Here is a 57,061-nt window from a genome sequence, read left to right on the forward strand (position 1 = left end):
GCATCGCGGATCTCGGGCCGCGCCGTCGCCTCCCGCAGCCACTGCGCCTGCTCGGCGCGGAGCGGCTCGAACGCGACGCGGCCGCGGAACGTCGGGTGCGCATCGGGCTTGTCCTCGCCGGTGTGCAGGAAGACGCAGGCCACGGGGCCGATCCGCGCGGCCGAGAATGGCCGTGCGTCACGGGTCGCGACGTACTCCTGCAGCCGGAAGGCCCAGTCGCCGCGGACATCGTGGTTGCCGATCAGCACCTCCAGCGGCCGGCCTGCGCTGATGTCGCGCTGCGCAGGGGAGAGCACGGTGTCGGCGAAACGGTCGGGTGTGGTCCAGTCGTTGCAGAGATCCCCGTTCCACACGAGCAGGTCGACGGAGGGCGTCTGCGCGTCGAGGGCGCGGATCGTGTCGTCGCGCTGGTGGGTGTCGTTCCAGACGGCGATCCTCGCGCTCTCGGCGGATCCGTCCAGCAGGCGCACGATCTTCCACGCGCTCACATGCCGCACTGCGGGATCGGCGACGGACACGGTCACCGCGCGCACCTGCACGTCGGCGCCGGTGGGAAGTCCGTCGGCGCGCACGCGCAGCACGTGCGCGCTCTGCGGAGTCATGCCGAACGCGTCCATCCGGGCGTCGCCATGGGCGTCGCCATGGGCGTCGCCGGAGCGCCACTCCAGCCATCCGCGGCTGAGCCCTGCTACCGCCCACACCGCCTCGAAGCCGTCGGGGCGCAGCGCCATGATCACCAGCGGACTCCTCACGAGAGTCTCGCCGCCAGGGGCGTGCAGCGCGTCGGTCATCGGGTCTCCTCGTCGGGATCGAAGGCGCTGCCGAGGTCCAGCTCGAACCGATAGCGCAGGTCGTCGTCGAACCACATCCGGAAGTTCGTCCCCCACACATTGTTATGCAGGTTGACCGCGAAGCCGTCGGCGGGGTCCGGCAGCGCGTCCTCGAAGCGCAGCAGAGCGGGGGCTCCGACGGCGACGAGCGGTGCGTCGATCGTGCGGATATGCACGGGACGCGTCCCGTCGCGGTCCGCGCTCGTCGCGGCGTGCAGGGTGCGGTTGCCGCGGCTCACCACGCGGCGCGGGTCGACCGCGACGCCGAGCTTCTGCAGCGTCCACGTGCCGTCGGCTGCCGTGTCGCCAGGCGCCGGCCGGAAGCCGAACCAGCTCGCCTCCGGCAGTCGGGACGCCTCGCGCCCGCACACGTCGAGCACGATCCGGATCGGCCCCGGACCCTGCGGGAACAGGTACTCGACCATGATCCGCGCCGGAGCTCCCGTCGCGGCGACGAGCTCCTCCGGGAGAGTCAGCTCGACGATCGCCGTGTCGGCGCCGTCGTCACCCGTGCTGGTCCGCAGGCCCTGAACCTCCGGGGCCGTGACGCGGGCGGGCAGCGTCTCCGCGATCGCGAGCCCGGGGCTCGCCTGGTCGGGGATCGCCCAGACGCCCGTGTGCGCGAGGTCGCGGCAGTAGTGCTGCAGCCAGCGCTGCTCGTCCCGCTCGTCGAAGGTCTGATGCCGGAACGAACCGAGAGTGTGCTCGGCGTCGGCCCACACGGAGCCGCGCTCGTCGCGCAGTCCGACGATGGCGCCGTCCGCGCCGAACCGCACCGCGAACCGCCCGAGCGTCACCTCCTCGCCGACCGTGCGGGGGCGCCCCGTGCGGGAGTCCGGAACCAGGGAACTACCGCGTCCCACTTCTGGCTCCTCCCGGGTCTGTTTTGCCGCCGGAATGGGGACATGGTGGGGGCGAAAGTGGGACACGGTTGGTTCGACGTCAGAGCCGGCGGCAGGACGCAGCGCGGCCAGGGCGGCACTGGCCTCGATGGCGCGCTCGGGCGCAAGGGCGGAGACCGCGGTATCGAGATGCGCGCGCTGCTCGGCCCAGGACGCCTCGAACCCCGAGTACGTGAGGCCCTGCGGTGACGGATGCTCCGCCCAGGCCCAGTCGTACGCCCGGGTCTGCACGGGGTTCGCGGCAGGGTCCACGAGGTCCCGGGCGCGGGCGGCCCTGAAGTCGGCCTTCGCGTAGTTCACGTAGTCCGGGAGATACGTCTTCAGATCCTCGCCCCAGGTGTGCTCGGCGATGCGCAGCAGGGCGACGCCGAGCTCGTGGTGCTCCGCGGACGAGGGATCCAGCAGGCCCTCCCGCAGCCACGCCGTCCGCAGCCGCTGCAGTACCCCGAGGCCTGCGGTGAGCAGGGGATCGGCGCCCGCGCCGTGGATCCAGGTGTCGCCGATCTCCTCGGTCACGACGGGAAGCGCCTCTCGATGCGGGAGCAGGGCGCGGGCGAAGTCGTCGAGGCTCGAGGCCACGATCCGCGCGCCGGGGTGCGCGGCGGCGAGGGCGGCGAACAGTTCCTCCACCTCGGCGGCGGTGGGAGGACCGTTGTTGTCGCCGGTGTGCGCGAGGTGCAGCGCGTCGGACCCGCCGGGAACGACGGCGAGGTCGAGGCCCTCCGATCCGTAGGAGCGCGCGTAGTTCACGACGACCTCTGCGCCGCCGGGAGCGCGCCACACGAAGAACTCGGGCACGTCGGGCACCGCCGAGGCGCCGTTCACTCCGAGGTGGAGATACTCGATCCCGGCCGCAGCCAGCACCGGCACGAGCCCGATGGTGTGCCCGGGCACGTCGGTCATCTTCGCGGCGATCGTGCGACGGTCGTACCGCGCGTCGAGGCCGTGCGCGATCGAGGCGGCGAAGGCCGCGAGGGAGGGATCCATGAGCTCGGTGTGCGTGGTGAGCGCAAGCCCATGCCAGCGGATCCACCCCGCGCGCACGGCGGCATCGAGTCGCTCGGACTGGGCGGGGGAGCCTTGCCGCAGCACATGGTCGATGAGCCAGGAGCCCGTCGTCCAGACGAATCGTGCGGGGCCTCCGCGGCGATCGAGCTCCTCGGCGAGATCGATCGCGCGGGGGAGGTAGCGCTCGGTGTAGCCGGAGATCACGTCCCGGGCGAGGGCCGTGAAGCCGATGTCGAGGTGTGTCTTGAAGACGACGTGGATCGTGTCGATCACGAGGGATCCTTCCGAGGTCGGGATGAGATGCGGTGTCGCGGAGCGAGGATCCGTGTCGCGCGATCCAGCGCAGCGGTGCCGGCTCCGGACCGCACCCTGAGGCGGACCCGGAGCCGGCGAAGGGTCACTGCAGCGGCTTGCAGAGCAGCGCGCTCGGCACGCCGCCCTGGACCCGCTGATAGGTGTAGGCGATTCCGGCCACGTACTCGCCGTCGGCGCACTGCCCCTTGAAGTGTCCCGGCGCCCAGTCGCTCGCCGTGGATCCCCCGCCCGCGGGCCGGTTGTCCGCCTGATCGAACCAGACGGTCCTCCCCGCGCTCGCCGGCAGCGCGCTCGTGGTCGGCGCGCACAGCAGCTTCGAGGTGGCCCAGCGGTTGGTCGTGCCGATCGTCAGGCTGAATCCGACGGCCAGCTGCCCTGCGGCGCACTGCAGCTTGCTGTAGCCGCCGGCCCAGTCCTGCTGCACGTTCGCCTCGTTCGCGACCACGTTCCGCACGGTCGTGGTGGCCGGCTGCGCGGCATCGGTGCAGAGTCCGCGGTTGATGCTGCGCGAGACGCCCTGCAGACGTTCGGTGTCGGGGCAGACGCCCTTCCACTGACCCGGATCCCAGTCCGGGCGATCCTGCATGAGCGCGGAGGCGTTCGTGTCGGGCAGGTAGCTGTTGCTGCCGAGCATGTTCCATCGCGTCTCGACGGGCACCTGCCCTGTCCTGCCGACGCTCGTCACGAGCTTCTGCCAGCCGGTGTACCGCCAGTCGTCCGCGATGCTGATGCGGCTGCCGTCCGGCCGATAGCCGAGCAGGGCGAAGGTGTCGGCGAAGGCGCCGGACGCATCGGCCTGGGTGACGAGCGGCCAGGCGGCGAAGTCGGTGTCATTCGCGGCCAGGAGATCGGTGAAGGTGTTCCACCAGGCGATCTCCTTCTGATCGGTCTGACCGGCGCCGCGGGTGCCGAACTCGCTCATCCACACCGGTGCCGTGTAGTGCTGTCCTGGCGTCGTGACGAACAGCACCTCCTGACGCACCGCGTCCGCGAGCTGGGTCGCCGTCATGTCGCGATAGCGCAGGTCGTGCGTCTCGCCCAGCCCCGTGGCCCCGGTGTGCTGCGGGCCGGTGAAGCCGTAGACGTGCGCCGCGTACACGAGCTTGTCGGGGCGCAGGATCGTATTGGAGATGTTCGCGACCGGCTTGAGCATCGGCCGGTCATGGTAGACGCCGTCCAGCGGCACGCCCTGCCAGTTGATGCCCTCCATGATCACCAGGACGTCGGGGTTGGCGCGCTGGATCGCGATCGCGGCCTGCTGATACGCCTTGTAGAGGTCGTTGCCGTCGCCGCCGCCCCAGTTCGCGTCGTCCAGCAGATCGCGGCGCACCTCGTTGCGCAGATCCATGCCGACGACCCGCGGGTTGCCCCGGTACCGCTCGGTGAGCGCCACCCAGTCCGCGACCCACTTCTCGGTCGTCTGGCTGCTGTACCACTTCGTGTTTCCGTCGTCGTGGCTGCAGCACCAGCGCGACGTCGTGGTGTGGTTGTTCAGGATCACTGCGAAGCCGTCGGCGGTAAGGGCGGCGACCACGGCGTCGAAGATCTGCAGCGGCGTCTTACCGCGCAGCTGAGGGTTCGCGGTGACCGCCGCGTCCGGTACCGGTGCGGTCATGCCGAGCATCTCGTTCGAGAAGGGCAGGCGGATGCTGTTGATCCCGAGCGAATGGAAATCGCTCAGCAGTGTCGGCAGCGTCACCCGGTCCAGCCCCATCGGGATGTCGTAGCTGTCCCCGCTGTTGTGGGTGGCGGGGTCGTCCTTGGACCCGCTCCCGTTCCAGTGCCCCTGCGCTCCGTCCCAGTTCGCCGACATCAGCTTGAAGCGGTCGCCGTCGGCGTCGACCACGTACCGCCCTCGGGTACTCAGCGGGGCCGTCCAGGATCCGGCGAGCTCGGCGCCCGTGAGCTGCGGGATGGCCGCAGGGTGCGGCTGCGCCGCCGCGGGGGCCGGTGCTGCCAGGCCCGCGACCAGCGCCCCGGCGCAGAGCGCCGTGACCAGCCGTGTCCATCGTCGTCGTTGCATGGAACCAACTCCTTCGTCATCGTCCATCGGAGAGTGCGTCTCCGGTCCGTCCCCGCCCGTCTTCGGGCGGATCCCCACCGGATTGGCAACGTAAACACGACCGTTGCGGAATCGTGAGTTGTTTACGTAACCATAGTGTGCCTATAGTGCCTTTGGTAACGCAAACAATCACGAGGAAGTGAGGCACGGATGTCGATCGCGATGACGGGGCTCCGACGCTCCCGCCGGTCCTGGGCGGGCTGGTGGTTCGTCGGTCCCTTCATGCTCGTGTTCGCGCTGGTGCTCATCGCACCGCTGCTCTACGCGATCTATCTCAGCCTGTTCCGCGACTCCCTCATCGGCGGCACGCACTTCGTCGGACTGGAGAACTACGCGACCGCGATCGTCGACCCGAAGTTCTGGGATGCGACGGGCCGGGTCGTCCTGTTCCTGTGCGTGCAGGTGCCGATCATGCTGGCCCTCGCGCTCCTGGCGGCCCTCGCCCTGGACAGCGCCCGGCTGAGGTTCGTGCCGCTGTACCGGCTGAGCATCTTCCTCCCGTACGCGGTGCCCGGCGTCGTGGCGGTCATGATCTGGGGCTACATGTACGGCGACCAGTTCGGCCTCGTCGCCGATCTGAACCGCTGGCTCGGCGACATCGTGCCCTCGCCCCTGTCCGAGAGCTTCATCCTTCCGGCGATCGGCAACATCGTGACCTGGGAGTTCGTGGGCTACAACATGCTGATCTTCTTCTCCGCGCTCCAAGCGGTGCCGCAGGAGCAGTACGAGGCCGCGGAGATCGACGGTGCCGGCGCGCTGCGCACGGTCTTCAGCATCAAGCTCCCGGCCATCCGCGGCGCGATCGTCGTGGCGACGATCTTCTCCATCATCGGCAGCTTCCAGCTCTTCAACGAGCCGGCGGTGCTGCAGAAGATCGCGCCCAACGCGATCTCCAGCTACTTCACGCCGAACATGTACGCGTTCAACCTGTCGTTCGCCGGATCCCAGTTCAACTATGCGGCCGCGATCGCGATCATCTCCGGCGTGATCACGATGATCATCGCGTTCTTCGCGCAGTCCATGGGCTCGAAGGAGCAGAAGTGATGAGCGTCGTCGTCTCGAACAGCGCGGAGCAGCTGAACACCGAAGCCGTCGTCACAGGGCGCCGCCCGAGCCGCCTCGCGAGCGGCCGGATCCAGGGGCGGCCGTCCCGCCGCGGCGCCCGCCGCCCGGCGCGGCGCACGCGCACCTCGATCACCCTGATGATCGTCATGACGCTGATGCTCCTCTACAGCCTGGGGCCGCTGTTCTGGCTCGTGGTGAACTCCACCAAGTCGCGGCAGGACCTCTACGACACGTCGGGTCTGTGGTTCGGACCGAAGTTCTCCCTGTTCACCAACATCGCCGACGTGTTCGCGTACGACGACGGCGTCTTCCTGCGCTGGTTCCTGAACACCGTGCTCTACGTGGTGGTCGGCGCCGGCGGGGCGACCCTGCTGGCCACGCTTGCAGGCTACGGACTCGCGAAGTACCGGTTCCCCGGTCGTAAGGCGGTGTTCGCGATCATCCTCGGCGCGCTCGCCATCCCCGGATCCGTGCTCGCGGTGCCGCAGTTCCTGCTGTTCAGCAAGCTGGGTCTCACGAACACCCCTGCTGCCGTCGTCATCCCGTCGCTCGTGAGCGCGTTCGGACTGTACCTGGTGTGGGTCTACGCCGCCGAGGCGATCCCCGACGAACTCATCGAGGCCGCCCGTCTGGACGGTGCGGGGGAGCTGCGGATCTTCTTCTCGATCTCGCTGCGCCAGCTCGCCCCGGCCTTCATCACGGTGCTGATGTTCGCGGTCGTCGCCACGTGGAACAACTACTTCCTGCCCCTCATCATGCTGTCCAGCCCGGAGTGGTACCCGCTCACGGTCGGGCTCAGCCAGTGGGCATCCGCCTCGGCCTCGATCGGCACCCAGCCGATCCCGCAGCTGGTCATCACCGGATCGCTGCTGACCGTGCTGCCCATCTCGGCCGCGTTCCTCTACCTGCAGCGCTACTGGCAGTCCGGCCTCGCCGCCGGAAGCGTCAAGTGACGCCGCCGAATCTCTCCCCCCGCTTCGCACTCCCTCCGCACGCAAGACCTCTGCATCACCTCCTCGAAAGGACTTCGCAGTGAAGAAGAACATCTGGATGCGCGCCGCCGTCGTCGTCGGCGCGGTCTCTCTCATGATGGGCGCCCTCGCGGGCTGCCAGAGCGGCAGCGACGCCGCCTCGGGCGGTTCGAAGGCCGACATCGACGCCGCCCTCAAGAAGGGCGGCGAGCTCACCTGGTGGACCTGGAGCGACTCGACCCAGGCGCAGGCCGACGCCTTCACCAAGGAGCACCCGAATGTGAAGATCAAGGTCGTCAAGCTGGACAACCCCGACGCGGCCGTGACCAAACTCCAGAACGCCGTCAAGGCAGGATCCGGTGCTCCCGACATCGTGCCGGTCGAGTACCAGACCATGCCGCAGCTGACCATGGCCGGCGCGCTCGCCGACATGACCTCCTTCGGCTTCGACAGCTACAAGGACCAGTTCACGGCATCGACCTGGAGCTCCGTCACCGTGAACGGCAAGCTCGTCGGGATCCCGATGGACTCCGGCCCCATGGTCTTCATCTACAACAAGGACCTCTACGCGGCCGCGGGCATCACCGAGGCGCCGAAGACCTGGGACGAGTTCGTCAAGGACAGTGCGGCCATCCACGCGAAGGATCCCAGCACCTACATCGCCACCGGCGGCGACGCGGGCTTCTTCACCAGCATGATCTGGGCGTCCGGCGGGCACCCCTTCGCCGTGGACGGCGAGAAGGTCACGATCAACCTGCAGGACGAGGGCAGTAAGAAGTTCGCCGACACCTGGGGCGGCATGCTGCAGCGCGGCGAGCTCTCGCCGCTGGCCACCTGGTCGGACGAGTGGAGCAAGGCGCTGAACCAGGACAAGCTCGCCACCCTGATGATGGGCTCCTGGATGATCTCCGGCATGGAGGACCACGGCGCGGGGAAGTGGCAGGTCGCGCCGATGCCGACCTGGGACGGCACTCCCGGATCCGCCGAGAACGGCGGCAGCGGCCTGAGCGTCACCGATCAGAGCAAGAACAAGGCGCTCGCGGCGGGGGTGCTGCAGTTCATGGCGGACGGCGCGGGCCGAGACCTCATCAACAAGAACGGCTTCCCGTCGACGGTCAAGGAGTTCGACAACCCCGAGTGGGCGAACATGACGTTCAAGGCCTACGGTGACCAGAAGCCGAACCCGGTCGGCGCCGACTCGGCGAAGTCGGTCATCACGGGATGGCAGTACCTGCCCTACCAGGGCTACGCCAACAACGTCTTCGGCGACTCGGTCGGCAAGGCCATCGGCGCCAAGGGAGACCTCAACACGGCGCTGCAGGAGTGGCAGAAGACGCTCGTCGACTACGGCAACGCGCAGGGGTTCCAGGTCAACAAGTAGTCCGACCTCTGTTCCGGGTGCGGGATCCGTCGACGCGGATCCCGCACCCCTCCTCTCGGCGTCGCCCGACGCCGATTCTTCGAAACCCCGGAGCCCTCATGCCTGCCTTCGCCATCGGCGAGACCGACTTTCTGCTCGACGGAGCCCCGTTCCAGGTGATCTCCGGGGCGATGCACTACTTCCGCATCCACCCCGACCAGTGGGAGGACCGGCTGCGCACCGCGCGGCAGATGGGGCTCAACACCATCGAGACCTATGTGCCGTGGAATGCGCACGAGCGGCGCCGGGGCGAGTTCACCGCCTCCGGCGGGTTGGATCTGGGTCGCTTCCTCGATCTCGTGCAGGCCCATGGCATGTTCGCGATCGTGCGCCCCGGCCCCTACATCTGCGCCGAGTGGCATGACGGCGGCCTGCCGGAATGGCTCATCGAGGACGGTACGATCGCCGTGCGCTCACGGGATCCGCGATACCTCGCCGAGGTCGAGCGGTATCTGCAGCAGGTGTACGAGATCGTACGGCCGCGACAGCTCCCGCACGGAGGCGGCGTGATCCTGGTGCAGATCGAGAACGAATACGGCGCCTATGGATCCGACAAGACGTATCTGCGCGCCCTCGTGGACATGACCAGGGCGGCCGGCATCGAGGTGCCGCTGACCACGGTCGATCAGCCCACGGATGCGATGCTCGACGACGGCACCCTGCCCGAGCTGCACAGCACGGCGTCGTTCGGATCGCGCGCGGCGGAGCGCCTGGCGGCTCTGCGTCGGCATCAGCCCCGCGGCCCGCTCATGTGCGCCGAGTTCTGGTGCGGCTGGTTCGACAGCTGGGGCGAGCCGCACCACACCACGTCCGCGGCGGACAGCGCGGCCGAACTGGAGGCGATCCTCGCGGCCGGCGCCAGCGTGAACATCTACATGGTGCACGGCGGCACCAACTTCGGCTACACCGCCGGCGCCAACGACAAGGGCGTGTTCCGACCGATCGCGACATCGTACGACTACGACGCTCCGATCGCCGAGGACGGAACTCCCACAGAGAAGTACTGGGCGTTCCGCGAGGTGATCGCGGCGCACGCGCCCGTGCCGGAGGCGCGCCCCGCCCCACGCAGTCCGGCGCGAGTCCTGGAGGCACCACTCGACCGCGTCGTCGAGTTCGCCGACGCGGACCTGGAGCAGTGGACCGCACACGATGCGGCTCCGCCGGCCACGGCGTTCGGATCTCCGCGCGGATACTCCCGATACATCGTCGGTGTTCCGCACAGCGGCGTGCTCACCGTGGGGGAGGTGCGCGACCGCGCGCACGTGACGCTCGACGGACGCCCGGTCGGGATCCTGGATCGCGAGGCGCACGACCGTGTGCTCTCGCTGCCCTCGGGCGGGGAGCTGTCGTTCCTCGTCGAGCACCTGGGCGGCGTGAACTACGGCCCCCGGATCGGCGAGGCCAAGGGCCTGATCGGCCCCGTGCGCCTGGACGGCGAGGAGCTGCACGGGTGGCGCGCGGCGCCGCTGGAGCTCACGGCGGACGAGATCCGAATCGCACTCGATGCGCGCGGGAAGGCGCTGCCGGCGGGGACCCCCGTGGGCGGCCCTGTGCTGCTCGGGGGTCGCTTCGAGGCCGACGCCACCGGCGATCTGCATCTCGACGTGAGGGGCTGGGGATCCGGCGCGGTCTGGATCAACGGCTTCGCACTCGGCCGATTCTCGGCGCGGGGGCCGCAGGAGACGCTGTACGTCCCCGCGCCCGTGCTGCGCGAGGACGGCAACGAGATCCTGGTGCTCGAACTGCGTGGGTCGGAGCGGCCCACGGCGCGGTTCGCGGCGGAGCCCCTGCTCGGCCCGACCGAGTTCTGAGGTGCGCTCAGTCCTGGGCGGGGGCGCGACCCGTGCTCTCGCGCACCACCAGCCGGGTCGGGATCAGCATGTTGCGGGGCAGGGGGTCTCCGTCGATCATCGCGATGAGCAGCTCTGTCGCCCGCTGTCCGACGACGTCGAACTGCTGGTGGATCGTGGTCAGCGGCGGCCAGTAGCTGCCGCTGTCGTCGCTGTCGTCGAATCCGATGACGCTGAGGTCTTCCGGGATCCGCAGGCCCGCCTCGTGCGCGGCGCGCATGACGCCGAGCGCCATCTGATCGTTGGCGGCGAAGACGGCGGTGGGACGCGGCTCCTCGGCGAGGATCTCGCGACCCGCGGCGTAGCCCGATGCCGCGGTCCAGTCGCCGCGGCGCCGGCCGGTCGGGTCGAGGGCGTGCTCCTGGCAGACGCGGGCGTATGCGTCTTCACGGCGGCGGGCGGAGAACGACTTGAGCGGCCCGGCGACGTGCGCGATGCGCCTATGTCCGAGTTCGAGCAGGTGCTGCATCGCCGTGCGCGCGCCCTGCTCCTGATCGGTGTCGACGAGCGTGTGATCCGCCGTGGCCGTCGAATCGACGATCACGAGCGGGAGCCCCGCCGTGAGCGTGTAGTCGTCCGGGGATCCGAACTCGGCCGACATGATCAGGATGATGCCGTCGACGGCCTGCTCCTCGAGACGACCGAAGGCGCCCGCCACCGAGATGCGCGTGGGATCCGCCACGGGGATCAGGGTCGTCGTGTAGCCGGCCCCGGCACCGGCCTCGGCGACCGCCTCGAGCGTGCGCTCGTTGCCGAGCGTCGTGATGTTGAACGTGACGACGCCCAGGCTGCGGAACCGGCCCGACTTCAGGTTGCGCGCCGCGCTGTTCGGCCGGTAGCCCAGCTCCTTCATCGCGGCGAGCACCTTCTCGCGCATCTCCGGCCGTACGTGCACGTATCCGTTGGCGACGCGCGACACCGTCTGCGGGGACACGCCTGCGCGCTGGGCGACGTCCTTGATCGACGCGCGCGGCGTGCCCTCCTTGATCCGTTGCACGTTGGCTCCTTGCATGGCAACGTAAACAATACTCGACCCGCTCAGGAAGGGGAATCATGTCGTCACTGACTCCGGACGGCGGTGCGGCGCGCGCCGGGGCCGTGGATCTCGGGATGGTGCTGGAAGTCGATGGCGTCGCCCTGGTCCTGGACATCAGGGAGGGCGGGCTTCCCGTCGTCGTGCACTGGGGTGCGCCATGCGGGCCGCTCGACGGCCCCGCCTTCGAGGCGCTCGTCCTCGCCGGCGTCTTCCCTGATGCGGGCAGCGAGGTGGACGCGGTCGTGCCCGTCTCCGTGCTTCCCGAGCTCTCCCGAGGCTGGAGCGGGACCCCCGGGGTCAGCGGATCCCGCGACGGGGCGCACTGGTCGCCGCGCTTCCGGGTGACGGGCGTCGCGATCGACGGCGTTCCGGTCACTGACGCGGAGGGGAAGGTCCCTGCGCCGGGCGGGCGGCGCATCCTGTCTTCCGGCCCGGCCTCGGTGCGCGTCCTTGCGCAGGACGACGAGGCGGAACTGACCCTTGCGCTCGACATCGAGCTCACCGGATCCGGCGCGATCCGCTCCCGCGCCGCGGTGCGAAACGTCGGCGACGATGTGTACCGGCTCGAGTCGCTGATGCCGACGCTGCCGGTGCCCCTGGATGCGGACGAGGCTCTCGACTTCGCAGGGCGCTGGGCGGTCGAGCGGGTGCCGCAGCGTCGTCGCCTCGGGGTCGGCGCGCACCGCAGGGAGAACCGCCGGGGACGCACCGGGCTCGGCGCCGCCCTGGCCCTGATCGTGGGTCGTCACGGGTTCGACTTCTCCTCGGGGGAGGCCTGGGGGATCCACGTGGGCTGGTCCGGCAACCACGTGCATCAGGTGGAGCGCGTCGCCGAGGGTCGTCAGGTGCTCGCCGGCGGCGAACTGCTGCTTCCGGGCGAGGGCCGGCTCGCGCCGGGCGAGGAGTACGCGACCCCGTGGCTCTACGGGTTCTACGGACGCGGCCTCGACGCGCTGGCCGCGCAGTCCCACCGGATGATGCGCGCACGATCGCAGCACCCCCGCTCCGCCCGCCCGGTCACGCTCAATGTCTGGGAGGCCGTCTACTTCCAGCAGAACGAGAAGGACCTCATCGAGCTCGCGGATGCGGCCGCCGCCGTCGGCGTCGAACGCTTCGTGCTCGACGACGGCTGGTTCGGCGCCCGGCGCGACGATCGCACCGGGCTCGGAGACTGGACGGTATCGCGCGACGTGTGGCCCCAGGGGCTGCACCCGCTCGTCGACCACGTGCGTGTGCTCGGCATGCAGTTCGGGCTGTGGGTCGAGCCGGAGATGGTGAACCCCGACTCGGACCTCGCCCGCGCGCACCCCGAATGGATCATGTCGGCGCGCTCGGAATGGCCGCTGACCGGCCGCCATCAGCAGGTGCTGGACCTGGCGAACCCCGATTGCTACGCCCACATCCGCGACGCCCTGCTCGCCCTCCTCGACGAGTACGACATCGCCTACCTCAAGTGGGATCACAACCGCGATCTCGTCGAGGCGGGCACGGGGCCGCACCGCACCGCGGGCGTGCACGGCCAGACTGCTGCCTTCTACCGTCTCGTCGACGACCTTAAGCACCGCCATCCCGGACTCGAGATCGAATCCTGCTCCTCCGGGGGCGGTCGCGTCGACCTGGGCGTGCTGGAGCGCACCGATCGGATCTGGGGATCCGACGACAACGATCCCCTCGAGCGGCAGCGGATCAACGCCTGGACGGCGCAGCTGATCCCGCCGGAGCTCATCGGCGCGCACATCGCCTCCGCGCCGTCGCATGTCACGGGGCGCACCCACACCCTGTCCTTCCGCGCCTCGGTGGCGCTGTTCGGGCACCTCGGCGTCGAGGCGGACATCCGCCGCTGGACCGAGGACGAGCGTCTGCAGCTCGCGGACTGGATTGCTCTGCACAAGCGCGAACGCGCACTGATGCACGGCGGGACCATGGTGCGCGTCGACGTGCCCGACTCCTCCTTCGCGGTGCAGGGCGTCGTCGCGGGCGACGGGAACAGGGCTCTGTATCTGTTCACGGCACTCGCTGCAGGGGCGACCGCGAGCATGGGCCGGGTCCGCCTTCCCGGGCTGGACGAGGATCGCCGCTACCGGGTCGGGATCGAGGCGCTCAGCCTGCGCGGGCTGCACGGAAACCCGGCGCCGTGGCAGGAGGACGGCATCGTGCTGACGGGGCGGGTCCTCGGGGGCGTCGGTCTGGTGATGCCGTCCGTGCACCCGGAGACGGCGCTGATCCTGCGCGCGAGCGCCACGGACTGACCCGCCCGCGGCGGAGCCGCCGCGGTGTCGCGCGCGGCCCCGATCGCGGGTCAGCCGGCGACGACCTCGTCGCCCACGCGGATCGTGCCGCCGATACCCGCGTCGTCGCCGACGGCGCCGCTGACGCCGGGGAGGATGAGCAGGCGGCCGAGCGTCGGCTCGTCCTGCCCGAGGGATCCGGTGAGCGTCTTCAGCACGCTCGCGTCGCGCTCGCCGGTGTCCGGGTTCGCGTGCGTCGCGAGGCAGCGCACGATCGGTCCTGCCGTGGCGAGGCGCACGTCTCCGATCGTGACCTCGCCCTGCCAGTCCAGTTCGTCCCACGCATCGACGCCGCCGATCACGACGTTCGAGCGGAACCGGCGGTCATCGACGTCCTGCGCGAGCGCGGTGCCGAGGGCTGAGACGCTGGCCTCGCTGTGCACGGAGACGTAGCCCCGGCCGCGGTCCTGGAAGCGAGAGCTCTCGCCATCGCCGACCAGGGCCAGGGGCAAGCGCCCGGCGCGCTGCAGCCGCTTTCCGTCGGGGGAGTCGAGCACGAAGGCCGTCACGGCCTCGACGAGCGCGGTGCGGCCGTCCTGGTCCAGTCCCGCCTCCACGAGCGTCGTCCCGGCGTGGTCGATCCGCATGCGCTGCGCCGCCTCGTCGTACTCCAGCCGCAGCGCGGCGAGTCCGGGGAAGGTCTCCAGGGCGAGCCCCTTCGACTTCGGCCAGTGGTCCAGCCCGTCGCGCTCCTCGGGGGTCGCCGCATCGCCGAAGCGGAATGCAAGCACGCGATCGCCGGCGATCCGCCCGTCCGCCTGCACCGTGAGCACGGGCAGCTTCTCGGGCGTGAACCCCTTGACCGGGTGGCGGTAGAGCGCGACGACGTGAGGCATGGATCCATCCTCGCAGGGCCGCGCGGGCGCTCAGGACCGGGCGGATGCGAGACGGCTCGGGAAGGATCGCACCCGCGGAATCAACGACGAACCCCGCCGCAAGCGGACTCGGGCGGGGTTTCGAACGACGAGGCTCAGGCCTTTTCGAGCTCGTCCTCGTCTTCGTCGGCGTACTGATCCGCCCACTTGTCGACGTACTGGTCCTCGTTCTCCGGATGACCCAGCTCGCGCTCCAGCGCCGAGTAGTTCACCGACGGACTATACGACTTCAGTTCGCGGGCAATCTTGGTGTGCTTTGCCTTCTGACGGCCACGGCCCATGCGCGAGACCCCCTTACTGTAAGCAGCGGGCGAAACGGGCTCGCTGTCTATTTCCGGCACCGGCTCGCGGCCGGTAAGAGTAGCATCCAGGATAGCACGCGGGCCACCTCACCTCGCCGTGACGGGTCCCCGATACCGCCGCACCGAAGGGAACGACGAGATGAGCGACACCGCCTCCACCCCCGAGGATCAGGAGCTGCAGGATCCGCAGCTGCAGAAGGCCGTGATCGTGGCGTTGCGGCCGGGTCAGCCCCCGCGGGTGCTCTCCGAGGCCATCCGCTATGCGGGCCTGCTCAGCGCCGCCCTCGTGGTCGTGCACGTCGACGTCACCCGGTTCGTGACCTTCGAGGATCCGGACGGGATGGTGCACTCGGCGCCCATCGACCTCAACATCGACACCGGGGCGGAGGAGTTCGCGGAGCTGCGCCGCGAGGTCGAGAAGGTGCTGGCCGGATCCGGCCTCACCTGGACGGCCCGCCAGCTCGTCGGCGACCCGGCGCTCGCGATCAAGCACCTCGCCGGCGCGCTGGATGCGCAGCTGATCGTCGTCGGAACCCGCAGTCGGGGGATCGGCGAGTCGATCCGCGAGTTCTTCACCGGATCCGTCGCGGCCCGCCTCTCGCACCGCCAGTCCCGGCCCATCCTCGTCGTCCCGCTCGAGGAGCCGATCGCCGACGACAAGAAGGACCCCTGGGTCGAGTGACGGCCCCGGGATCCTTCCGGGTGGTGATGGGATGGCCGGTTTGGGGCGCGTCCCGCCGCAGATCCGCGGCGTAGCACGCCCCGAACGAGCGAGATGCGCCCCAAAACGGCCGAGCCTTCGGCCGCGCTCGCTCAGCGACCGCTGGCGAGTCCCGCGGCGGCGAGGGCGGCGGTGACGGAGCGCGCCGCCGTGTCGAGCGCGGTGTCGAGGTCACTCACGAGCTGCGCGGGCAGCAGGCCGCCCTTCGCGACATGGGTGCGCAGGTCGGCGCGCACCCTGGCGCGGAACTCGTTGATCGAGGCATCCGCGCGGCGCAGCTCTTCGCGACTGGCGATCCGCTCGTCGGCGCGCGCCGAGGCCTCCCGGTAGGACGAGGAGGAGGCGACCTTCTGCTCCTCGCGGGCCGCGGCGGCCAGATCCGCGCGGAGGCTCTTCATGGCCTCCTGCACGCTCTGGCGCACCTCGTTCGCGATGAGGCGCACCGAGTCGTTGAGCCCCGCCTCGATGCCCTGCAGATCGCCCTCGCGGGCGGCGAGCTCGGCGCGGCCCGCCTCGGTGATCGCGTAGATCGTGGTGCGGCCGTCGACGGTCTTGGTGACGAGGCCCTCCTCCTCGAGCTTCGCGAGGCGAGGGTAGATCGTGCCGGCGCTCGGCGTGTACGTGCCCCCCGTGCGGTCGGTCAGCGCCTGGATGATCCCGTAGCCGTGCTGCGGCGATTCGGCCAGCAGCGCGAGCAGGTACAGACGCAGATCGCCGTGGGAGAAGACCGCGGGGCTCACAGCAGATCCTCTCCCTCGGAGGTGAACGACACCGGGGCCTCTGCGGCGTCGCGGCGCAGCACCGTGATGTCGCCGGAGACCGTGTTCGCCCGTACGTCCGCGAAGGATCCGGACAGCTCGCCACGGGATCCCGTGAAGTTCGAGGGGCCGGACGATCCGCGCGGCACGCCGTCGATCGTGACGCGGCCGCTCATCGTACGGGTGACGTAGTTCGCGGCGAGGCTCTCGTCCAGGCGCACCGTCGCGTCGCCCGCGACGCTGTTCAGCGACACCGTGTTGACCGGACCGTGCGCGTCGATGAGCATCGCGCCGGAGACGCTGTCGACCGTCGCCTTGCGGACCTCGCCGGTCAGCGCGACACTGCCGGAGACGGTGTTCGCGGTGGCGGATCCGGACAGCCCACGCACCTGCACATCGCCCGAGACGGTGTTGACGTTGAGGTCGCCCGTGTGGGTGTCCACGATCAGGTCGCCGGAGACGGTGTTCAGGCGGGCGTCCTCGGTGAGGCCGGAGACGAGGGCTCCCGCGCTCACCACGCCCAGGTTGAGGGCGATGTCGCGGGGGACGGCGACGCTGATCTCGGCCTTGGGGCCGCCGGCGCCGAAGTTGCGGAACACCTCGAGGAAGTTGTCCCAGCCGATCTGCGGGTGATCGATCTCGATCTGGGTGCCGTCGGATTCGACCCGCAGGTCCTTGATGGTGACGTTGTGCACCTCGATCCTGATCCCCGGTTCGTCGTGCGCGATGACGTCGACCTGTCCGCCGACGAGTCCGATCTTGAGCTTCGACGCGCGCTCGATGTCGATCACGCGCTCCTGCCCCGGGGCGATGAGCCACTTCTCGGTCATGTCTGTTCTCCTGAGTCAAGGATCCCGATCCCACCGATCGAGATATATCGTGTCTTCACAATAACACGATATATCTCGATCCTGTCAACCTCTCCTTCCTGAGAGTTTCAGAGTGCGCAAATGGCTGCATCCAAGGATCGGATGCAGCCATTTGCGCGCTTCGAAACGGGGAAGCGTCAGGAGTAGACCGGGTTCGACGTCACCGTGTTGTTGCCGAGGACGGGATCGGTCGTGCCGGCAGGCGGAGCGATCGACACCGAATACCCGTTGAGATCGGTGTACCACGGCGGCGTCGATCCGGCCGGCGGGGCGAAGTGCGGCCAGAACGTCAGTGCCGTGCCGGCCGGGACCGCCACGGGGAGGACGAACGTCGCCGTGGTCACGTTGCCGCTGGTCGTGCTGCCCGTGACCGACACGACGGTGCCGTTGTAGGCGTCGAGCGTGAGCCACGGGCCGCTGAGCAGCCGGGAATCGAACGTCAGGGTGACCACCGATCCGGCAGGCGTCGGATCGGTGCCCAGGGTCGTCGCGCCGAATGCGGCGACCATGCCCAGATCGTAGCTCTGCAGCCCGTCGGGGCTCACGCCGTGAATGGTGTCGCCGAGGGGATAGGGGGTGAGCTGCAGGTCTGGGGCCACGCTGGCTGCGGCGAGCGGTGTCGCCACGGCCGCGGCGATCACGGGCACGGACCACGCGGTGGTCTTCAGGATGGTGCGTCGCGGGAATCTGCGCGCGGCAGTCGTGGTCTTGTCTGTCATGGGGTCCCCTCCGGTGGAACGTGTGTATCGCCAGCCTATGCGTCAGCTGAGTGGCACACGAACCGCCGGCCGGGGAGAGACAGCCCTCAGGTCGTCGGCGGGGTGTGCCAGATCCGGTCGATGTAGTCGCGGATCGAACGGTCGGAGGAGAAGAAGCCGCAGCGGGCGACGTTGAGGATCGCGGCGCGGGTCCAGCCGTCCTGGTCGGCGTAGGCGGCATCCACGCGCTGCTGCGCCGCCATGTAGGCGGAGTAGTCGGCGAGCACCATGAAGCGGTCCTCGTAGAGCAGGTTCGAGACCACGGGCTCGAAGACCGAGCGGTCGCCGCCGGAGAACGCCCCCGAGGCGATCAGGTCGATCGCGCGGCGGAGCCCGGCATCTTCCTGGTAGAACGCGGCGGGGTGGTAGCCGGCCTGAGCGATCTCGGCGACCTCGGGCTCGGTCATCCCGAACAGGAAGAAGTTGGCGTCGCCGACGAGCTCACGGATCTCGACGTTCGCGCCGTCGTCGGTGCCGATCGTGAGCGCGCCGTTGAGGGCGAACTTCATGTTGCCGGTGCCCGAGGCCTCCTTGCCGGCCAACGAGATCTGCTCGCTGAGGTCGGCCGCGGGGATCACGCTCTCCGCGAGCGTGACGTTGTAGTTCGGCGGGAACAGCACCTGGAGGCGCCCGTCGAGGCGCGGATCCGTGTTGACGACGGATCCGACCGCGTTGATGAGATGGATGATCCGCTTCGCCATCGCGTACCCGGGGGCGGCCTTCGCGCCGAAGAGCACGGTGCGCGGCTGCAGGTCCGCGAGCGCGATGCGGCCCGACACGACGCCCTCGTACTCGCTCACCACGTGCAGCACCTTGAGCAGCTGCCTCTTGTACTCGTGGAGGCGCTTGACCATGACGTCCACGAGGTGGCCGTCGCCGACCCGCATCCCGTCGCGCGCCTGCAGCACCTCGTTCAGACGGCGCTTGTTGCCGGCCTTGACCGCGGCGAACGCCGCACGGAACGCCGCGTCCTCGGCGAGGGGCTCCAGTTCGTGCAGCCGCTCCAGATCGGTGACCCAGCCGTCGCCGATCGCGTCGGTGATGAGAGTGGACAGGCCGGGGTTCGCGAGCCGCAGGAACCGGCGCGGGGTGACGCCGTTGGTCACGTTGGTGAACTTCTCCGGGAAGAACTCGGCGAACGCGGGCAGCACCTTGTCGCGCAGCAGCTGCGAGTGCAGTTCGGCCACGCCGTTGACCCTGCTTCCGGCGACGGTCGCGAGATACGCCATGCGCACCGCGCGCACCGGGAACTCGGCGATGATCGACATGTCGCGGATCCGCATCTCGTCGTCCCCGAACCGCGCGCGCACCGCGGCGAGGAATTCCTCGTTGATCCGGTAGACGATCTCCAGGTGCCGCGGCAGCAGGCGGCCGAGCAGCTCGACGGGCCACACCTCCAGCGCCTCAGGCAGCAGGGTGTGGCAGGTGTACGCGAAGCACTGCTGCGTCACCGCCCAGGCCTCGTCCCAGGCCATGCCGTGCTCGTCGACGAGCACGCGCATGAGCTCCGGCACCGCGATCACGGGGTGGGTGTCGTTGAGCTGGAAGATCACCCGCTCGGGCAGCCGCGCGAGGTCGAAGTCCTCCGGCAGCCGGCCGAGGAAGTCGCGGATCGATGCGGCGACGAAGAAGTACTGCTGCTGGAGGCGCAGCTCCTTGCCCTGCGGGGTGGAGTCCTCGGGGTAGAGCACCTTGGAGATGTTCTCGGCGAAGGTCTGCGCGCGCACGGCCTGCTCGTAGTCGCCGGAGTTGAAGATGCGCAGATCGAAGGCGTCCGTCGCCTTCGCCCGCCACAGCCGCAGGGTGTTCACGCGACCGTTCCGGAACCCCGGCACGAGGTAGTCGTAGGGCACGGCGCTGACGTTCCACTCCGGGATCCATCGCGACCGGACGGTTCCGGCGTCGTCGACCGTTTCGGTGCGGCCGCCGAACGACACGGTCTGCGCCGCTTCGGGACGGGGCTGCTCCCAGGGGGCGCCGAGCGTGAGCCAGGCGTCGGGCTGCTCGACCTGCTGGCCGTCCTCGAACGTCTGGCGGAAGATGCCGTACTCGTATCGGATCCCGTAGCCGATGCTCGGCACCCCGAGCGTGGCGAGCGAGTCGATGAAGCACGCGGCGAGGCGTCCGAGGCCACCGTTGCCGAGGCCCGGTTCGATCTCGTGCCGGCGCAGTTCGTCGAGGTCGATCCCGCAGGCGGCCATGGCGTCCGCCGCGACCCCGGCGAGGTCTCCCGCGAGCAGGTCGTTGTCGAGCTGGTTGCCGAGCAGGTACTCCGCGGACAGGTAGCAGACGGCCTTGGCCTGCGCCCCGGCCTGGCGCTGCTGATCGGCCAGCGCATGCAGCATCAGATAGTCGCGCACCGTGCGGGCGAGGGCGAGATAGCGGTCGTTCGTGCTGGCGTCGGCCAGCGTCACCCCGCCGTCGAAGTTGAGGTTGCGCAGGAACTGCGCGGTGAAGCCGTCCGCGGTCGGCGGAAGCTCGAGTGCGGGAACGGGCGGGTGCGGGGCGGTGGCATCGGAGGAGGTCACGCGACGAACGTACCGCAGGGATCCGTCGCATCCACCCGATGCGCTTGACATTAACGCAACGTCAACTTCTACGGTGGTCACATGGACGACGGAAGGAGGATCGCATGACGCATCGGGACTGGTCGATCCAGGAGATCGCACGGCTGACCGGCACCACGAGCCGCACCCTGCGGCACTACGACGACATCGGTCTGCTGCCGCCGACGCGGGTCGCCTCGAACGGCTACCGCCACTACGACCAGGGCGCGCTCCTGCGCCTGCAGCGCATCCTGCTGCTGCGCGAGCTGGGGCTGGGCCTGCCGGCGATCGCCGAGGTCGTCGGAGCACCAGGAGCCGGCCGACCGCCGCGTCCGGTCGCCGAGCCGCCAGAGGCGGCGGCCCTGGAGAAGCACCTCGCGCTGCTGCGCGCGGAGCAGACCAGGCTGGCGCGGCAGATCGCGTCGGTCGAGAACACCATCACCACACTCAGAGAAGGAGGAGCACTCATGCCTGACGACATGTTCGACGGCTTCGATCACACCCAGTACAAGGACGAGGTCGAGTCCCGATGGGGCACCAAGGCCTACGCCGACAGCGACCGCTGGTGGCGCGGGCTCGGCGCCGAGGGGCAGAACGCGTGGAAGGCGGTCGTCGCCGATCTCAACCGGAGCTGGATCGCGCTCGCCGAAGCGGGCATGGATCCGGCATCGCCCGAGGCGCAGGACGTGGCCCGCCGCCACGTCGACTGGCTCACGGGCATCCCCGGCACCCCCGCCTACGGCGCGGCCGGAGATCGCAGGGCGTACGCCATCGGCCTCGGCGAGATGTACGTGGCGGATCCGCGCTTCGGCGCGAACTACGCCACCGACGCGGACCGGGCCGCGGCGGCGGGATCGGGAACGGCCGGCACGGTCGGCGCGGAGTTCGTCCGCGACGCCCTGCGCATCTACGCGGAGGGCCACCTGTAAGGATGGCTGCGCCCTTCGTCTCGTCGCTGCGCTCCTCGCTCAGGGACCGGTGGTGGTTCCTGAGCGAGCGCAGCGAGACGAAGGACGCTTAACGACCCCCGGTGCCGTCCGCTGCAGCCGGGATAGGCTGGCACCACGATGGGCATCTCGCGGCGAACCCTGCTCGTCGGCGCCGGGGCCGGTGCCGTCGCGGTGCTCCTCGCGGCCTGCACGCCGGAGCCGCAGCCGACGAAGACGCCGACCACCGCCCCGCCCTCGCCGACGCCGACGGTCACGCCGGGCGCCGCACCGGAGCCGGCGGCCTGGATGCGCAGCACCTGGTCGACGGACGCGTACTCCCGCGGGGCGATGAGCTACCTGCCCGCCGGGACGACACCTCAGTTGCGCAAGGATCTCGCCGTGCCGATCGGCGCCCGCGTGTTCCTCGCCGGAGAGGCCACGGATCCGGATCACCCCGGAACGGTTCCCGGCGCGATCGACTCCGGCCAGCGCGCCGCTGCCCAGCTCATCGCGGCCTCGACCAGCGGCGAGCGCATCGCCGTGGTCGGCGCGGGCGCGGCCGGGGCCGCCGCCGCCCGCGCCCTCGCCGATGCGGGCCGCACGGTGACCGTGCTCGAGGCGCGCGAGCGCACCGGCGGCCGGATCCGCTCGGTCGCCGACAAGGCCTGGCCGATCCCGGTGCAGCTCGGCGCCTGGCTCTCGGCGGGCGAGGGGGCAGGAACCCTGGGGGGCGAGCTCGCCGCACAGGGGGTCCACCGCGTGACGTTCGACCGGCCGACCGGCTGGTCGAAGGACGGCGCCGCACCCGCGATCGATGCGGGACCGCTGCGGAACGCCGTCGACAAGGCGGCGAACGCGCCCTCCGACGTCCCGATCGACGCCGCGCTCACCGCGGCGGGAGCAGATCCTGCCGACCCCGCGCTCGCCGCCGCCCTCGCCTGGGTGCAGGCGACCACGGGCGCAGACGCCGCGAAGGCTTCGAGCTGGTTCCCGCCGGCGTTCGTCCCTGACGCACTCGTCGGCGCGGACGGCGATGTCGGCGTGCTCGTGAACTCGCCGCTCGACGGCATCAAGGTCACGCTCGCCTCGCCCGTGACGCGCATCGCGTATGACGACTCAGGAGTGAGCCTGCGTCTGGGCACGGGCGAGTCGCTGTCCTTCGACCGCGTCGTCGTGACCGCTCCGCTCGGCGTGCTGCAGCATCAGGCGATCGAGTTCGCACCCCCGCTGCCGTTCGGCCACCGGGGGGCGATCGCCGCGCTCGCCTCGGGATACGTCGAGACCGTGTGGGCGCAGTTCGACGAGGCCTTCTGGAAGGTCGACGCCGACATCTGGCACGTCGTCGGCGGCGACGGCCCGATCCGCACCTGGCTGAACCTGCAGCCCGTGACCGGGAGGCCCGTGCTCGTCGGCCTGGTCGGCGGGCCGGAGGCCGAAGCCTTCGCGAAGCTCGGAGACGGCGACGCGGAGGCCGCCGTGCGCGAGTCCCTCCGGTTCTTCGTCTCGGCGACGCCCGCCCCCTGATCTCAGGCCGGATCCGGCTCGTCCCCATCGGGTCTCGGCGTGCGGTGCAGATCCGTCCTGGCCATGGTGTGCAGCCGGCTGAGCGCGACGAGGCCGCTGGCGACGAGCGCGAAGATCGCCAGGGCGATCGCGCACGTCAGGATCATCTCGGGCGTCCCCGAGACCTGTCGCGGATCCAGGAAGTAGTACGGGTACCAGCCGACCACGCCCCCTCGCCAGATCGTGAACACGCCCCAGACGGCGGGGTACAGGACGACGTACGGCACGATCCGCCAGGATGCGGCACGCCGGCCGGGGCCGAAGACCCAGGCGATGATCGTCCAGGCGGGAAGTGCGAAGTGCAGCACGATGTCCGACCACGGCACCCAGATCGGGATGCCGTGCAGGCCCGCCTGCCACACGATCAGGGCGAACGCGAGGCCGGCCGTGATGGTCCAGCTGAGCACGACGGCCCTGGCCGTCGTGAGCCACGCCGGATCCTCCGGGGTCCGCAGTGCGATGATCCCGGCGATCAGGGCGAGGATCGCGAACACGATGTTCGACTCGATCGTGAGATACGCGAGGTAGTTCTGGCCGGCGATGGTCTGCGAGCCCAGGCCCCAGAACAGACGGTCCACGAGGGCGACTCCGCACACGCCCGCGGTGAGCAGACGCGACCAGCCGAAGGCCATCCTCATGGTCACTCGCGCGTCGTCCTCCTCGGCCGGGCTGTTCGACGGCCCTCGGGTCGGGTCGCCCGTCACCCGGCCGAGTCTACGGAACCCCGATGTGCCCGGTCCGGATCCGGGGGATTCGAGCGTGTGCACGGCCCGGTTCGGGCCCCCTCTGCCGTGCGGCAGGGTTCGGGGCGCGCTCTGTCGTTTTGGGGCGCGTGGGGCCGGGTTTTCGTGGCGGGGTGCGCCCCAAAACGGCGAAGTGCGCCCCGAAACGTGGGTATCGGCTGGGGCCGTGGGACCCGGGCCTGGTTCGGGTTTGAGTCGTTGGAGCAGGTGCAGGTTCTTGGTTCGGGGCGCACTCTGTCGTTTTGGGGCGCGTGGGGCCGGGTTTTCGTGGCGGGGTGCGCCCCAAAACGGGGAGGTGCGCCCCAAAACGCAGCGAAGTGCGCCCCGAAACACGCTGAAACGCAGCGAGGGGCACCCCGAACCCGGAGCAGGGTCCCCGAAAGGGACCCGGGTCTAGGCTGTCGGGCGTGACTTCGCCCGTGCCGCTCCGTCTCGCGCTCGTCGTGGCGGGGGGCGTGATCGGCTCCGCCGCGCGGCTCGGACTGGGGCTCGCGCTGCCGGCTCCGGGCGGGAGCGGCCTCGGCGCCGTCCCGTGGGCCACGCTCATCGCGAACGTCGTGGGCGCGTTCCTCATCGGAGTGCTCGCCGCCCGGCTGCCGTCGTCGAGCGGCGTCCGGATCCTCCTCGGCACCGGGGTGCTCGGCGGCTTCACGACCTACAGCGCGTTCGCCGTCGGCAGCGTCACACTGTGGCACGCGCAGCCCTGGCTCGCTGCGGCCTACGCGATCGGCAGCCTCGTGCTCGGCCTCGGCGCCGCGGCGCTCGGACTCGATCTCGCCCGGCCCCGCTCCTCGCACACGCAGGCGCACGGATGAGCCCGCTGATCTTCCTGTACGCCGCGCTCGCCGGAGGCGTCGGCGCTGGTCTGCGCTACCTCGTCGACCTCGGCGTCGCGCGCCTGGTCGGCACCCGGTATCCCTGGGGCGTGCTCGTGATCAACCTGACCGGATCCTTCGCGCTGGGCGTGGTCACGGGCGGCTTCCCCGGGGCGGCGTTCATCGTCGGGGCGGGCCTGCTCGGCGGCTACACGACGTTCAGCACGGCCATGCTCGACACGGTCGCGCTGTGGCGGGACGGATCGTCCAGGGCCGCCTTCTTCAACGCCGTGGGCATGCTGATCCTCGGCGTGCTCGCCGCCGTCGCCGGGCTCGCGCTCGGCACCGCTCTCGCGGGCTAGGCGCTCGTCCCGCTCAGGAGCGGGGCTCGAGGTCGCTCGCCTCGACGCCGATGTCCTCGGCCCACAGTTCGGGGCGCTCGCTCATCATCCGGTCCATGAGCGCGATGCAGTCGGCGTCGTCGGCGATCACGAGCTCCTTGCCGTTCGAGCGCAGCCACGCCTCCGACTCCTGGAAGCTGCGGTTCTCGCCGATCACGATGCGCGGGATCTCGTAGAGCGTCGCGGTGCCGGCGCACATGTAGCAGGGGGAGAGGGTCGTGTAGAGGACGCTCTCCCGGTAGACGCGCGCCGGCAGCCGGCCCGCGTTCTCCAGGCAGTCCGTCTCGCCGTGACGGATGACGCTGCCCAGCTGCACGCGACGGTTGCGACCCACGGCCAGCACCTCGCCGTCGTGCACGAGCGCGGCGCCGATCGGGATGCCGCCCTCCGCCCAGCCGATCCTGGCCTGTTCGACGGCCAGATCGAGGAAGCGACGATCGTCTGCGCTCAGCTGCATGGTGCCATCGTATTCAGGGGCCCGTGCGCGTCCAGGGGCCCGCCGCAGAGGATCCGGACGCCGGCTGTGACGAGGACGATACCCGGGGGTTCTAGAATCTGGCCTGTACGCCCGATCCTCCGCACCGGGCTACGAAGGGGGACCCGTGTCGAAGCTCGCCGTTCTGAGCCTGCGCAACCGCGCGCTGATCGCGCTCATCACGATCGTGGCCGCGGTGTTCGGCGGTCTCGCGCTCACGAACCTGAAGCAGGAGCTGATCCCGTCGATCGAGTTCCCGCAGCTCGCGATCGTCGCGAGCTACCCCGGGGCCTCGCCCGAGGTCGTCGAGCACGACGTGTCCACCCCGATCGAGACCGCGATCCAGGGCGTTCCGGGCCTCGACACGTCCACGGCGACGAGCACGACCAACTCGTCCGTGATCCAGGCGTCCTTCGCGTACGGCACCAACCTCGCGACCGCCGAGCAGAAGATCAACCAGGCGATCGGGCGCATCAAGTCGCAGCTGCCCGACGGCGTGGATCCGCAGGTCATCACCGCGTCGATCGACGACTTCCCCGTGATCCAGCTCGCGGTCACCGGTTTCTCCGACGCGGAGACGGCGCAGCAGCGCCTCACGAACACGGTCATCCCGAAGATCGAGCGGCTCAAGGGCGTGAACGCCGCCTCCCTCGTCGGCGGGCAGGGCAAGCGCCTCACGATCACGCCCGACAACACCGCCCTGCTGGCGGCCGGGCTCCCCTCGAGCGCGATCAAGGACGCGCTGCAGCAGAACGGCACGCTGTTCCCCGGCGGATCCATCACCGAGAACGACAACACGCTCACGGTGCAGACCGGCGAGAAGCTCACGAGCGTCGAGCAGGTGCAAGCGATCCCACTCATCGGCGGGACGGCGCCGGGCGCCACGGTCGGATCCGTCGCGAAGGTCGAGATCGACGGGGATCCGGTCACGTCGCTCTCTCGCGTCGACGGCAAGACGGCCCTCACGATCGCGGTGACCAAGCTTCCGTCCGCGAACACGGTTGACGTGTCCAAGGCCGTCACCGATCTCATCCCGCAGCTCAAGAAGGATCTGCCCGGCGCGACGTTCAAGACGGTCTTCGACCAGGCGCCGTTCATCCAGCAGTCGATCGAGTCGCTCGCCCAGGAGGGCCTGCTGGGCCTCGTCTTCGCGGTGATCGTGATCCTGATCTTCCTGCTGTCGGTGCGCTCGACGCTCGTCACTGCGATCTCGATCCCGACGAGCGTCCTCATCACCTTCATCGGGATCCAGGCCTTCGGATACTCGCTGAACATCCTCACACTCGGCGCGCTCACGATCGCGATCGGCCGCGTCGTCGACGACTCGATCGTCGTGATCGAGAACATCAAACGGCACTACGTGCAGGGCGCCGACAAGAAGGCCGCGATCATCAGCGCCGTGCGCGAGGTCGCGATGGCCGTCACCGCGTCGACGATCACGACGGTCGCGGTGTTCCTGCCGATCGCCTTCGTCGGCGACATGACCGGCGAGCTCTTCCGCCCGTTCGCGCTCACGGTGACGATCGCGATGACGGCGTCGCTGCTCGTGGCGCTCACGATCGTGCCCGTGCTCGCGTACTGGTTCCTGCGCCCTGGCAAGCCGCTGCTCGGCGCGGACGGTCACGCGATCGACCCCGAGCACGAGGACGCCCCGCCGACCCGGCTGCAGAAGGCGTACCTGCCGATCCTGCGCTGGACGCTCCGCCACTCGTGGATCACGCTCGTCCTCGCCGTCGTCGTGCTGATCGGCACGATGGCCGCCGCGCCGCTCATGAAGGTGAACTTCCTCGGATCCAGCGGCCAGAACACCTTCACGATGACGCAGTCCCTGGGCCAGGCGCCCAGCCTCGACGCCGAGGACAAGGCGGCGCAGAAGGTCGAGGAGGCGATCAAGGACATCAAGGGCATCAAGACCGTGCAGGTCTCGATCGGCTCGAGCGGATCCGCCCTGCGGGACGCGTTCTCCGGCGGCGGATCCGGCATCACCTACTCGATCACGACGGATCCGTCGGCGAACCAGGAGACCGTCCAGGCCGACGTGCGCGCGGCCGTGAAGAAGCTCGACGGCGTCGGCGACATCACGATCGCCGCCTCCCAGGGCTTCGGATCCAGCGACATCCAGGTGAAGATCACCGCACCGGACGAGAAGACGCTGACCGACGCGACCGACGCGCTCGTCGCCAAGCTCAAGGGCTCGGCCGGCGTCAACCAGGTCACGAGCAACCTCTCGGCCTCGCTGCCGTACGTCTCGGTGCAGGTCGACCGCGCGGCCGCCGCGCAGCACGGCCTCAGCGAGGTCGCGGTCGGCGGCATCGTCTCGCAGTCGATGCGTCCGCAGCAGATCGGATCCGTGGAGATCGACGGATCCTCGCTCACCGTCTTCCTGCAGAGCGCGAACCCGCCGACCACGGTCGATGAGCTGAAGGCCCTGACGATCCCGAGCCGGGCAGGGCTCATCCGCCTGGACCAGATCGCGACCGTTCAGCAGAGCGAGAGCCCGGCGTCGGTGACGACCCAGCGCGGGCAGCGCACGGCGACCGTCTCGGTCACGCCGAAGGGCAACGACCTCGCGAGCGCCTCGACCTCGGTGTCGAAGGCGATCACGAGCGCCAAGCTCCCCTCCGGCGCCGACGCGACGCTCGGCGGAGTGGTCACGCAGCAGCAGGACGCGTTCGGCCAGCTCGGGCTCGCGATGCTCGCGGCGATCCTCATCGTCTACATCGTGATGGTGGCGACGTTCAAGTCGCTCCGGCAGCCGATCCTGCTGCTGAGCTCGGTGCCGTTCGCGGCGACCGGCGCCATCCTGCTGCAGATCGCGACCGGCGTGCCGCTCGGCGTCGCCTCCCTCATCGGCGTGCTCATGCTCATCGGCATCGTGGTGACCAATGCGATCGTGCTCGTGGACCTGGTGAACCAGTACCGCGAGAAGGGCATGAACGCGCACGACGCCACGATCGCCGGCGGATCCCGGCGCCTCCGGCCGATCCTGATGACCGCGCTCGCCACGATCTTCGCGCTCACCCCGATGGCGCTCGGCATCACGGGCCACGGCGGCTTCATCTCGCAGCCGCTCGCGATCGTCGTGATCGGCGGCCTGGTGTCGTCGACCGTGCTGACGCTGCTCGTGCTGCCCACGCTCTACAACCTCGTCGAGGGCGCCAGGGAACGCCGGGCCGCCAAGCGCGCGGCGAAGGCCGGCAACAGTGCGGACGCGGCGCTCGCCGGAGCGGGAGCGCCGCTCGCTGGAGCCGGTGCGGGCGCGGTGCTCGCCGGAGCGGCCTCGACCGAGGCGTCTTCCGCGGACGACGCTTCGATGCCTCCGCACCACCCCACCCGCCGCGAGCTGCGCGAGAACGGTCAGCCCGCCGAGGAGGAGTCCGCCACGGAGCAGCCCGCCGAGGAGCAGCCGACCACGGAGCAGCCGACCACGGAGCAGCCCGCCACGGAGCAGCCCACCGAGGGGAAGCCAGAGTCCGACTGAGTCCGCGGTGCGGTCAGCCGGCCGCCCCTTCGAGGCCCCGCCCCAGGGCGGCCGCGACGGCGTAGAAGATCGCGTCCGCCGGAGTCGTCCCCGTCGTTCCGGTGGGGTGGTCTCCGTTGACCTCGACGACGACCGTGGTGTCGGTGCGGGTGTCGTAGTACAGCGCCGTGTTGAAGCCGGGCACCTGCCCGTTGTGGCCGATCCAGCCCTGCACGCAGTTCATGCCGATGCCGTAGCCCGAGGGCACCGGGATGGATGACAGCCGCTGGATCTGCGCGTCCCGGGGGAGCAGCCCCTGCCCGGTGCCGAGAGCGCGTCCGTACGTGAGCAGGTCGTCGACGCGGCTGATGATCTCCCCGGATGCGCCGGCCTGGGAGACGTTCCAGGCGGTGCTGTCCCGCAGCGGCGCATCCGCGCTGATCGCGCCGGAGACGATCCCGAGGTTCGTGTAGCCGTGCGCATGCGGATCGGGCATGACAGCGCTCGCCAGCGGGTACGAGGTGGCGGTCAGGCGGAGCGGATCGAAGATCTGTCGCTGGAGTTCTTCGGCGAGCGTGTGCCCTGTGATCTTCTCCACGACCTCCCCGAGCAGGACCGTGTTGGTGTTCGAGTAGTGGAACTCGGCGCCGGACGCGGACGTCGGAGGCATCGCGAAAGCCGTCGCCAGGCGCTGGTCGACGGTCCAGATGATGCTGTAGTCGGTGAGATACAGCTTCATGAACTCGAGGTCGTCGGTGTAGTTGGCGATGCCGCTGGTCATGTTCGCGAGCTGGAGGATCGTGATCTCGGATCCGTTCGGCACATTCGGCACGTACCTGCTGATCGGATCGCTCAAGGACAGCTTCTTGCGTGCGACCAGCTGCATGATCAGCGTCGTCGTGAACGTCTTGGTCACCGATCCGATCCGATGGTGGACGTCGGTGGTGAGCGGCGCCCCGGTCGTCAGATCCGCGACGCCGTAGGCGTCCACCCAGGTGCCCTTCGGGGATCGCACGGCGACGACCGCACCCGGCGCGGTCGTCGCGGTGAACGCTGCCGAGGCCGCGGCGTCGAGGGACTCGGTCAGCGCGGGGGAGAGGTTCCCCTTCGTCGCGGCGCCTGGCCGGCGGTCGACCACCGCCGCGGGGTCGGGGATGCACGCCGCCGGATCGATCGCCGCGGCCGAGGACGGCGCACGGGGGGAGGGCGGTGCGGTGCGAGTGGCCGTGCACCCCGTCAGGACGAGCAGGACGGCGCTCGCCAGGGCCACCGCGCCCCGCGAGCGCAGGGACCGCGAGCGCAGGGACCGGGAGGGGTGCTGACCGCGGGGGCGCAGACGGTGCGGTTCGACCATGGGCATCGGGACGTCCTCCGTGCTGCGCGCGGGGCGCGGGATCGGATCTCCAGCGGGGTGAATCCTCAGGGCCGGCCGTCGTCGGAGCGGGTTGCGCCCGGGCGGGGAGGGTGACTCTGCGGTGTCGGGTACGGACCAGACACGCTCTTGAGCACACTGTAGGGGCCCGGCGCGATCATGTCGATGACGCCCGGAGATCGCCCCCCGGGGTCAGCCGAGTTCGTGCTCGTGGATCGTCGTCGTCAGCGTCGTGCCGTTGAGGTCGAGGTACAGCACCTGCTCGGTGACGGTCATCGTCACGGTGTTGCGGCGCTCGAGCAGCGGCACGGCGGACTCGATGAAGCCGGGGTCGAAGCTGTAGACGCGGATGTCCTCTGCGCGGTGGATCCGCTTGCCCTCCCACGGTGCCATGACCTTGGCCGGATCGCGGTGCGTGTAGACGACGGTGCGATCGGCCAGGCGGCTGCCGTAGTGCAGGCGCTCGGCGTCGGGAGCGCCGACCTCGATCCATCCCGTGATGCGCCCGGTGAGATCGCGCACGACGACGGCGGGCTCGTCGGTGGAGGAGAGGCCCTCGCTGAACGCGACGCCCTCGGTGAACTCCAGCTCGTAGGCGAGCAGCCGGGTCAGCATGTACGCGTCGGTCTCGGAGGGGTGCCGCGCCACGCGCAGCGAGTAGTCCTCGTAGACGCCGCGGTCGGTGTCCGCCAGCTGCACGTCGAAGGTGTGGATCGTCGCCCCGATAGCCATAGGCGTCTCAGCCTACGGGGTGCGTCCGTGGTCGCCCGCGCCGCGGAGCTGGGCGAGCAGGTGGTCGAGGATCGGATCCAGCACGGCGAGCCCGTCGCGCACTCCGCCCCGCGAGCCCGGCAGGTTCATCACGACTGTACGGCCCGCGACTCCGGCCACGCCGCGGGTGAGCAGCGCCATCGGGGTCGCGGCGAGGCCGCGGCGACGCAGCTCCTCCATGAGCCCGGGGATCTCGCGGTCGAGCAGGGCCGCGGTCGCCTCGGGTGTGCGGTCGTCGGGGGAGAGCCCGGTGCCGCCCGTGGTGAGCACTAGATCGGGGGCGCCGTCGAGCGCGGCCGTGAGGGCGTCCGCGACGGAGGCATCGGCGACGACGACCGGATCCCCGGTCGCGAACCCGCGCTCGGCGAGCCATGCGCGGATGATCGGACCCGTCTCGTCGGCGTAGACGCCCGCGGAGGCGCGGGTCGACACCACGAGCACGATCGCGGACCGGGGGGACGGCTGCTCCGTGGTCACTCCGCGGTCCAGTCGCCGCTCTTGCCGCCGGACTTCGCGAGCACGCGGATGTCGCCGATCACCGCGTGCTTGTCGACGGCCTTGATCATGTCGTAGAGGGTGAGCGCCGCCACGCTCGCGGCCGTGAGCGCCTCCATCTCGACGCCCGTGACGCCCTTCGTGACGGCGGTCGCGAGGATGCGCACGCGGTCGCCCTCCGGTACGAGGTCGATCTCGACCCGGCTCAGCGGCAGCGGGTGGCAGAGCGGGATGAGCGCCGAGGTCTGCTTGGCGCCCATGATCCCGGCGATGCGCGCGGTGCCGAGCGCCTCGCCCTTGGGCAGCGAGCCGTCGGCGATCTTCGCGACCACGTCCGCGGTGGTCTGCAGCACAGCCTGCGCGCGCGCCTCGCGGCGGGTCACGGCCTTGTCTGTCACGTCCACCATGTGCGCGGATCCATCGGCCCTCAGGTGCGTCAGCTCGCTCATCACGTCTCCAGACTCGTGCGTGCTCAGCCGCCGGCGAAGGGCGGCAGGATGTCGACGGTCGCTCCCAGCGGGCGGGCGTCGTCGCGGCTGACCGTGCCGTCGACGAGGAAGGATCCGGATTTCAGGACCTTCGCCATCGGCTCACCGTAGCGCCCGAGCAGCTCCGCGCGCAGCGCTCCGACCGTCGAGACGGCATCCGGGCCGTCGACGGTCAGCTGCTCCTGATCGCGTCCGGCGGCCTCGGCGGCCGCGGCGAAGTACCGCACGGTGATGGTGGCCATGTCCTCAATCTAGCCCGTATTGCGGAATTCAGCATCCGCATCATGGAAATCCAAGAGTCCCGCGGGGCTTTCCCCGCGTACACTCGATCCTATGATCGCGCTCGTCGAGCCGGGGCCGGAACTGCCGCCCGAACACATCGCCCGCTACAGCCGCCAGCTCATGCTGCCGGGCTTCGGCGAGACCGCGCAGCGGCGCCTTCGTGCGGCCCGCGTGCTCGTGATCGGGGCGGGCGGTCTCGGAAGTGCCCTCGTCCCCGCGCTCGCGGGGAGCGGCGTCGGCACGATCGGCGTCATCGACGACGACGTGGTGGAGCTGTCCAACCTGCACCGCCAGCTCAGCCACGGCATGGACGACATCGGACGGTCCAAGGTCGGATCCCTCGCCGACACCGTGCGGGACATCGATCCCGAGATCCTGGTGCGCCCCTACCGGGAGCGTGCGACCGCCGAGACCCTGCCGGGAATACTCGCCGAATACGACCTCCTCGTCGACGGCAGCGACAACTTCCCCACCCGCTACCTCGCCGACGACGCCGCGCGCCTCGCCGGCAAGCCCCTGGTCTGGGGATCCATCCTGCGCTTCCAGGGGCAGGTCGGCGTGGCCGTGCCCGAGGTCGGGTTCCGCGACCTCTTCCCCGCGCCGCCGGCCGCGGACGAGGTGCTGTCGTGCGAGCTCGGCGGAGTGCTCGCGAGCCTGTGCACCGCGATCGGATCCTTCATGGCGACCGAGGTTGTCAAGCTCGTCACGGGCATCGGCGAACCGCTCGTCGGTCGGGTGCTGTTCTACGACGCGCTCACCGCGCGCACCCGCGAGATCGGGTTCGAGCGCGCCGAGGACGCGCCGGCCGTGGACGGGCTGATCGACTACGAGCTGTTCTGCGGCACGGCCGCCGCTGGCGACGCCTCCGCGCTGTCGGCCGCCGAGGTGCTGCGGATGCGGCGCGAGGGCGACGTGCGACTCCTCGACGTGCGCGAGCCGCACGAGACCCTGTTGCGGGGCATCCCGGGGGCCATGGCGCTGCCGCTCGGTGCGCTCGAAGGCGGTGCGCCGATTCCCGGGGCGCCCGGCGACGGGTCGGTCGTCGTGTTCTGCGAGAAGGATCCGCGCTCCCAGCGTGCGGTGCGCGTGCTGCGCGAGCGCGGGATCGACGCGCACTACCTCGCGGGCGGGATCAGGGCTTTCGCCGCCGTCGGCGGGCAGACCGAGGGCACGGGCGCCGCGGCCGCGCCGAGCGAGCGGACGGAGTCGGAATGAGCGAACGCGCGATCATCAGTGACGAGCCCCTGGACGAGGCGGTCATCCGGGCGGCGGTCGGCGACGCGGCGCACGGCGCGACCGTGATGTTCTGCGGCGTGGTGCGCGACCACGACGGCGGGCAGGCGGTGCGCTCCCTGGACTACCGCGCGCACCCCGACGCGGAGCGTTTCCTCGAGGAGATCGTGGAGCGCGTGACGGCCGAGACCGGGCTGCTCGTCGCGGCCGCGCACCGTGTCGGCGACCTCCGGATCGGCGACGTCGCCCTGTTCGCGGCCGCGTCGGCCGGACACCGCAAGGAGGCGTTCGAGGCGTGCGAGCGCCTGGTCGAGGAGATCAAGCGCGGCGTGCCGATCTGGAAGCGCCAGCACTACGCCGACGGCGTCTCGGAGTGGGTCGGACTCTGACGGGCCCGCCTCCGGCGGGGTGATGCCAGGCGGGGCGATGCCGCGTGGGGCGCCCCGCTTCTTGCGGCGCCGTTCTGGGGCGCGGCCTGGCCTCGACGCCCCCTCTGGCGGCCGGCGCCCCCTCGCAGGTACGCGTCTCAGAGGGGGCGCGGATCCTCAGTGGGGGCGTCGACGACGGTCGAGACGTGCGGAGAGGACCAGACCCCTCCCGATCAGCCCCCGATGTAGCTCATCTCGATGCGGTCGCGGGCGGCGCGCAGCTCGGGGGTGAGGCTCGATCGGATCTCGGAGTAGCGGTCGTCGCGGACGCCCCAGATCCTGGCCAGCGTCGCGGTGAGCTCCGCATCGTCCGCGCCGCCGCGCAGCAGCGCGCGCAGGTCGTGGCCCTCGGTCGCGAACAGGCACGTGAACAGGCGCCCCTCGGTGGAGAGCCGCGCGCGGTTGCAGGTGCCGCAGAACGCGTTGGTGACGGATGAGATCACGCCGATCTCCCCGGATCCGTCGGCGTAGCGCCAGCGCTTCGCCGTCTCGCCGGTGGCGGCGGGGGAGACGGGCTCGAGCGGGAACCGGGCGTCGATCGTCGCGACGATCTCCGCCGAGGGGACCACCTCGTCGAGGCTCCAGCCGTTGGTCGCGCCGACGTCCATGTATTCGATGAAGCGCAGCACGTGACCGGTGCCGCGGAAGTGCTCCGCAAGACTCAGGATCTCGCCGTCGTTGAGGCCCCGCTTGACGACCGTGTTGAGCTTCACGGGCATGCCGGCGGCCTGCGCCGCGTCGATGCCCTGCAGCACGCGCGCAACGGGGAACTCCACGTCGTTCATGCGACGGAACAGCTGATCGTCGAGGGAATCGATCGATACCGTGACGCGGTCGACGCCCGCCTCCTTGAGAGCTTCGGCCTTGACGGCGAGAGCGGATCCGTTCGTCGTCAGCGCGATCTCCGGCTTGGCGCCGTCGAGGGTGCGCAGAGCCGCGAGCCGTGCGATCAGATCTTCGATCCCTCGGCGCAGCAGCGGCTCGCCTCCGGTGAGGCGCAGCTTGCGGACGCCGTTCGCGAGAGCGGCCCGCGCGATCCGCTCGATCTCCTCGAAGGTGAGCAGTTCATGCCGTTCCAGGAATGCATAGTCCCGACCGAAGACCTCGCGCGGCATGCAATAGACGCAGCGGAAATTGCACCGGTCCGTGACCGAGATCCGGAGGTCGCGCAGCGGGCGGTCCCTGGTGTCGAGGACGCCGGTCGAGGGCAGCCGCCGAGCGCTTCGAGGGACGTCGGGGGACGAGCCGGCGCGCGCCGGAGCGGCATCGGCCTCGAGTGATCGCGGCGAGATCGTCATCGGTCGGCCCCCTTTCGATGGGCAACCGTAGCACCGCTGGGAGGGAGCGGGATCCGCGCAGCGCAACACGAGGCCGCGGGACGCCCCTCGTCTCGCTCCGCTCGCTCAGGGACCGTCTCGCTCCGCTCGCTCAGGGACCGTCTCGCTCCGCTCGCTCAGGGACCGTCTCGCTCCGCTCGCTCAGGGACCGGCGCGAGGGTCAGCCGGCGTCGCCGCGGATCGAGACGTCGGCCTCGTCGATGCGGAACGAGAGGCGCTGTCCGGGGTGCAGTCCGAGGCCGACGGCGTGCGTGGACGGGCAGTCCACGGCGATCCCGGGATGCTCCGCGGTGTGCAGGCGGATCCCGCCGGGGATCGGATCGAGCTGCGCGACGCGCCCCGTCCAGCGATTCGGCGCCGGGGCGGATTCGAGGGTCGCGGAGCGGTCGAGACTTCCGGATTCGTCGAGCGGATCCACCCGCACGGAACCCGGTGCGAACACGACGCTGCCGGCCCCGCCCACCCGCAGCGCGTCGCCCCGCCCGCGGAGCAGGAGCGCGCCCGCGGAGACGGCGCCGTCATCCGCGCCGACCGCCTCGAGGCGGTTCACGCCGGCGAGCGCGGCCACGAACTCCGAACGCGGATGCCCCAGCACTTCCGCGGTGCTGCCGCCCTGCACCACGGAGCCGTCGTGCATCACGAGCGTGCGCGCGGCGAGGATCAGCGCGTCCATCGGGTCGTGCGTGACGAGCACGATCGGGATCGCGGGGCTCTCGCCCTGCTGCGCCGCGATCAGACGGCGGGCCTGTGCGGCCGACGGCGCGTCCAGCGCGGCGAACGGCTCGTCCAGCAGCAGCGCATCGGGCTCGGAGGCGAGGGCGCGCGCGATCGCGGCGCGCTGCTGCTGCCCGCCGGAGAGCTCCGCGGGACGGCGTGCGGCGAGGCCGCCGAGCCCCACCTCCTCCAGCCGCCGCTCGGCGCGACGCCGGGCCTCGGCGCGCGGAACACCCTGCGCGCGCGGCCCGAACGCCACGTTCTCGCGCACGGACAGGTGCGGGAACAGCAGTGGGCGCTGGCCGAGCAGCGCGATGCGCCGGCGCGCCGGGGGGACGTGGACCCCGCGTGCCGCGCCGGGGCCGGCCGGGGCGTCGAGCACGCGGTCGCCGACCGCGACGGATCCGGCGGCGGGAAGGAGACCCGCGATCGCGTTCAGCAGCGTCGACTTGCCCGATCCGTTCGGGCCGATGACCGCGAGGATCTCTCCCGGCTGCGCCTCGAACGCCGCGGACATCGCGAATCCGCCGCGGCGCGTGCTCAGGTCGACCCTCATCGCACGGCCCCCGCCCGCCAGCCGCGCACCAGCACGAGCACCGCGAGGGCGACGAGGATCAGCAGGAGCGACAGCGCGATCGCCGTGTCCTCCTCGACACCTGCGCCGTTGAACGCCGTGTAGATCGCGAGCGGCATGGTGCGGGTGACCCCGGCGGCGTTGCCCGCGAACAGCGCGGTCGCGCCGAACTCCCCGAGCGCCCGGGCGAAGCACAGCACGGTGCCGGCGATGAGCCCAGGCGCGGCGAGCGGCAGCGTCACCCTGCGGAAGACCGTGAACCGGCTCGCGCCGAGACCCGCCGCGACCCGCTCGTGCTCGGTGCCGATCGCGCGCAGCGCGCCCTCGATCGAGATCACCAGGAACGGCAGCGCGACGAACGCCTGCGCGATCACCACGGCCGCGGTCGTGAACGGGATCCTGATCCCGGAGACCGCCAGCGCCCCGCCGAGCAGGCCGTTGCGTCCGAGCAGGGCGAGCAGGGCGATGCCCCCGACGAGCGGGGGCAGCACGAGCGGCAGGGTGGTCAGCGTGCGCAGCACCGAGGCCAGCCAGCCGGGACTGCGCGCCATCGCGACGGCGAGCGGCACCCCGAGGATCGCGCAGATCACTGTCGCGATCGCGGCGGTGGTCAGGGAGAGCCCGAGCGCCTGCAGCGCTGCGGGAGACGTGATCGCCGCCGGAACCGTCGCCCAGTCCAGCCGCACCAGCAGCGCGACGAAGGGCAGCACCAGCAGCAGCACCGCGATGATCGCCGGGATCAGCAACCAGGCGGGCAGGTGCTCTCCGCGCCGTCGTGCGACGGGCTCGGGGAGCGAGGAGGCGGCATCCGGGGTCGGGGAGTCGCCGCGTGCGGCCGCCGTCATCGACGACCCGACCGCGCGCGGCGCCCTCCGGCCCCCCGTTCTCATGCGCCGCCGAACCCCAGATCCTTGAGGATCTTCTGGCCCTTGTCCGACAGCACGAAGGCCTGGAAGGCGGTGGCGGCCTCGGCGTTCTTCGAGGCCTTGAGCACCGTGATCGGGTACTTGTTGGTCGCCTTGTCCGCGCCCGCGATCGCGATGCCGGTCACGGCGGATCCCGCGGCCTTGACGTCGGTCGAGTACACGAGCCCGGCATCGGCCTCGCCGGCCTTGACCTTCGCGAGCACCGCCGTCACGTTCTGCTCCTCGCTGGCGGGCGTCACGGTCACGCTCGCCGCGTCGAGCAGCGTCTTCGCGGCGTTGCCGCACGGCACGGCGGGGGCGCACAGCACGAGCTTGAGACCGGGGTCGGCGAGCGAGGCGAGGTCCTTGACCTTGAGCGGGTTGCCCGGCGCGACCGCGATCTGCAGCACGTTCGTCGTGAAGACCGGAGCGACGCCTGCGAGGCTCGCCTGGGTCACCTTGTCCATGTTCTTCTGATCCGCCGAGGCGAACACGTCGACCGGTGCGCCCTCGATGATCTGCGTCGCGAGCGTCGAGGATCCGTCGTACGTGATCGGGTTGACGTGCACCTTCGGGTTCTCGGCCTCGAAGGCCGTGGTGATCTGGTCGAACGCCTGGCTCAGCGATGCCGCCGCGAACACGGTGAGCTCGCCGCTCACGGTCGAGGCTGCGGCGGTGCTGGTGGGCGTCGGGGTCGCGGCGGGAGCCGCGCCGGAGCACGCGGTCAGGGCGAGAGCTGCGGCAAGAGCCGTGGCGGCGATCGCGGACAGGCGGAACGGGAGGGGGGATCGGGTCATCGTGACTCGGTCCTTTCGGTTTCGATGATCATCATGGTGGCTTTGGTGACGGCGACGGCCTTGCTGCCGACCTCGAGCCCGAGCTCGGCGGCGGCCTCGGCGCTCATGAGCGACACGATGCGATGCGGACCGCTCTGCAGCTCGATCTGCGCCATCAGCCCCTCGACGCGCACGGCGGTGACGAGGCCCACGAAGCGGTTGCGCGCGCTGCGCAGCACGTTGTCGCCCGGATCCGGTTCGCTGGCCAGCGCCTGGGCGCGTTCGGCGAGCTCCGCGCCGGGCACGACCTGGTGCCCCGTCGCGTCGGTGGACAGGGTCAGGATGCCGTCCGCGGCCCAGCGGCGCACGGTGTCATCGCTGACTCCCAGCAGGCCGGCAGCCTCGCGGATCCGAAAATGCGTCATGGCGACGACCATAGCGCCGCGAATGCGGAGAAGCAACACGGATTATCACAATGTGGAATATGGGTTCCAAAAAACCATGGACGTGGCAGGGGAACGCTGTTAGTGTCATTCCAGCCCGAGGCCGTATCAGCAGCCGGAGGCGGGATGACAACCTAGCGGTTCGACGTACTTATCTCGAGGAAGGGCCCGACGAGGGGCCCGACCGGAAGCCGTATCACTGCGACGACAGCAAGGAAGCTCTCCATGAACAGCACCAGTGCGCCTTCATCCGCTGCGACGACACCCGCGGAGTATCTCGCTCAGGCCGTCGCCCTCGCCACGGACAACGTCCGAAACGCCGGAGGTCCGTTCGGCGCCCTCATCGTCTCGGCCGACGGCCGGGTCTTCGAAGGCGTCAACCGGGTGACCGCGAACCTCGACCCCTCGGCGCACGCCGAAGTGACCGCGATCCGCAACGCGTGCCAGCAGCTCGGCACGTTCGACCTCTCCGGCGCCACGCTCTACACGAGCTGCGAGCCGTGCCCGATGTGCCTCGCGACGTCGCTGTGGGCGCGCGTCGACCGCGTGTACTTCGCGGCCAACCGCGACGACGCCGCCGACGCCGGCTTCGACGACGCGGTGTTCTACCGCTATTTCGAGGGAGGGCCCGAGGACAAGGCGCTCATGCCCGTCTCCGACATCGCCCTGCCCGCTGAGGAGCGCGTCGCGCCCTTCACCGAGTGGAACCTCACCACCACCCGTATCGAGTACTGACCCGACCCGACGAATCCAGGAGAAGACAATGACGTCCCCCACTCCCACCCCCGAAGCAGAGGGAACACCCGAGAACGAGGCCACGGCCCTGTTCTCCCGCCAGGAGGAAGCGCTTCCTCCTCTGAAGACCGGCGCCACCTCGACGGTCGAGGTCGAGCCCAAGAACGGTCTCGACCGGTTCTTCAGCATCACCCGCCGCGGTTCGACCGTCGGTCGTGAGATCCGAGGCGGCATCGTGACCTTCGTCACGATGGCCTACATCGTCATCCTGAACCCGCTGATCCTCGGCGGCACGAAGGACGTCGCGGGCCACGCCCTGGATGCGGCGCAGATCGGTGCGGCGACAGGCCTCACCGCCGGCGTCATGACGATCCTGTTCGGCGTGATCGCACGGCTGCCGTTCGCGCTCGCCGCGGGCCTCGGAATCAACTCCTTCCTCGCGGTCGCGGTCGTCGGTCAGGTGACCTGGGCCGAGGCCATGGGGCTCGTGGTCATCAATGGCATCCTGATCGTGCTGTTCGGAGCAACCGGCATCCGGACTGCGATCTTCCACGCCGTGCCGCAGCCGCTCAAGGCCGCGATCACCGTCGGCATCGGTCTGTTCATCGCCTTCATCGGCTTCGTCGACTCGGGCTTCGTCAACCGCACCGCCGGCCCCGGCGGCCCGCCTGTGCAGCTCGGCAACGACGGATCCATCACCTCGGTTCCGACGCTCATCTTCCTGCTGGGCCTCGTCGTGATCGGCATCCTGGTGGCGCGGAAGGTTCCTGGCGGCATCCTGATCGGCATCGTCGCCACCACGATCGTCGCGCTCATCGCCCAGGCGGTGCTGCAGCTCGGCCCCTCGTTCAAGGACCCGAACGGCTGGCACATGACGATCCCCGAGCTGCCGAGCTCGCTGGTCACGATTCCGGACTTCAGTCTGGTGGGGCAGTTCGATCTGTTCGGCGCCTTCGGCCGCGTCGGTGCGCTCTCGGCGACGATGCTCGTCTTCACCCTGGTGTTCTCGAACTTCTTCGACGCGATGGGCACGATGACCGGTCTCGCGAAGAACGCGGGCCTGGCCTACAAGGACGGCACGTTCCCGCGGCTGCGTTCCGCGTTCGTCGTCGAGGGCTTCGGCGCCGTCGCGGGAGGCATGACCTCGACCTCGTCGAACACGGTCTACGTCGACAGTGCCTCCGGCATCGGTGAGGGCGCCCGCACGGGTCTCGCCTCGCTCGTGGTCGGCGTGCTGTTCCTGCTGTCGATGTTCCTGACGCCGCTCACGCTCGTGGTGCCGATCGAGGTCGGCTCGGCCGCCCTCGTCATCGTCGGCGCCATGATGATGGGACAGATCCGCGAGATCAAGTTCACCAACTTCGCGGTCGCCCTCCCGGCCTTCCTTACGATCGTGACGATGCCGCTGACCTACTCGATCGCCAACGGCATCGGCGTCGGCTGCATCTCGTGGGCACTCATCAACGTCCTCTCCGGACGGGCGAAGAAGGTCCACTGGCTGATGTGGATCGTCGCCGGCGGATTCGCGCTCTACTTCGTGCGCGGACCGGTGGAGCAGATCCTCAGTCACTGAGCCGTCGTTCGAAGCCCCCGGTCCGCGTGTGCGGGTCGGGGGCTTCGGCGTGCACCGGCGCGCCGGCCCCGCGGTCAGCGGGGGACGCGCAGCTCCGGCCAGGATGCGAGATCGGCGGGCTCGTCGATGTCGTCGCCGCGACCCAGATCGCCGCACTCCACGTCGTCGACGAGATGGCGGTTCCGCGCGATCCAGGCCCGAGCCGCGGCATCGCCCTCGGCGAGGGCCGCGGCGGAGCAGAGGTCGCCGGTGCCGAACACCACGGGGTTGCCGGGGATGCCGTGCCACATCGCGCGGGCGACGCGTCCCGGCCGGTGGGCTGCGAAGAGGCGCCGGATCACGGATGCGTCGACGCCCGGCTGATCCACGAGCAGCACGACCACAGCGTGCGGCGGCGCGTCGGTCACGACGAGCGGCAGCACGGCCGCCCGCAGCGAGGCGGACATGCCCAGCCGCGCGTCGTGCACTTCGATGACGTGCGCCGCCGGGCAGCGGGCGCGGAGCCAGCTGCGCGCGGTGCGGGCGGCGGGGCCGACCGCGACCGTGACGCTGCAGCCGGCCTCCGCCGCGGCCCGCGCGGCCCGGGTGACGAGCACCTCGCCGTTCCAGGGGAGGAGCGCCTTGGGCCCACGGCCGAGGCGGGTGCCGCGTCCGGCCGCGAGCACGATCGCGTGGTGGGTGCGCGTGGTCATCGGGTCGCCTCCGCCGCATCCCGCTCGAGGATCGCGGCGTGGATCCGATCGCGCGTGAACGGCGTGGCGGTCATGCGGATCCCGGTCGCGTCGCGGATCGCCGCGGCCAGCGCCGGGGCGATCGGGTTGAACGGCGACTCGCTCATCGACTTGGCCCCGAGAGGGCCGAGCGCGTCGGAGGTCTGCGCGAAGTGCACCTCGGAGCGCGGGATGTCGGCGAACGTGGGCACGTGGTACTGCCGCAGGATGTCCGACACCACGGTGCCGTCGTCGTCCAGCCGCACGATCTCGTGCAGCGCGGCGCCGATGCCCTGCGCGATGCCGCCCTCGACCTGACCACGGAACTGCTCGGGGTTGACGACGACGCCGGCGTCGGCGGCGTGGATGGACCGCAGGATCCGCAGCTCGCCCGTTGCCTCGTCGATCGCGACGCGGAACCCCTGCACGTTGAAGGCGACCGAGCGCGGCGTGCCGCCCCAGTACCCCTTCTCCTCGAGGGGCTCGCCCCGGCGCTCCGCGTCGGCGGCCACGTCGGAAAGGCTGACCGACTGCTCACCGCGGATCACGCGAGCGCCGGTCAGCACGCATTCGGCGAGGGGTGCGTCCAGCAGCTCGGCGGCGCGGGCGCGGATGCGCTCGGCCAGTGCGGTCGCGGCGGCGTGCGTGGCCCGCCCCGCGACGACGGTTCCCGTCGACCCGAAAGCACCGGTGTCGTGCGGCACCAGATCCGAGTCGGACTGGCGCAGCCGCACCGCGTGGGTCGTGGTCTGCAGCACGGTCGCGGCGATCTGCTGGTGCACCGTGGAGGTGCCGTTGCCGAACTCCGCCGTGCCGACGTCGAGGCCGAACGTCCCGTCCGCCCCGAGCCGGATCACGGTGTGCGAATGGTGCCCGTGCGGGGGGACCGTGGCGATCATCGCGACCGCGGATCCCTCCCCGAGCCGCCATCCGGTCCCCGAGCCCGTCGAAGGGCCGGGGAGCGATGCGGCGTCCTCCTCGCGGGAGCGCTCCAGGCCGTCGCGCACGATCCGCACGCACTCGTCGAGCCCGTAGCTGCCGATGATGAGGTCGGGCTCCTCGTGCGCGGCGATCATGGCGTCGTCCTGCCCGATGAGGTTCGCGGTGCGGAATGCGAGCGGATCCATCCCCAGCCGGCGCGCGAGCTCGTCCACGGTCGACTCGATCGCGAAGATCATCTGGCTGAGGCCGTAGCCGCGGAAGGCGCCGGAGGGCACGGTGTTCGTATAGACGACGTCGGCGTCGATCTTCTTCGCCGCCGCGAGGTACACGGCGATCGACTCGCCCACGCCGTGGAACATCACACCGGGTCCGTGGTTGCCGTACGCGCCGGTGTTGGAGCGCACGTCGACGCCGATTCCGGTGATCCGCCCGTCCGCGGTCGCGCCCATGCGCACCCTGATCCGGAACGGATGCCGCACGCTCGTCGCGGTCAGCACCTCCTTGCGGGAGAACTCGACGCGCACCGGGCGGCCGGTCGCCATCGTCGCGAGCAGGGCCAGATCCTCGGTGAACACCTCCTGCTTGCCGCCGAAGCCGCCGCCGACGCGCGCGGAGTAGACGCGCAGCCGCTCCTTGTCGATGCCGAAGATCCGGGCGAGGGTGCGCCGGGCGAGGAACGGCACCTGGGTGCTGCTGCGCACGACGAAGCGGCCGTCCGGATCCTGCCAGGCGATGGATCCGTGGGTCTCGAGAGCCGTGTGCGAGACGCGGTGGGTGTGGAAGGTGCGCTCCTCGACGACGTCGCTCGCGGCGAGTTCGGCCGCGAGGTCGCCGACCTCGGAGCTCATCTCCATCACGATGTTGGCCTCGGCGAGGGCGACGCCCTCGGGGTCGGGCACGGATCCGCCGTGCGCCCGCGCCCGCTGTCCGGCGGGGGAGGCCGCCCCGTGCAGTGCGACCGTGCCTGCGGCGTCGGCGAATTCCGGATCCGTGTTCGCCGGCAGGATCTCGTACTCGACGTCGACGAGGCGGGCGGCGCGCTCCGCCGCGCGCTGCGACTCCGCGACGACCAGCGCCACGCGCTGCCCGACGAAGCGCACGTACTCGTCGAACACGCGGGTGTCGTAGGGGTCGTCGGCCTCGATCTCGTGCTGCGCCGTGGAGAAGACGGTCGTCGGCGCGTCCTCCCGGCTGAGCACGCGCACCACGCCGTCGGCGGCCAGGGCGCGGGTCGCGTCGACCAGGACGACCCGTGCGTGCGGGTGCGGACTGCGCACGACCGCCGCGTACAGCAGCGGGGCGGGGAGCTCTGCGGGGTCGATGTCCATCGTGTAGCGGACGGTGCCGGTGACGACCCCGGTCGCGGCGGGGGCGCCCGTCGCGCGGCCGACGCCTCCGGCGCGGTCGTCGATGTTCACGGCGCCCCGCACCGCGTCCTCGATCGCGCGGTAGCCGGTGCATCGGCAGATGTTGCCCTTGAGCGTGCGGCCGAGATCCTCCTCTGCACCCTTCGGCATCGACGCGACCGTGCACACCATGCCGGCAGTGCAGAACCCGCACTGGAAGCCGGCCGCGCGGCGGAACCGCTCCTGCACCGGGTGCGGATCCTCGGGGGTGCCGAGGCCCTGGACCGTGACGATGTCCCGGCCGGCGGCGCGGTGCGCGGGGTACACGCAGCTGTGCACGGGGTCGCCGTCGACGATCACGGTGCACGCGCCGCAGTCGCCGCCGTCGCACCCCTTCTTCACGCCGTACGAGCCCTGATCGCGCAGCCACGTGCGCAGGCACTGTCCGGGCTCGGGTTCGACGGCGACCGCGCGTCCGTCGAGGGTCGCGTGCGGGCCGCAGGCGTGGGGCGCTCGCGAGAAACCACTATCTGCAGGAGACACCACGGCAGACGTGGTGTCTCGTGTCGGATCCGGTGTCTCGCGCTCTGTGCGGGCCGTCGGAATACTGCTCACAGCGTGCTCCTCTCGATGCGCAGGTCGCCCGTGACCCGCCCGATCGCGTCGTCGATACCGGAGGCGGACTCCGGCAGCAGTTCGGCGAGGATCTCCTCGCCGAGGCGGTGCGTCATCAGCCGCCGCCAGGCCGGTTCGCCGTGGATGTCGTCGTACCAGCCGCGCGTGCCGGCGACCGCGGAATCGATCGCGTCGCGCCAGGCCGCGCCGTCGGCGCGGACCGAGGGTGCGGGGGCGTCGCCGATCGTGCCGACCGCCGGTCCGGGGGTCTCGCCCCCGGGGACGGCACCCGGATCCGCTCTCACGTCGAGCACGATCGGGTGGAACGTCGACGCCGTGACGGTGAGCCGCAGTGACGACGCCGAGGTGCGCCGTCCGATCAGCAGGGCGGCGGAGCGCCCGCGCTCGGTGAGCGAGATCCGGCGGAACGCGGGCGTCTGCGCGAGGGCGTCGCCCGGCACGAGGAAGCTGCGGATCAGCTCGCCGTCGGCGAGCCGGGTGCGGGCAGGGCCGACGATGAGGTCGGCCACGGGGGTGCGCCGTGCGGAGCCGTCAGGGCACAGGATCAGCGCGGTCGCGTCCCAGCCGCTCAGCAGCGAGATCATCGGGCCGGCGGGGAGCCCCGTCGCGACGTTGCCGCCCACGGTCGAGACGTTCCAGATCTTCCAGGACGCGACGAAGGAGTCGCACGCCGGCGCGATCAGGTCCAGCCCGGGCAGCATCGCCCGGGGCATGCCTCCGGGGAGCGGGTCGTCGGCGAGAGCGCGCAGCTCCGCGATCCGGCACGTCGCCGCGATCTCCAGCGAAGGCACCCCCTCCACCTCTCGCGTCGTCCCTGTCAGCGGACCCCCTGGGGTGCGCTCATGGGGACGACTCGAAGGTGGGTGGTGCCAGATGAGCGGGGGCCAACCGGCGTCGGTGATGTCGAGGAGCCGGGTGGGGGCGCCGCGGGTGATGTCGGTGCCGTAGGAGAAGAGGACGGTGCCGCCGGCGAGCCAGGAATCCCCCGGTCGCCACTCCTGCGGATCAGCGCACATCAGCACCTCGTCGACGCTCGTCACATCCATGCCAGAGCCTCCTTCGTCACCGTCGTGCGTCGCGGTGTCGCCGCGCAGCTGCGGGCGGTCGGTGTCGCCGCGCGGTCGCGAGCCGCCGACGGCGCTGCCGTAAGGGGCGTTGCTGCCGGCGCCGTCGCCGTCGCCGCTGCGGCCCCGCGCTCCGCGCTCCGCCGCGCATCGTCGTGCACGTCGCCGGCGGTGTCGCGCAGCCGTGCGGGCGACGCGGGGCGTCGGGCCGCGGCGGGAGCGTTGCCGGATCCGACACGGGCAGCCGACTCCACGAGGATCAGCTCCGCGAGGATCGACACCGCGACCTCGGCCGGGGTGCGCGCACCCAGATCCAGGCCGATGGGGGAGTGCAGCCGGTCGAGGTGCGCGGCGGTGAGCCCTCCCGCGCGCAGTTCCTGCACGCGCTTGTCGTGCGTGACGCGGGATCCCATCGCGCCGACGTAGGCGACGTCGCGCCGCAGTGCCGCGTCGAGCACCGGCAGGTCGAAGCGCGGGTCGTGCGTGAGCATCACGATCGCGGTCCGGCCGTCGATGCGGCCTGCGGCGAGCTCTTGGGCGAAGTGCTCGGCCGGGTGCATCAGCACGACCTCGTGCGCACCGGGGTGGCGGGCGCGGGTGGCGAACACGGGCCGCGCGTCGCACACTGTGACGTGCCGGCCCAGCGCGGCCGCGGCCTGCGCGAGCGCCGCGGAGAAGTCGTTCGCGCCGTAGATGAGGAGCCGCGCGGGCGTCGCCGTCGACTCGATCAGCAGGCGCCGCACGACCGGGCAGTCCGGCGTCGCGCGATCGGTCACGTCGACCACATGGGCGCCGCCAGCGCGCAGCGCCGCGCGGATCCGGTCGCCGGCGTGCCCCGCGGCGCGTGCGAGCTCGTCGGGCAGCTCGTCCCCGTCGAAGGCCAGGCAGAGCGCGTCCGCACCGAGTGCGATCCCGAGACCCTCGGCCGTGAGGAGGGAGCCGGCGGTCGTGTCGTGCAGCGGGAGGTCGCGCACGAGGTGCGCGCGGCCAGCCGGCGCGGCGCCGCCGAGGGTGCGCAGCGGCTGCACGAGCACGCGCACATCGCCGCCGCACATCAGGCCGATCGAGAGGCCGTCGTCGTCGGCGTAGCCGAAGGAGTGCAGCTCGGTCGCGCCGGAATCGAGGCATGCGAGCGCGGCGTCGACGACGGCTCCTTCGACGCAGCCGCCCGAGACGGATCCGATCGTGCGGCCGTCGTCGCGCACCGCCATCGACGTGCCGGCGGGGCGGGGGACGGATCCGGACACTTCGACGATCGTCGCGATCGCCCACCGATCCGGGTCGGCGAGGCACTCGGCGTACTCGTGGATGCGATCCAGCATGGGGCACCTTCCTCATCCAGGTGCCGGCCATCGGCGCCTGATCAAGGGCGGTGCATCGGGACCATGAAGGAGGAAGCCTGGTGAGGAGGGAACCCCGGGTCACGATCCACGGCGTCACCGCCTGGGATGCCCGGTAGATGGTTCTGCTGTCGCAACCCGCCTAGGCCTGCGACGATTCTACGGCGGTTCTGGCGCACGCACAAGCAAATAGTCCGACAGGCGGATCTTAGTTTCCGCTGTGCGAAGGTTTGGTGCGCGAGTGCGTCGGATCCGGAGCCGCCAGATCGCCGGGCCCCGTCACCAGCTCCGCAGCACGGATGCCTTCGGGCCTGCGACCAGGGAGCGGGCGGGGACGTCGTCGGCCACGATCGCGCCCGCCGCGATGACGGCGTCCCGGCCGATCGTGACACCGGGCAGGACCGTCGCGCCCGCGCCGATCCAGACGTTGTCCTCGACGAGGATCGGCGCGCCGGAGAGGTAGTGCCGGCGCTCCTCGGGGTCGACGGGGTGCCCGACGGTGATGAATGTCGCCTTCGGTCCGACCATCACGCCATCGCCCAGCCGGATGCCGGCGAAGTCGAGGAAGGTGCAGCCCTGGTTGATGAAGACGCGTTCGCCGAGCTCGAGTCGCAGCCCGTGGTCCGTGTAGAACGGCGGGTAGACGGTGAGGCGCGGGGGAAGTGGTCGCCCCAGGATCTCCTCGAGGAGGGCCGCGCGCCCTGCCTCGTCGTCGAAGGGCAGCAGGTTGAACCGCGACGTCAGTGCGCTCGCCGCGAGCACGCGCTCGCTCATCGCCCGGAACTCCGCGCCCAGCACGCGCTCGCCGGCGGCGAGGAGCTGCGGGTCATGGATCGGCAGGAAGCGGTCGCGCGTCATCCGACCAGTATGCGAAGGGGCGCGGACGTGCGGACCGCGGCGCGCGGTCAGGACCGCCAGCCGCTGATGCTCGTCGCGCAGCCGAAGAAGTGTCGTCGTACCTCGATCTGCAGGCCGGGATGCGCCCGGAAGGCCTCGACGGCGCGGGATCCGTCGCCGAATCCGGTGAGATAGCGGTGCAGCATCCGGTACTCGGTGGGATCGGAGAGCAGCAGGATCCCCGCAAGCGGGACGATCCAGCGCAGATACGCGAGGTAGGCGATCCGCAGCGCTCGGCAGGTCGGCTCCGTGACATCGATGAAGGCGAAGGATCCGCCGGGGCGCAGCACGCGCGCGACCTCGGACGCGAGGCGCTCCAGCTGCGGGGCGTCGAACGTCTTCAGGCCGTAGGCGCTGACGACGACGTCGAAGGACTCGTGCGCGGCCGTTCCGTTCAGCGCGTCCTCCTGGCGCAGTCGCACCCGTCCGCCGAAGCGGTCGCGGCTGCGGGTCTCGGCGTGCGCCATCATCTGCGCGGAGAAGTCGACCGCCGTGATCTCGGCCTGGGGGAGGCGTCGTTCGATCTCCGTCCAGGTCTCGCCCCGCCCGCTCATCAGGTCGAGCACGCGCCGCGGGGATCCGGTCGCGCCGACCAGGCGGAGCAGTTGCCGCCGCCACAGCGTCGCGAAGCCCAGTGAGAGGGCGATGTTCATCCGGTCGTACGAGGTCGCCATGCGGTCGAACAGCTGCCGCACGCCGTCGGCGTCGTAGGGCGGGGTCACGGCCTCGGGGAATGCGAGCGCGACGGCGGGTCGGTGCGAGAGCTCGGTCATGGGACGACGATAGCGGATGAACTGAACATGTTCAATAAATGTTGGCGCGGGAGAACTGGTCGTCTGCAGGGCGGCTGCCCGGCGGGACCGTCTCCGGTCGGGCGCGTCTACTCGGCCCGAGCGGCTTCGTCGATGAGCTGCAGGATCCGGGCTGCGACGCTCACGGCGATCACGGCGGGCTGCTTGCCGGCGACCTCGGGGATCCCGATCGGGGTCGTGACGCGGGCGAGGTCGTCGTCGGTCTGGCCCAGCTCGTGCAGCTTCTTGCGGAAGCGCGCCCATTTCGAGGCGGATCCGATCAGGCCGATGGATCCGAGGTCCGCCGTGCGCAGCGCCTGGTCGACGATCGCGAGGTCCTCGATGTGGTCGTGCGTCATGACCAGCACATGCGCGCCGGGGGTCAGGTCCATGAGCGCCGCCTCGGGGACGGGCGCATGCACGATGCGCACGCGCGCCACGGCGTCGCCGAGCGGGCCGCGCTGTCCGGGGATCCCGATCCGGTCCTCGGCGAGCATCTCCTCCCGCGAGTCCACGAGCACAAGGTCGAGCTCGTGCCGGGCGAGGATGCGCGCGAGCTCGAGGCCCACGTGGCCGAGCCCGAACACGGCGACGGCCGGGGTGACCCTGATCGGCTCGAGCAGCATGGTGACCTCTCCTCCGCAGCACTGCACGCCGTACTCGGTGACGGCCTTGTCGCTCAGCGTGAGCGTGAGCAGCTCGGGTTCCGCGGATCCGTCGGCGAGCATCCGCCGCGCCTGCTCGATCGCGGTCTGCTCGAGGTTGCCTCCGCCGACCGTGCCGTGCACCGAGGCGGGGGCGACCACCATCTTCGCGCCGCCGTTGCGCGGGGCGTGTCCGCGGACGGTCGCCAGGGTCACGATCACGGCGGGGATCCGTCGCGACCGCAGATCCTGCAGCGCGTCCAGCCAGTCCACGATGCTCCTCTTCTGTCCTTCTACTCTTCTACCTCCGAGTCGTCCCCGTCAGCGGACTCCATAGCGTGCGCTGACAGGGACGACTCGGAAGTGGGGTGGTCAGTCGCCGGCGGCGGAGACGAGCGGGCGGTCGGAGGCGGGGGCGCCGGTTCCGGACGAGGCGGTTCCGGACGAGGCGGCTCCGGACGAGGCGGTGCCGGACGAGCCGTCGGCGGCGGCGTCGGGAACTCCGGCGGCGGCCTCCTGAGCGGTGCGGACGGCCCAGAACACGGCTTCCGGCGTCGCGGGGGAGCCCAGGTCGACCGAGTGCCCGGCCGGACCGAAGGCCGCCACGGCGTCGCGGAGCGCCTCGCGGGCGCTGAACGCGAGCATGAACGGCGGCTCCCCCACGGCCTTGGATCCGTAGACGGCTCCCTCCTCGCGCGCGTTCTCGAACAGGCGCACGTGGAACTCCTCCGGCATCTCGGAGAAGCTCGGCAGCTTGTACGTCGACGCCGACTGAGTCTGCAGCCGACCGCGGTGCGGACCGTCGCTGGTGTCCCAGCGCAGCTCCTCGAGGGTCAGCCAGCCCACACCCTGGACGTATGCGCCCTCGATCTGACCGATGTCGAGCATCGGGGAGAGCGAGTCGCCCACGTCGTGCACGATGTCGACGCGGCGCACCCGGTAGGCGCCGGTGAACTCGTCCACCTCGACCTCGGTCGCCGCGGCGCCGTACGCGAAGTACTTGAACGGCGAGCCCTGCATGATCTCCGGGTTCCAGTGCAGGCCCTCGGTGCGGTAGTAGCCGGCGGCGAACAGTTGCACGCGCTGGAAGTAGGCCGCCTTGACGACCTCGCCCCAGGAGACGCGCTTCACCGGAGCGCCGAGCGCCGTCACGAAGCCGCCGCCGAAGCGGACGTCGCGCTCGTCGACGCCGAGCATGCGCCCGGCGACCTTCGCGAGCCGATCGCGGATCTGCTCGCAGGCGTTCTTGACCGCGCCGCCGTTGAGGTCTGCACCGGACGACGCCGCCGTCGCCGACGTGTTCGGCACCTTGTCGGTGCGGGTCGGCGCGAGGCGCACCTGATGCAGTTCGACGCCGAGCGCGGTCGCGGCGACCTGCAGCATCTTCGTGTGCAGGCCCTGGCCCATCTCGGTGCCGCCGTGGTTGACCAGGATCGAGCCGTCCTTGTAGACGTGCACGAGGGCGCCGGCCTGGTTGAACGCGGCGAAGTTGAACGAGATGCCGAACTTGATCGGCGTCATCGACAGGGCGCGCTTCGCGTGCGGGCTGGAGGCGTTGAACGCACGGATCTCCTCGCGGCGCGCGTCCACCTCCGCCTCGTCGGCGAGCTGGTCCCAGATCGTCTCGAGCCGGTCGGCGTCCTTCATGAGCTGCCCGTACGGTGTGCTCTGGCCGGGCTTGTAGAAGTTGCGCCGGCGCAGCTCGAGCGGATCGATCCCGAGCTGCGGGGCGATCCTGCCCAGGATGTCCTCGATGAGGAAGACGCCCTGCGGGCCGCCGAACCCGCGGTAGGCGGTGTTCGAGGTCTTGTTGGTCTTCACGATCTGCCCGTAGGCGTGCACGTTGGGGATCCAGTAGGAGTTGTCCAGGTGGCAGAGCGCACGGCCCAGCACCGGCTCGGAAAGGTCGATCGACCAGCCGCCGTCGCAGGTGAGGGTCGTGTCGAGCGCCTGCAGCAGGCCGTGCTCGTCGAACCCCACCTTCCATGCGATGTGGAACGGGTGGCGCTTGCCGGTCATCGTGATGTCCTGCGTGCGGTTGAGGCGCAGCCGCACAGGGCGTCCGGTGAGCTTGGCGCCGAGGGCCGCGATCGCCGCGAAGCCGTGCGGCTGCATCTCCTTGCCGCCGAACCCGCCGCCCATGCGCAGGCACTGCACGGTGATCTCGTTCGCGGGGATCCCGAGCACGTGCGAGACCAGGTCCTGGGTCTCGGTGGGGTGCTGCGTGGAGCACTGGATGAAGTACTGCCCCTCGGAGTCGCGGATCGCGAACGATGCGTGCGTCTCCAGGTAGAAGTGCTCCTGGCCGCCGAACTCGGTCACGCCTTCGAAGACGTGCGCCGAGGCCGCGAGACCTGCGGCGGCGTCGCCGCGCTGCACCGTGCGCGGGGTGCCCTGGAAGGACTGCGCGTCGAGCGCGTCCTGCACCGTGATGAGCGACGGCAGCGGCTCGTACTCCACCGTGACGCGCTCCGCGCCGAGGCGCGCGGCCTCCTGCGTCTCGCCGAGCACCCAGACCAGGGCGTGCCCGTAGAACATCGCCTCGCTCGGGAACAGCGGCTCGTCGTTGCGGATGCCCGCATCGTTCAGGCCGGGGACGTCCTCGGCGGTGAGCACCCGCACGACGCCGGGCACCTCGTAGGCGCCGGAGACGTCGATCGTGACCTTCGCGTGCGCATTCGTGGACTGCACCGGCCAGGCGGTCAGCACGCCGGCGGTCTGCTCCGCGATGTCGTCGGTGTACATCGCCGCACCCGTGACGTGCAGGGCGGCGCTCTCGTGCGCGGCCCGCAGGCCGACGACGGGGTTCTCCGGGCGGTCGGCGAGAGTGCTCATGCCGACACCTCCTTCGACTCGATGACGGTCGCGCTGTAGAGCTTGAGCAGCGCGGTGTTGAGCATGAGCGAGCGGTACTCGCTGCTGGCGCGGTGGTCGGACATCGGGGTGCCCTCGCCGCGGAGGATCTCGGCGGCCGCCTTCACGGTGGCGATGTTCCAGGGCTTGCCGATCAGGGCGTCCTCGGTGGCACGCGCGCGCAGCGGGGTGGCGGCGACACCGCCCAGGCCGATGGTCGCGCCGGTCACGATGCCGCCGTCGATGTCGAGTGCGAACGCGACGGCGACGCTGGAGATGTCGTCGAAGCGGCGCTTGGCGATCTTGTGGAAGGCGGTCGTGGTGGCGAGCGGCAGCGGGATCCGGATGGCCTTGATGAGCTCATCGGGGTGCTTGACGGTCTGCCGGTAGCCGGTGAAGTAGTCGGCCAGATCGACCTCGCGCAGCACGACGCCGGATCCGCCCTCCGCCAGCGAGGCGAGCACGACGCTCGCACGCAGGGCGAGCAGAGCAGGCGGGGTGTCGCCGATCGGGGATCCGGTGCCGAGGTTGCCGCCGAACGTGCCGCGGTTGCGGATGAGGCGCGAGGCGAACTGCGGGAAGAGCTGCGCGAGCAGCGGGATCCGTCCGTCCAGGCGCTTCTCCACCTCGGAGAGCGGGAGGGCGGCGCCGATCTCGACCGCATCGTCTTCGATCCTCAGCGTGCGCAGCTCGGGGAGCTGCTCGATCGCGACGACGAGCGGCGCGCGGCGGCCGCGGATGTTCACCTCGACGCCCCAGTCGGTGGATCCGGCGACGAGAAGCGCATCCTTCTCGTCCTGCAGGATCCGCAGGGCATCGATGAGCGTCGCGGGGCGGACGAAGCGCGCCCCGTCGACCTCGGCGTCGGTCGCGACCGGCTCGGGGGCGGGCTGCGCGAGCCGCTGCTGCAGCGGGTCGTCGGCCTCGGGCGAGCCGAGCGTGTAGGCGGCGTCGCGGATGGGCCGGTATCCGGTGCAGCGGCACAGGTTGCCGCTCAGCGCGTGGAGGTCGAAGCCGTTCGGGCCGTGCTCCGGATCGTGGACGGGGCACGGCTCCGCGGTCGCGTCGGTCGCCTCGGTCGCCGTGCTCGTCGAGGCGGTCTCGATCGGGGTGCGGTCGGCCCGGTAGTACTCGCCGGCCATGCTGCAGGCGAAGCCGGGGGTGCAGTAGCCGCACTGCGATCCGCCGGCCTCGGCCAGCTTCTCCTGCACGGGGTGCAGGTCGTCGACCGATCCGAGCCCCTCGGCCGTGACGACCTCCTGGCCGTCGAGCGCGTACACCGGCACGAGGCAGGCGTTCACCGGCGTCCACGTGGTGCCGCCGTCCGTCGTCGGCGTGGCGAGCAGCATGGCGCAGGCGCCGCACTCGCCCTCCGCGCAGCCCTCCTTGCTGCCGGAGAGGCCGCTGTCGCGGAGCCAGTCCAGAGCGGTGGCGTGCGCGGGCGTTCCCACGAGCGGGCGCTGTTGTCCGTTGACGGTGACGGCGATGTCAGGCATGGGTCTCCTCGGATCCGGCGACACGTTCGATCGCTTGTCCTAAGGCGATCGTGCCGCGTGGGCAGGGTCAGGACAAGGGGTGTGCAGGGAAGACGGAGCGGTGCGGCTGCGTGGCGCGGAGGTCTCCTGCGCCCGGATCGGCGCAGGCGCGGACGGGGGTCACGTCCTGCCCGGCATCGCGTGGGGCGCGACGATTCGCACGGTTCGGCATCATCGCCTCTCCTCGCCTTCAGCGATCCAGAAGTTTCCGAGATTCGGAATAGTGGTTCTGGAGCATGGAAATCGTAAGACGCCAGATCGGTGCAGGTCAAGCGCCGAGGGTCATTGCGCGCGAAAGTCCCGCAGATGAGCGCCGTTCACAGCTTCGCGACCGCATCCGCGGAGCACGAGATCTGGGCGCCGACAGTGGCGGTGCGCAGGGCGAACGTGCTCACCGCTCCCGAGGACGGATCCGCCCGCGTCGGGCTCAGCGGGCGTTCGTCGCGGCCGAGATCTCGGCGACGACGTCGCGCAGCACCGGGATCGCCTGCTCGGCGAAGTCCTCGCCGACGCGCGACATCGGCCCGGAGACCGAGACGGCCGTGAGGACCGGCATGTTCGGCACTGCCATCGCGAAGCAGCGCACGCCCACCTCGTGCTCGCCGTCGTCGACCGCGTATCCGCGCTCCCGGCTGACGGCGAGATCGGCGAGCAGCTCGTCGATGGTGCCGAGCGATCGATCGGTGGAGTGCGGCATCCCGGCGCGGGCGATGATGTCGCGCACCTGGTCGTCGCCGAGTTGCGCGAGGATCGCCTTGCCCACGCTCGTGGAGTGCAGATGAGCGCGGCCGCCCACCTCGGTGAACATGCGCATGGCGTGCGGCGACGGCGCCTGTGAGACGTAGACGACGTTGTCGCCGTCGATCGTGGCGAGGTTCGCCGTCTCGCCGAGTCGGTCCACGAGGGACTTCAGTTGGGGCATCGCCATCTGGCCGAACTGGCGGTTCGCGACCTCGCCCAGGCGCACGAGCTTCGGGCCGAGCGCATAGCGGCGGTTGGCCAGCTGACGCGCGTAGCCCTGCGAGACCAGGGTGCGCAGCAGACGATGGATCGTGGGCAGTGGCAGCTCCGCGGCGGCCGCGAGCTGGCTGATCGTGGCATCGCCGCCGGCGTCCGCGATGAGCTCGAGCAGGTCGAAGACGCGGGAGACGGACTTGACGCCCGTAGAGCCCTCAGCGGCCATGCGGATCCTCTCGGCTGTGATCCGGGCGCGAGTTATCCGCATGCCGGAAGGATGATTCCCGAGCAGAGTATCCCACGGAGGGCCTCAGATGGCCGATGTCGCACTCCGTACGGCACGGGTCATCTGTTCCCCGCGCGTGTTCCCCGCGCGGCTGAGCCGCCCTCTGCGGGTTCACCGGGCCAGCGCGTTCATCGGGTTCGCCGAGCCCGCCCGGGCTCACCGCGCTCCCCGCCTACCGCGTTCCCCGCGCTCCGCGCTCCCCGCTCGCCGCGCTCCCCGCGCTCCGCGCTCCCCGCTCGCCGCGCTTACCGCGCTCCCCGCTCGCCGCGCTCCCCGCGCGCCGCGCCAGCGCTCACCGCGCCAGGCGGGCCCCGCCGTGCTCACCGGGTTCGCTGAGCCCGCCGGGAGCCTTCCCGACTCCGTTTGAAAACTATTTGCATCGTTGACCTGGGGAATTCGGGGTGGGAATGTCGGTGGCCCGGTGTTGACTTGATCCATGACGAACTCAGCAGACGCGGTGGCGGATCCCGGGGTGGACCCGGTGGATCCGGTCACGGTGCTGCGCCTGCTGAGAGAGGGCCTGGCCGCGGCCGAGGCGACGATCACCCGGTTCCAGGCGTTGCGGGACGCGCAGCTCGGGGCCGCGCAGCGCGTCGCCGAGGAGATCGCCGCCCGAGACGCCGGTGGTGGCTCGCCGCGGGGTGAGGCGGTGGATCTCGCGGAGCGGTCGGTCGCGGCGGAGCTCGCCGGGGTGTTGCGGATGTCGGATCGGGTGGTGCAGGCCCGGATGGCACGGGCGGCGGACCTGGGGACCCGGTTCCCGGAGGTCACGCGGGCGTTCGGGGAAGCGCGGATCAACGCCGCGCACGTCCGGGTGATCCAGGACGCCGGTGCGCGTCTTGATGAGGCGGTGCGGGCGGAGTTCGAGCAGATCGCGGTGGAGGCGTGTGCGGGGGAGACCCCGCATCGGGCGAAGCGGATCGTGGAACGCGTCGCGGAACGCCTCGCGCCGCGGAGCTTGACCGACCGGCACCGGGAGGTGCAGGAGGACCGGCGGGTGTGGCGGGAGGACCTCGGCGATGGGCAGAAGACCCTCGGGGTGATCCACTCGGCTGCCGTGATCGACGGGATCTACGACCGGCTCACCCAGCAGGCGCGGGCAGTATCGGTCGCGAATGCGCAGGCCGCGAAGGATGCGGCCGGCGGGGTCGACCCTGATCCGGATGGGCTCGGCGACCCGAACGACGAGCGGACGGTGGATCAGCTCCGCGCGGACCTGTGCGCGGACACCCTGCTCACCGGGGCCGCGTCCGGGCACGACACCGCCGCCGGGCTCCTGTCCGCGATTCAGGCGCGGGTCGAAGTCACTGTGCCGGTGCTCACTCTGCATACGCCCGATACCGCTGGCGCTGGCGCTGGCGGGCAAAAGTCACCGACGCGATCTGGGACCGTGTTCGGTGTCCGTATCGAACAGCCGGCCGAGCTCGCCGGCGGGCAGCCCATCGACACGCACACCGCCCGGATCCTCGCCGGCGGGGTCACCGCGTGGGAACGGGTGCTCACCCACCCGGTGACCGGGGCGATCCTCGCTGTCGACCACTATCGCCCCAATGCCGATCTGCGGCGTCTCTTGCACGCCCGGGATTCCCGGTGCCGGTTCCCGACCTGCGGGCTCCCGCCGGCCGCGCAGGATCTCGACCACACCATCGACGCTGCCTACGGCGGGTCCACGGAGGAAGGCAACGTCGGCGGGCTCTGCCGCAGGCATCACGTCCTCAAACACCAGACCGCCTGGACAGTGAAACAACGCGGCGCCGGGGTCCTGGAATGGACCAGCCCCACCGGGGCGACCTACATCGACAAACCGCCCTCGCCCGTGACATTCACCGTCGAAGACCCGGACCCACCCCCAGAACCGGACCCAGAGACCCCCGGATTCTGACGCGCGGAGATCCCGCCATCGGGCGAGCCGGTTCGCAGACGCCCGGACTCAGACGCCCGTATTCAGGCGCTGGCTCTCAGGCGCTGGCTC

48 protein-coding genes (1 of these 48 running past the window's edge) are annotated in these 57,061 nt (G+C 70.8%); 16 read left to right on the top strand and 32 right to left on the bottom strand.

Features of this window, described 5'->3' with window-relative positions:
- From RS86_RS08520 to RS86_RS08530, 3 genes are all read right to left on the bottom strand, one after another.
- Window positions 1-791: the 5' portion of a metallophosphoesterase family protein gene (locus RS86_RS08520; protein WP_045271802.1), read on the bottom strand. The gene continues 388 nt to the left of window position 1, outside the view; only the first 791 of its 1,179 coding nucleotides appear in the window; it begins with the start codon at window positions 789-791; the stop codon falls past the left edge of the window.
- Window positions 788-3,013, bottom strand: coding sequence for a DUF5054 domain-containing protein (locus tag RS86_RS08525; RefSeq protein WP_045271803.1), 2,226 nt, complete (start codon window positions 3,011-3,013; stop codon window positions 788-790). Before RS86_RS08525 ends, RS86_RS08520 begins: the two co-directional genes overlap by 4 nt.
- Window positions 3,014-3,137: 124 nt before the next feature.
- Window positions 3,138-5,078 carry a glycoside hydrolase family 5 protein gene (locus tag RS86_RS08530; protein ID WP_045271804.1) on the bottom strand — a complete coding sequence of 647 codons (1,941 nt, stop codon included), beginning with the start codon at window positions 5,076-5,078 and terminating at the stop codon, window positions 3,138-3,140.
- 189 nt (window positions 5,079-5,267) lie between these two features.
- Between RS86_RS08530 and RS86_RS08535 the strand changes: the two genes are divergently transcribed.
- The 4 genes from RS86_RS08535 (at window position 5,268) to RS86_RS08550 (ending at window position 10,384) form a co-directional block, all read left to right on the top strand.
- Window positions 5,268-6,161, top strand: coding sequence for a carbohydrate ABC transporter permease (locus RS86_RS08535; RefSeq protein ID WP_045271805.1), 894 nt, complete (start codon window positions 5,268-5,270; stop codon window positions 6,159-6,161).
- On the top strand, window positions 6,161-7,135 hold the full coding sequence (locus tag RS86_RS08540; RefSeq protein WP_082076684.1) for a carbohydrate ABC transporter permease: 975 nt from the start codon (window positions 6,161-6,163) through the stop codon (window positions 7,133-7,135). The genes RS86_RS08535 and RS86_RS08540 overlap by 1 nt, the downstream gene beginning before the upstream one ends.
- A gap of 79 nt (window positions 7,136-7,214) precedes the next feature.
- On the top strand, window positions 7,215-8,534 hold the full coding sequence (locus RS86_RS08545; RefSeq protein WP_052680166.1) for an ABC transporter substrate-binding protein: 1,320 nt from the start codon (window positions 7,215-7,217) through the stop codon (window positions 8,532-8,534).
- Window positions 8,535-8,632: 98 nt separating this feature from the next.
- Window positions 8,633-10,384 (top strand): glycoside hydrolase family 35 protein, encoded by a 1,752-nt coding sequence (locus RS86_RS08550; protein ID WP_045271806.1) that lies wholly within the window; start codon window positions 8,633-8,635, stop codon window positions 10,382-10,384.
- A gap of 7 nt (window positions 10,385-10,391) precedes the next feature.
- Here the strand turns inward: RS86_RS08550 and RS86_RS08555 are convergent, their stop codons facing one another.
- Window positions 10,392-11,420, bottom strand: coding sequence for a LacI family DNA-binding transcriptional regulator (locus tag RS86_RS08555; protein ID WP_235281711.1), 1,029 nt, complete (start codon window positions 11,418-11,420; stop codon window positions 10,392-10,394).
- 56 nt (window positions 11,421-11,476) lie between these two features.
- On the opposite strand from RS86_RS08555, the gene RS86_RS08560 reads away from it, so the two are divergent.
- Window positions 11,477-13,708, top strand: a complete 2,232-nt coding sequence (locus RS86_RS08560) for an alpha-galactosidase (RefSeq protein WP_082076685.1) — start codon at window positions 11,477-11,479, stop codon at window positions 13,706-13,708.
- Between the two features lie 50 nt (window positions 13,709-13,758).
- Here the strand turns inward: RS86_RS08560 and RS86_RS08565 are convergent, their stop codons facing one another.
- Window positions 13,759-14,583, bottom strand: coding sequence for an MOSC domain-containing protein (locus RS86_RS08565; protein ID WP_045271808.1), 825 nt, complete (start codon window positions 14,581-14,583; stop codon window positions 13,759-13,761).
- A 134-nt stretch (window positions 14,584-14,717) separates the two neighbouring features.
- Complete coding sequence (locus tag RS86_RS08570; RefSeq protein WP_045271809.1) at window positions 14,718-14,903, bottom strand: DUF3073 domain-containing protein; 186 nt, start codon at window positions 14,901-14,903, stop codon at window positions 14,718-14,720.
- Between the two features lie 160 nt (window positions 14,904-15,063).
- Between RS86_RS08570 and RS86_RS08575 the strand changes: the two genes are divergently transcribed.
- Window positions 15,064-15,606 (top strand): universal stress protein, encoded by a 543-nt coding sequence (locus RS86_RS08575; protein WP_045271888.1) that lies wholly within the window; start codon window positions 15,064-15,066, stop codon window positions 15,604-15,606.
- A 131-nt stretch (window positions 15,607-15,737) separates the two neighbouring features.
- On the opposite strand, the gene RS86_RS08580 is transcribed toward RS86_RS08575, so the two are convergent.
- The 4 genes from RS86_RS08580 to RS86_RS08595 form a co-directional block, all read right to left on the bottom strand.
- A complete protein-coding gene (locus tag RS86_RS08580; RefSeq protein WP_045271810.1) occupies window positions 15,738-16,385 on the bottom strand; it encodes a PadR family transcriptional regulator in 648 nt (215 codons plus the stop codon).
- Window positions 16,382-17,233: a DUF4097 family beta strand repeat-containing protein gene (locus RS86_RS08585; protein WP_045271811.1), complete on the bottom strand. Its 852-nt coding sequence runs from the start codon at window positions 17,231-17,233 to the stop codon at window positions 16,382-16,384. Before RS86_RS08585 ends, RS86_RS08580 begins: the two co-directional genes overlap by 4 nt.
- 176 nt (window positions 17,234-17,409) lie before the next feature.
- Window positions 17,410-17,991: a hypothetical protein gene (locus RS86_RS08590; RefSeq protein WP_045271812.1), complete on the bottom strand. Its 582-nt coding sequence runs from the start codon at window positions 17,989-17,991 to the stop codon at window positions 17,410-17,412.
- A gap of 86 nt (window positions 17,992-18,077) precedes the next feature.
- On the bottom strand, window positions 18,078-20,609 hold the full coding sequence (locus tag RS86_RS08595) for a glycogen/starch/alpha-glucan phosphorylase (protein WP_082076686.1): 2,532 nt from the start codon (window positions 20,607-20,609) through the stop codon (window positions 18,078-18,080).
- A gap of 53 nt (window positions 20,610-20,662) precedes the next feature.
- On the opposite strand from RS86_RS08595, the gene RS86_RS08600 reads away from it, so the two are divergent.
- Window positions 20,663-21,505, top strand: a complete 843-nt coding sequence (locus RS86_RS08600; protein ID WP_045271814.1) for a MerR family transcriptional regulator — start codon at window positions 20,663-20,665, stop codon at window positions 21,503-21,505.
- A 138-nt stretch (window positions 21,506-21,643) separates the two neighbouring features.
- On the top strand, window positions 21,644-23,029 hold the full coding sequence (locus RS86_RS08605) for a flavin monoamine oxidase family protein (protein WP_045271815.1): 1,386 nt from the start codon (window positions 21,644-21,646) through the stop codon (window positions 23,027-23,029).
- Between the two features lie 2 nt (window positions 23,030-23,031).
- Here RS86_RS08605 and RS86_RS08610 read toward each other — a convergent pair whose 3' ends face one another.
- Window positions 23,032-23,772: a Pr6Pr family membrane protein gene (locus tag RS86_RS08610; protein WP_152642124.1), complete on the bottom strand. Its 741-nt coding sequence runs from the start codon at window positions 23,770-23,772 to the stop codon at window positions 23,032-23,034.
- Between the two features lie 446 nt (window positions 23,773-24,218).
- On the opposite strand from RS86_RS08610, the gene RS86_RS08615 reads away from it, so the two are divergent.
- The gene (locus RS86_RS08615) at window positions 24,219-24,626 is read left to right on the top strand and encodes a fluoride efflux transporter FluC (protein ID WP_052680168.1); all 408 of its coding nucleotides are present in this window, start codon (window positions 24,219-24,221) and stop codon (window positions 24,624-24,626) included.
- Window positions 24,623-24,988, top strand: coding sequence for a fluoride efflux transporter FluC (locus RS86_RS08620; RefSeq protein WP_045271816.1), 366 nt, complete (start codon window positions 24,623-24,625; stop codon window positions 24,986-24,988). The genes RS86_RS08615 and RS86_RS08620 overlap by 4 nt, the downstream gene beginning before the upstream one ends.
- A 13-nt stretch (window positions 24,989-25,001) precedes the next feature.
- Here the strand turns inward: RS86_RS08620 and RS86_RS08625 are convergent, their stop codons facing one another.
- Window positions 25,002-25,484: a nucleoside deaminase gene (locus tag RS86_RS08625; RefSeq protein WP_045271817.1), complete on the bottom strand. Its 483-nt coding sequence runs from the start codon at window positions 25,482-25,484 to the stop codon at window positions 25,002-25,004.
- 145 nt (window positions 25,485-25,629) lie between these two features.
- On the opposite strand from RS86_RS08625, the gene RS86_RS08630 reads away from it, so the two are divergent.
- A complete protein-coding gene (locus tag RS86_RS08630) occupies window positions 25,630-28,983 on the top strand; it encodes an efflux RND transporter permease subunit (protein ID WP_045271818.1) in 3,354 nt (1,117 codons plus the stop codon).
- A 13-nt stretch (window positions 28,984-28,996) separates the two neighbouring features.
- On the opposite strand, the gene RS86_RS08635 is transcribed toward RS86_RS08630, so the two are convergent.
- From RS86_RS08635 to RS86_RS08655, 5 genes are all read right to left on the bottom strand, one after another.
- On the bottom strand, window positions 28,997-30,322 hold the full coding sequence (locus RS86_RS08635) for a serine hydrolase domain-containing protein (RefSeq protein ID WP_235281715.1): 1,326 nt from the start codon (window positions 30,320-30,322) through the stop codon (window positions 28,997-28,999).
- Window positions 30,323-30,526: 204 nt separating this feature from the next.
- A complete protein-coding gene (locus RS86_RS08640; protein WP_045271819.1) occupies window positions 30,527-31,066 on the bottom strand; it encodes a YaeQ family protein in 540 nt (179 codons plus the stop codon).
- Window positions 31,067-31,078: 12 nt separating this feature from the next.
- Window positions 31,079-31,582 carry a MogA/MoaB family molybdenum cofactor biosynthesis protein gene (locus tag RS86_RS08645; RefSeq protein WP_045271820.1) on the bottom strand — a complete coding sequence of 168 codons (504 nt, stop codon included), beginning with the start codon at window positions 31,580-31,582 and terminating at the stop codon, window positions 31,079-31,081.
- Window positions 31,579-32,049 (bottom strand): cyclic pyranopterin monophosphate synthase MoaC, encoded by a 471-nt coding sequence (moaC, locus tag RS86_RS08650; protein WP_045271821.1) that lies wholly within the window; start codon window positions 32,047-32,049, stop codon window positions 31,579-31,581. Before moaC ends, RS86_RS08645 begins: the two co-directional genes overlap by 4 nt.
- A gap of 23 nt (window positions 32,050-32,072) precedes the next feature.
- On the bottom strand, window positions 32,073-32,330 hold the full coding sequence (locus tag RS86_RS08655; protein ID WP_045271822.1) for a MoaD/ThiS family protein: 258 nt from the start codon (window positions 32,328-32,330) through the stop codon (window positions 32,073-32,075).
- 91 nt (window positions 32,331-32,421) lie between these two features.
- On the opposite strand from RS86_RS08655, the gene RS86_RS08660 reads away from it, so the two are divergent.
- Both RS86_RS08660 and RS86_RS08665 read left to right on the top strand, forming a co-directional pair.
- The gene (locus tag RS86_RS08660; protein ID WP_045271823.1) at window positions 32,422-33,585 is read left to right on the top strand and encodes a ThiF family adenylyltransferase; all 1,164 of its coding nucleotides are present in this window, start codon (window positions 32,422-32,424) and stop codon (window positions 33,583-33,585) included.
- On the top strand, window positions 33,582-33,992 hold the full coding sequence (locus RS86_RS08665) for a molybdenum cofactor biosynthesis protein MoaE (protein WP_045271824.1): 411 nt from the start codon (window positions 33,582-33,584) through the stop codon (window positions 33,990-33,992). Before RS86_RS08660 ends, RS86_RS08665 begins: the two co-directional genes overlap by 4 nt.
- 212 nt (window positions 33,993-34,204) lie before the next feature.
- On the opposite strand, the gene moaA is transcribed toward RS86_RS08665, so the two are convergent.
- The 5 genes from moaA to RS86_RS08690 form a co-directional block, all read right to left on the bottom strand.
- Complete coding sequence (gene moaA / locus RS86_RS08670; protein ID WP_082076687.1) at window positions 34,205-35,329, bottom strand: GTP 3',8-cyclase MoaA; 1,125 nt, start codon at window positions 35,327-35,329, stop codon at window positions 34,205-34,207.
- A gap of 199 nt (window positions 35,330-35,528) precedes the next feature.
- Window positions 35,529-36,638: an ABC transporter ATP-binding protein gene (locus tag RS86_RS08675; RefSeq protein WP_045271825.1), complete on the bottom strand. Its 1,110-nt coding sequence runs from the start codon at window positions 36,636-36,638 to the stop codon at window positions 35,529-35,531.
- Window positions 36,635-37,501 (bottom strand): ABC transporter permease, encoded by an 867-nt coding sequence (locus RS86_RS08680; RefSeq protein ID WP_082076688.1) that lies wholly within the window; start codon window positions 37,499-37,501, stop codon window positions 36,635-36,637. Before RS86_RS08680 ends, RS86_RS08675 begins: the two co-directional genes overlap by 4 nt.
- Before the next feature lie 41 nt (window positions 37,502-37,542).
- Window positions 37,543-38,358: a molybdate ABC transporter substrate-binding protein gene (modA, locus tag RS86_RS08685; protein WP_045271826.1), complete on the bottom strand. Its 816-nt coding sequence runs from the start codon at window positions 38,356-38,358 to the stop codon at window positions 37,543-37,545.
- Window positions 38,355-38,762, bottom strand: a complete 408-nt coding sequence (locus RS86_RS08690; RefSeq protein ID WP_045271894.1) for a TOBE domain-containing protein — start codon at window positions 38,760-38,762, stop codon at window positions 38,355-38,357. The genes modA and RS86_RS08690 overlap by 4 nt, the downstream gene beginning before the upstream one ends.
- 243 nt (window positions 38,763-39,005) lie before the next feature.
- Here RS86_RS08690 and RS86_RS08695 point away from each other — a divergent pair, with 243 nt between their 5' ends.
- Together RS86_RS08695 and RS86_RS08700 are read left to right on the top strand one after the other, a co-directional pair.
- Complete coding sequence (locus RS86_RS08695) at window positions 39,006-39,515, top strand: nucleoside deaminase (RefSeq protein WP_045271827.1); 510 nt, start codon at window positions 39,006-39,008, stop codon at window positions 39,513-39,515.
- Between the two features lie 28 nt (window positions 39,516-39,543).
- The gene (locus RS86_RS08700) at window positions 39,544-41,088 is read left to right on the top strand and encodes an NCS2 family permease (RefSeq protein ID WP_082076689.1); all 1,545 of its coding nucleotides are present in this window, start codon (window positions 39,544-39,546) and stop codon (window positions 41,086-41,088) included.
- Between the two features lie 74 nt (window positions 41,089-41,162).
- Here RS86_RS08700 and RS86_RS08705 read toward each other — a convergent pair whose 3' ends face one another.
- The 10 genes from RS86_RS08705 to RS86_RS08750 all read right to left on the bottom strand — a co-directional run bounded on the left by RS86_RS08705 (window position 41,163) and on the right by RS86_RS08750 (window position 55,029).
- Window positions 41,163-41,780: a nucleotidyltransferase family protein gene (locus tag RS86_RS08705; RefSeq protein WP_045271828.1), complete on the bottom strand. Its 618-nt coding sequence runs from the start codon at window positions 41,778-41,780 to the stop codon at window positions 41,163-41,165.
- Window positions 41,777-44,701: a molybdopterin-dependent oxidoreductase gene (locus tag RS86_RS08710; protein ID WP_235281718.1), complete on the bottom strand. Its 2,925-nt coding sequence runs from the start codon at window positions 44,699-44,701 to the stop codon at window positions 41,777-41,779. The genes RS86_RS08705 and RS86_RS08710 overlap by 4 nt, the downstream gene beginning before the upstream one ends.
- Window positions 44,698-45,768 carry an FAD binding domain-containing protein gene (locus RS86_RS08715; protein ID WP_045271829.1) on the bottom strand — a complete coding sequence of 357 codons (1,071 nt, stop codon included), beginning with the start codon at window positions 45,766-45,768 and terminating at the stop codon, window positions 44,698-44,700. Before RS86_RS08715 ends, RS86_RS08710 begins: the two co-directional genes overlap by 4 nt.
- Window positions 45,759-47,108 (bottom strand): XdhC family protein, encoded by a 1,350-nt coding sequence (locus RS86_RS08720; RefSeq protein WP_052680170.1) that lies wholly within the window; start codon window positions 47,106-47,108, stop codon window positions 45,759-45,761. The genes RS86_RS08715 and RS86_RS08720 overlap by 10 nt, the downstream gene beginning before the upstream one ends.
- A gap of 297 nt (window positions 47,109-47,405) precedes the next feature.
- Complete coding sequence (locus RS86_RS08725) at window positions 47,406-47,984, bottom strand: DapH/DapD/GlmU-related protein (protein ID WP_045271830.1); 579 nt, start codon at window positions 47,982-47,984, stop codon at window positions 47,406-47,408.
- 47 nt (window positions 47,985-48,031) lie between these two features.
- Complete coding sequence (locus RS86_RS08730; protein ID WP_052680171.1) at window positions 48,032-48,796, bottom strand: class I SAM-dependent methyltransferase; 765 nt, start codon at window positions 48,794-48,796, stop codon at window positions 48,032-48,034.
- Between the two features lie 107 nt (window positions 48,797-48,903).
- On the bottom strand, window positions 48,904-49,731 hold the full coding sequence (gene xdhC, locus RS86_RS08735) for a xanthine dehydrogenase accessory protein XdhC (RefSeq protein ID WP_045271831.1): 828 nt from the start codon (window positions 49,729-49,731) through the stop codon (window positions 48,904-48,906).
- A gap of 99 nt (window positions 49,732-49,830) precedes the next feature.
- A complete protein-coding gene (gene xdhB, locus RS86_RS08740; protein WP_045271832.1) occupies window positions 49,831-52,293 on the bottom strand; it encodes a xanthine dehydrogenase molybdopterin binding subunit in 2,463 nt (820 codons plus the stop codon).
- Window positions 52,290-53,807, bottom strand: a complete 1,518-nt coding sequence (locus tag RS86_RS08745; RefSeq protein ID WP_045271833.1) for a xanthine dehydrogenase small subunit — start codon at window positions 53,805-53,807, stop codon at window positions 52,290-52,292. Before RS86_RS08745 ends, xdhB begins: the two co-directional genes overlap by 4 nt.
- Window positions 53,808-54,273: 466 nt before the next feature.
- On the bottom strand, window positions 54,274-55,029 hold the full coding sequence (locus RS86_RS08750) for an IclR family transcriptional regulator (RefSeq protein WP_045271834.1): 756 nt from the start codon (window positions 55,027-55,029) through the stop codon (window positions 54,274-54,276).
- 496 nt (window positions 55,030-55,525) lie between these two features.
- On the opposite strand from RS86_RS08750, the gene RS86_RS08755 reads away from it, so the two are divergent.
- Window positions 55,526-56,971 carry an HNH endonuclease signature motif containing protein gene (locus RS86_RS08755; RefSeq protein WP_082076690.1) on the top strand — a complete coding sequence of 482 codons (1,446 nt, stop codon included), beginning with the start codon at window positions 55,526-55,528 and terminating at the stop codon, window positions 56,969-56,971.
- Window positions 56,972-57,061: the final 90 nt, after the last annotated feature.

Source organism: Microbacterium azadirachtae, from assembly GCF_000956505.1.
In the GTDB taxonomy this organism is placed as follows: Bacteria; Actinomycetota; Actinomycetes; order Actinomycetales; family Microbacteriaceae; genus Microbacterium; species Microbacterium azadirachtae_A.

Excerpts from the sequence above, each read along its gene's own strand:
- RS86_RS08530 (WP_045271804.1), bottom strand. The coding sequence starts at position 5,078 with ATGCAACGACGACGATGGACACGGCTGGTCACGGCGCTCTGCGCCGGG.
- RS86_RS08535 (WP_045271805.1), top strand. The coding sequence starts at position 5,268 with ATGTCGATCGCGATGACGGGGCTCCGACGCTCCCGCCGGTCCTGGGCG.
- RS86_RS08540 (WP_082076684.1), top strand. The coding sequence starts at position 6,161 with ATGAGCGTCGTCGTCTCGAACAGCGCGGAGCAGCTGAACACCGAAGCC.
- RS86_RS08550 (WP_045271806.1), top strand. The coding sequence starts at position 8,633 with ATGCCTGCCTTCGCCATCGGCGAGACCGACTTTCTGCTCGACGGAGCC.
- RS86_RS08560 (WP_082076685.1), top strand. The coding sequence starts at position 11,477 with ATGTCGTCACTGACTCCGGACGGCGGTGCGGCGCGCGCCGGGGCCGTG.
- RS86_RS08565 (WP_045271808.1), bottom strand. The coding sequence starts at position 14,583 with ATGCCTCACGTCGTCGCGCTCTACCGCCACCCGGTCAAGGGGTTCACG.
- RS86_RS08570 (WP_045271809.1), bottom strand. The coding sequence starts at position 14,903 with ATGGGCCGTGGCCGTCAGAAGGCAAAGCACACCAAGATTGCCCGCGAA.
- RS86_RS08575 (WP_045271888.1), top strand. The coding sequence starts at position 15,064 with ATGAGCGACACCGCCTCCACCCCCGAGGATCAGGAGCTGCAGGATCCG.
- RS86_RS08585 (WP_045271811.1), bottom strand. The coding sequence starts at position 17,233 with ATGACCGAGAAGTGGCTCATCGCCCCGGGGCAGGAGCGCGTGATCGAC.
- RS86_RS08590 (WP_045271812.1), bottom strand. The coding sequence starts at position 17,991 with ATGACAGACAAGACCACGACTGCCGCGCGCAGATTCCCGCGACGCACC.
- RS86_RS08595 (WP_082076686.1), bottom strand. The coding sequence starts at position 20,609 with ATGTCAAGCGCATCGGGTGGATGCGACGGATCCCTGCGGTACGTTCGT.
- RS86_RS08600 (WP_045271814.1), top strand. The coding sequence starts at position 20,663 with ATGACGCATCGGGACTGGTCGATCCAGGAGATCGCACGGCTGACCGGC.
- RS86_RS08605 (WP_045271815.1), top strand. The coding sequence starts at position 21,644 with ATGGGCATCTCGCGGCGAACCCTGCTCGTCGGCGCCGGGGCCGGTGCC.
- RS86_RS08620 (WP_045271816.1), top strand. The coding sequence starts at position 24,623 with ATGAGCCCGCTGATCTTCCTGTACGCCGCGCTCGCCGGAGGCGTCGGC.
- RS86_RS08625 (WP_045271817.1), bottom strand. The coding sequence starts at position 25,484 with ATGCAGCTGAGCGCAGACGATCGTCGCTTCCTCGATCTGGCCGTCGAA.
- RS86_RS08635 (WP_235281715.1), bottom strand. The coding sequence starts at position 30,322 with ATGCCCATGGTCGAACCGCACCGTCTGCGCCCCCGCGGTCAGCACCCC.
- RS86_RS08640 (WP_045271819.1), bottom strand. The coding sequence starts at position 31,066 with ATGGCTATCGGGGCGACGATCCACACCTTCGACGTGCAGCTGGCGGAC.
- moaC (WP_045271821.1), bottom strand. The coding sequence starts at position 32,049 with ATGAGCGAGCTGACGCACCTGAGGGCCGATGGATCCGCGCACATGGTG.
- RS86_RS08655 (WP_045271822.1), bottom strand. The coding sequence starts at position 32,330 with ATGGCCACCATCACCGTGCGGTACTTCGCCGCGGCCGCCGAGGCCGCC.
- RS86_RS08660 (WP_045271823.1), top strand. The coding sequence starts at position 32,422 with ATGATCGCGCTCGTCGAGCCGGGGCCGGAACTGCCGCCCGAACACATC.
- RS86_RS08665 (WP_045271824.1), top strand. The coding sequence starts at position 33,582 with ATGAGCGAACGCGCGATCATCAGTGACGAGCCCCTGGACGAGGCGGTC.
- moaA (WP_082076687.1), bottom strand. The coding sequence starts at position 35,329 with ATGACGATCTCGCCGCGATCACTCGAGGCCGATGCCGCTCCGGCGCGC.
- RS86_RS08675 (WP_045271825.1), bottom strand. The coding sequence starts at position 36,638 with ATGAGGGTCGACCTGAGCACGCGCCGCGGCGGATTCGCGATGTCCGCG.
- RS86_RS08680 (WP_082076688.1), bottom strand. The coding sequence starts at position 37,501 with ATGACGGCGGCCGCACGCGGCGACTCCCCGACCCCGGATGCCGCCTCC.
- modA (WP_045271826.1), bottom strand. The coding sequence starts at position 38,358 with ATGACCCGATCCCCCCTCCCGTTCCGCCTGTCCGCGATCGCCGCCACG.
- RS86_RS08690 (WP_045271894.1), bottom strand. The coding sequence starts at position 38,762 with ATGACGCATTTTCGGATCCGCGAGGCTGCCGGCCTGCTGGGAGTCAGC.
- RS86_RS08695 (WP_045271827.1), top strand. The coding sequence starts at position 39,006 with ATGAACAGCACCAGTGCGCCTTCATCCGCTGCGACGACACCCGCGGAG.
- RS86_RS08700 (WP_082076689.1), top strand. The coding sequence starts at position 39,544 with ATGACGTCCCCCACTCCCACCCCCGAAGCAGAGGGAACACCCGAGAAC.
- RS86_RS08705 (WP_045271828.1), bottom strand. The coding sequence starts at position 41,780 with ATGACCACGCGCACCCACCACGCGATCGTGCTCGCGGCCGGACGCGGC.
- RS86_RS08715 (WP_045271829.1), bottom strand. The coding sequence starts at position 45,768 with ATGGATGTGACGAGCGTCGACGAGGTGCTGATGTGCGCTGATCCGCAG.
- RS86_RS08720 (WP_052680170.1), bottom strand. The coding sequence starts at position 47,108 with ATGCTGGATCGCATCCACGAGTACGCCGAGTGCCTCGCCGACCCGGAT.
- RS86_RS08725 (WP_045271830.1), bottom strand. The coding sequence starts at position 47,984 with ATGACGCGCGACCGCTTCCTGCCGATCCATGACCCGCAGCTCCTCGCC.
- RS86_RS08730 (WP_052680171.1), bottom strand. The coding sequence starts at position 48,796 with ATGACCGAGCTCTCGCACCGACCCGCCGTCGCGCTCGCATTCCCCGAG.
- xdhB (WP_045271832.1), bottom strand. The coding sequence starts at position 52,293 with ATGAGCACTCTCGCCGACCGCCCGGAGAACCCCGTCGTCGGCCTGCGG.
- RS86_RS08745 (WP_045271833.1), bottom strand. The coding sequence starts at position 53,807 with ATGCCTGACATCGCCGTCACCGTCAACGGACAACAGCGCCCGCTCGTG.
- RS86_RS08750 (WP_045271834.1), bottom strand. The coding sequence starts at position 55,029 with ATGGCCGCTGAGGGCTCTACGGGCGTCAAGTCCGTCTCCCGCGTCTTC.
- RS86_RS08755 (WP_082076690.1), top strand. The coding sequence starts at position 55,526 with ATGACGAACTCAGCAGACGCGGTGGCGGATCCCGGGGTGGACCCGGTG.